General features: G+C 74.1%; 52 protein-coding genes and 2 pseudogenes (1 of these 54 only partly in view). 27 read left to right on the forward strand and 27 right to left on the reverse strand.

Features of this window, described 5'->3' with window-relative positions:
• The 7 genes and pseudogenes from ACFVSN_RS26500 to ACFVSN_RS26530 all read right to left on the reverse strand — a co-directional run.
• Positions 1–190 (reverse strand): annotated as a pseudogene (locus tag ACFVSN_RS26500) (hypothetical protein); the annotation flags it as partial.
• A 112-nt stretch (positions 191–302) separates the two neighbouring features.
• Positions 303–911 (reverse strand): response regulator transcription factor, encoded by a 609-nt coding sequence (locus ACFVSN_RS26505; RefSeq protein WP_329931940.1) that lies wholly within the window; start codon positions 909–911, stop codon positions 303–305.
• Positions 908–2,140: a sensor histidine kinase gene (locus ACFVSN_RS26510; RefSeq protein WP_387600967.1), complete on the reverse strand. Its 1,233-nt coding sequence runs from the start codon at positions 2,138–2,140 to the stop codon at positions 908–910. Before ACFVSN_RS26510 ends, ACFVSN_RS26505 begins: the two co-directional genes overlap by 4 nt.
• Positions 2,141–2,204: 64 nt before the next feature.
• A complete protein-coding gene (locus tag ACFVSN_RS26515; protein WP_380446340.1) occupies positions 2,205–2,630 on the reverse strand; it encodes a hypothetical protein in 426 nt (141 codons plus the stop codon).
• Positions 2,631–2,797: 167 nt separating this feature from the next.
• Complete coding sequence (locus ACFVSN_RS26520) at positions 2,798–3,511, reverse strand: maleylpyruvate isomerase family mycothiol-dependent enzyme (protein WP_387600964.1); 714 nt, start codon at positions 3,509–3,511, stop codon at positions 2,798–2,800.
• A 61-nt stretch (positions 3,512–3,572) separates the two neighbouring features.
• Complete coding sequence (locus ACFVSN_RS26525) at positions 3,573–4,103, reverse strand: SRPBCC family protein (protein WP_380446342.1); 531 nt, start codon at positions 4,101–4,103, stop codon at positions 3,573–3,575.
• 122 nt (positions 4,104–4,225) lie between these two features.
• Positions 4,226–5,143: a LysR family transcriptional regulator gene (locus ACFVSN_RS26530; RefSeq protein WP_387600960.1), complete on the reverse strand. Its 918-nt coding sequence runs from the start codon at positions 5,141–5,143 to the stop codon at positions 4,226–4,228.
• Between the two features lie 68 nt (positions 5,144–5,211).
• On the opposite strand from ACFVSN_RS26530, the gene ACFVSN_RS26535 reads away from it, so the two are divergent.
• Positions 5,212–6,138, forward strand: coding sequence for a DMT family transporter (locus ACFVSN_RS26535; RefSeq protein WP_387600956.1), 927 nt, complete (start codon positions 5,212–5,214; stop codon positions 6,136–6,138).
• Between the two features lie 129 nt (positions 6,139–6,267).
• On the opposite strand, the gene ACFVSN_RS26540 is transcribed toward ACFVSN_RS26535, so the two are convergent.
• Together ACFVSN_RS26540 and ACFVSN_RS26545 are read right to left on the reverse strand one after the other, a co-directional pair.
• Complete coding sequence (locus ACFVSN_RS26540; RefSeq protein ID WP_387601021.1) at positions 6,268–7,122, reverse strand: ketopantoate reductase family protein; 855 nt, start codon at positions 7,120–7,122, stop codon at positions 6,268–6,270.
• A 372-nt stretch (positions 7,123–7,494) separates the two neighbouring features.
• A pseudogene (locus ACFVSN_RS26545) lies at positions 7,495–7,761 on the reverse strand (DUF6817 domain-containing protein); the annotation flags it as partial.
• 201 nt (positions 7,762–7,962) lie between these two features.
• On the opposite strand from ACFVSN_RS26545, the gene ACFVSN_RS26550 reads away from it, so the two are divergent.
• Positions 7,963–8,850, forward strand: coding sequence for a LysR family transcriptional regulator (locus ACFVSN_RS26550; RefSeq protein WP_380445056.1), 888 nt, complete (start codon positions 7,963–7,965; stop codon positions 8,848–8,850).
• A 130-nt stretch (positions 8,851–8,980) separates the two neighbouring features.
• Positions 8,981–9,385: an ASCH domain-containing protein gene (locus ACFVSN_RS26555; RefSeq protein WP_387956702.1), complete on the forward strand. Its 405-nt coding sequence runs from the start codon at positions 8,981–8,983 to the stop codon at positions 9,383–9,385.
• Between the two features lie 106 nt (positions 9,386–9,491).
• Here ACFVSN_RS26555 and ACFVSN_RS26560 read toward each other — a convergent pair whose 3' ends face one another.
• From ACFVSN_RS26560 to ACFVSN_RS26570, 3 genes are all read right to left on the reverse strand, one after another.
• Positions 9,492–10,112: a TetR/AcrR family transcriptional regulator gene (locus ACFVSN_RS26560; RefSeq protein WP_380445058.1), complete on the reverse strand. Its 621-nt coding sequence runs from the start codon at positions 10,110–10,112 to the stop codon at positions 9,492–9,494.
• Positions 10,113–10,134: 22 nt separating this feature from the next.
• Positions 10,135–11,205: a redoxin domain-containing protein gene (locus tag ACFVSN_RS26565; RefSeq protein ID WP_387600949.1), complete on the reverse strand. Its 1,071-nt coding sequence runs from the start codon at positions 11,203–11,205 to the stop codon at positions 10,135–10,137.
• A gap of 70 nt (positions 11,206–11,275) precedes the next feature.
• Positions 11,276–12,046, reverse strand: coding sequence for an enoyl-CoA hydratase-related protein (locus tag ACFVSN_RS26570; RefSeq protein WP_380445060.1), 771 nt, complete (start codon positions 12,044–12,046; stop codon positions 11,276–11,278).
• A gap of 114 nt (positions 12,047–12,160) precedes the next feature.
• Between ACFVSN_RS26570 and ACFVSN_RS26575 the strand changes: the two genes are divergently transcribed.
• The gene (locus tag ACFVSN_RS26575; RefSeq protein ID WP_387600946.1) at positions 12,161–13,498 is read left to right on the forward strand and encodes a PLP-dependent aminotransferase family protein; all 1,338 of its coding nucleotides are present in this window, start codon (positions 12,161–12,163) and stop codon (positions 13,496–13,498) included.
• Positions 13,499–13,513: 15 nt separating this feature from the next.
• Here ACFVSN_RS26575 and ACFVSN_RS26580 read toward each other — a convergent pair whose 3' ends face one another.
• Positions 13,514–14,482, reverse strand: coding sequence for a helix-turn-helix transcriptional regulator (locus ACFVSN_RS26580; RefSeq protein ID WP_387956703.1), 969 nt, complete (start codon positions 14,480–14,482; stop codon positions 13,514–13,516).
• 101 nt (positions 14,483–14,583) lie between these two features.
• On the opposite strand from ACFVSN_RS26580, the gene ACFVSN_RS26585 reads away from it, so the two are divergent.
• Positions 14,584–15,129, forward strand: a complete 546-nt coding sequence (locus tag ACFVSN_RS26585; protein WP_387600943.1) for a DinB family protein — start codon at positions 14,584–14,586, stop codon at positions 15,127–15,129.
• Between the two features lie 56 nt (positions 15,130–15,185).
• Here the strand turns inward: ACFVSN_RS26585 and ACFVSN_RS26590 are convergent, their stop codons facing one another.
• Positions 15,186–15,914 (reverse strand): DUF2306 domain-containing protein, encoded by a 729-nt coding sequence (locus ACFVSN_RS26590; protein WP_387600940.1) that lies wholly within the window; start codon positions 15,912–15,914, stop codon positions 15,186–15,188.
• A gap of 216 nt (positions 15,915–16,130) precedes the next feature.
• On the opposite strand from ACFVSN_RS26590, the gene ACFVSN_RS26595 reads away from it, so the two are divergent.
• Complete coding sequence (locus ACFVSN_RS26595) at positions 16,131–16,793, forward strand: TetR/AcrR family transcriptional regulator (protein ID WP_380491825.1); 663 nt, start codon at positions 16,131–16,133, stop codon at positions 16,791–16,793.
• A 12-nt stretch (positions 16,794–16,805) separates the two neighbouring features.
• Here ACFVSN_RS26595 and ACFVSN_RS26600 read toward each other — a convergent pair whose 3' ends face one another.
• Entirely contained in the window at positions 16,806–18,194 is a 1,389-nt protein-coding gene (locus ACFVSN_RS26600; protein WP_387600938.1) for a pyridoxal phosphate-dependent decarboxylase family protein, read from the reverse strand.
• A gap of 267 nt (positions 18,195–18,461) precedes the next feature.
• On the opposite strand from ACFVSN_RS26600, the gene trpD reads away from it, so the two are divergent.
• From trpD to ACFVSN_RS26620, 4 genes are all read left to right on the forward strand, one after another.
• Positions 18,462–19,550 (forward strand): anthranilate phosphoribosyltransferase, encoded by a 1,089-nt coding sequence (gene trpD / locus ACFVSN_RS26605; RefSeq protein ID WP_387600935.1) that lies wholly within the window; start codon positions 18,462–18,464, stop codon positions 19,548–19,550.
• 359 nt (positions 19,551–19,909) lie between these two features.
• Entirely contained in the window at positions 19,910–22,804 is a 2,895-nt protein-coding gene (locus tag ACFVSN_RS26610; RefSeq protein WP_387591093.1) for a type 2 lanthipeptide synthetase LanM family protein, read from the forward strand.
• A 23-nt stretch (positions 22,805–22,827) separates the two neighbouring features.
• Positions 22,828–23,013, forward strand: coding sequence for a hypothetical protein (locus tag ACFVSN_RS26615; RefSeq protein WP_387591090.1), 186 nt, complete (start codon positions 22,828–22,830; stop codon positions 23,011–23,013).
• A 263-nt stretch (positions 23,014–23,276) separates the two neighbouring features.
• The gene (locus ACFVSN_RS26620) at positions 23,277–26,237 is read left to right on the forward strand and encodes an ATP-binding protein (RefSeq protein ID WP_387591087.1); all 2,961 of its coding nucleotides are present in this window, start codon (positions 23,277–23,279) and stop codon (positions 26,235–26,237) included.
• A gap of 60 nt (positions 26,238–26,297) precedes the next feature.
• Here the strand turns inward: ACFVSN_RS26620 and ACFVSN_RS26625 are convergent, their stop codons facing one another.
• The 3 genes from ACFVSN_RS26625 to ACFVSN_RS26635 all read right to left on the reverse strand — a co-directional run bounded on the left by ACFVSN_RS26625 (position 26,298) and on the right by ACFVSN_RS26635 (position 29,504).
• A complete protein-coding gene (locus ACFVSN_RS26625; RefSeq protein ID WP_387956705.1) occupies positions 26,298–27,440 on the reverse strand; it encodes a lanthionine synthetase C family protein in 1,143 nt (380 codons plus the stop codon).
• 280 nt (positions 27,441–27,720) lie between these two features.
• Entirely contained in the window at positions 27,721–28,599 is an 879-nt protein-coding gene (locus ACFVSN_RS26630) for an aldo/keto reductase (RefSeq protein ID WP_380503300.1), read from the reverse strand.
• Positions 28,596–29,504 carry an NAD-dependent epimerase/dehydratase family protein gene (locus ACFVSN_RS26635; protein ID WP_380446183.1) on the reverse strand — a complete coding sequence of 303 codons (909 nt, stop codon included), beginning with the start codon at positions 29,502–29,504 and terminating at the stop codon, positions 28,596–28,598. The genes ACFVSN_RS26630 and ACFVSN_RS26635 overlap by 4 nt, the downstream gene beginning before the upstream one ends.
• A 45-nt stretch (positions 29,505–29,549) precedes the next feature.
• On the opposite strand from ACFVSN_RS26635, the gene ACFVSN_RS26640 reads away from it, so the two are divergent.
• The 6 genes from ACFVSN_RS26640 to ACFVSN_RS26665 all read left to right on the forward strand — a co-directional run bounded on the left by ACFVSN_RS26640 (position 29,550) and on the right by ACFVSN_RS26665 (position 37,023).
• Positions 29,550–30,095, forward strand: coding sequence for an Lrp/AsnC family transcriptional regulator (locus tag ACFVSN_RS26640; RefSeq protein WP_380446184.1), 546 nt, complete (start codon positions 29,550–29,552; stop codon positions 30,093–30,095).
• A gap of 166 nt (positions 30,096–30,261) precedes the next feature.
• Positions 30,262–31,434 (forward strand): alpha/beta fold hydrolase, encoded by a 1,173-nt coding sequence (locus ACFVSN_RS26645; protein WP_387591080.1) that lies wholly within the window; start codon positions 30,262–30,264, stop codon positions 31,432–31,434.
• A gap of 271 nt (positions 31,435–31,705) precedes the next feature.
• Positions 31,706–33,034: a helix-turn-helix domain-containing protein gene (locus ACFVSN_RS26650; RefSeq protein ID WP_387591077.1), complete on the forward strand. Its 1,329-nt coding sequence runs from the start codon at positions 31,706–31,708 to the stop codon at positions 33,032–33,034.
• 64 nt (positions 33,035–33,098) lie between these two features.
• Positions 33,099–33,881, forward strand: coding sequence for a toll/interleukin-1 receptor domain-containing protein (locus ACFVSN_RS26655; RefSeq protein WP_387591074.1), 783 nt, complete (start codon positions 33,099–33,101; stop codon positions 33,879–33,881).
• The gene (locus tag ACFVSN_RS26660) at positions 33,878–35,824 is read left to right on the forward strand and encodes a hypothetical protein (RefSeq protein WP_387591071.1); all 1,947 of its coding nucleotides are present in this window, start codon (positions 33,878–33,880) and stop codon (positions 35,822–35,824) included. Before ACFVSN_RS26655 ends, ACFVSN_RS26660 begins: the two co-directional genes overlap by 4 nt.
• On the forward strand, positions 35,821–37,023 hold the full coding sequence (locus ACFVSN_RS26665) for a hypothetical protein (RefSeq protein ID WP_387591068.1): 1,203 nt from the start codon (positions 35,821–35,823) through the stop codon (positions 37,021–37,023). Before ACFVSN_RS26660 ends, ACFVSN_RS26665 begins: the two co-directional genes overlap by 4 nt.
• On the opposite strand, the gene ACFVSN_RS26670 is transcribed toward ACFVSN_RS26665, so the two are convergent.
• The 3 genes from ACFVSN_RS26670 to ACFVSN_RS26680 all read right to left on the reverse strand — a co-directional run bounded on the left by ACFVSN_RS26670 (position 37,008) and on the right by ACFVSN_RS26680 (position 38,208).
• Entirely contained in the window at positions 37,008–37,142 is a 135-nt protein-coding gene (locus ACFVSN_RS26670; protein ID WP_387591065.1) for a hypothetical protein, read from the reverse strand. The genes ACFVSN_RS26665 and ACFVSN_RS26670 overlap by 16 nt on opposite strands.
• 66 nt (positions 37,143–37,208) lie before the next feature.
• Positions 37,209–37,508, reverse strand: coding sequence for a DUF2500 family protein (locus tag ACFVSN_RS26675; RefSeq protein WP_387591063.1), 300 nt, complete (start codon positions 37,506–37,508; stop codon positions 37,209–37,211).
• 70 nt (positions 37,509–37,578) lie between these two features.
• Positions 37,579–38,208 carry a hypothetical protein gene (locus ACFVSN_RS26680; protein ID WP_387591060.1) on the reverse strand — a complete coding sequence of 210 codons (630 nt, stop codon included), beginning with the start codon at positions 38,206–38,208 and terminating at the stop codon, positions 37,579–37,581.
• A gap of 135 nt (positions 38,209–38,343) precedes the next feature.
• On the opposite strand from ACFVSN_RS26680, the gene ACFVSN_RS26685 reads away from it, so the two are divergent.
• Entirely contained in the window at positions 38,344–38,649 is a 306-nt protein-coding gene (locus ACFVSN_RS26685; protein WP_387591057.1) for a GNAT family N-acetyltransferase, read from the forward strand.
• 140 nt (positions 38,650–38,789) lie between these two features.
• On the forward strand, positions 38,790–39,635 hold the full coding sequence (locus ACFVSN_RS26690; RefSeq protein ID WP_387591054.1) for a methionyl-tRNA formyltransferase: 846 nt from the start codon (positions 38,790–38,792) through the stop codon (positions 39,633–39,635).
• Here the strand turns inward: ACFVSN_RS26690 and ACFVSN_RS26695 are convergent.
• The 3 genes from ACFVSN_RS26695 to ACFVSN_RS26705 all read right to left on the reverse strand — a co-directional run bounded on the left by ACFVSN_RS26695 (position 39,613) and on the right by ACFVSN_RS26705 (position 43,034).
• Positions 39,613–41,877, reverse strand: coding sequence for an ATP-binding protein (locus ACFVSN_RS26695; RefSeq protein ID WP_387591052.1), 2,265 nt, complete (start codon positions 41,875–41,877; stop codon positions 39,613–39,615). The two genes, ACFVSN_RS26690 and ACFVSN_RS26695, sit on opposite strands and share 23 nt — an antisense overlap.
• 277 nt (positions 41,878–42,154) lie before the next feature.
• Positions 42,155–42,772 (reverse strand): DUF6879 family protein, encoded by a 618-nt coding sequence (locus ACFVSN_RS26700; RefSeq protein ID WP_387591049.1) that lies wholly within the window; start codon positions 42,770–42,772, stop codon positions 42,155–42,157.
• The gene (locus ACFVSN_RS26705; protein WP_380446191.1) at positions 42,765–43,034 is read right to left on the reverse strand and encodes a hypothetical protein; all 270 of its coding nucleotides are present in this window, start codon (positions 43,032–43,034) and stop codon (positions 42,765–42,767) included. The genes ACFVSN_RS26700 and ACFVSN_RS26705 overlap by 8 nt, the downstream gene beginning before the upstream one ends.
• A gap of 510 nt (positions 43,035–43,544) precedes the next feature.
• Here ACFVSN_RS26705 and ACFVSN_RS26710 point away from each other — a divergent pair.
• Positions 43,545–44,636: a family 16 glycosylhydrolase gene (locus ACFVSN_RS26710; protein WP_387956706.1), complete on the forward strand. Its 1,092-nt coding sequence runs from the start codon at positions 43,545–43,547 to the stop codon at positions 44,634–44,636.
• Positions 44,637–44,835: 199 nt separating this feature from the next.
• Entirely contained in the window at positions 44,836–45,285 is a 450-nt protein-coding gene (locus tag ACFVSN_RS26715; RefSeq protein WP_380446193.1) for a DUF6299 family protein, read from the forward strand.
• A 135-nt stretch (positions 45,286–45,420) separates the two neighbouring features.
• On the opposite strand, the gene ACFVSN_RS26720 is transcribed toward ACFVSN_RS26715, so the two are convergent.
• Positions 45,421–46,047: a TetR/AcrR family transcriptional regulator gene (locus ACFVSN_RS26720; RefSeq protein ID WP_387591044.1), complete on the reverse strand. Its 627-nt coding sequence runs from the start codon at positions 46,045–46,047 to the stop codon at positions 45,421–45,423.
• Positions 46,048–46,203: 156 nt separating this feature from the next.
• Between ACFVSN_RS26720 and ACFVSN_RS26725 the strand changes: the two genes are divergently transcribed.
• Complete coding sequence (locus ACFVSN_RS26725) at positions 46,204–47,106, forward strand: lipase family alpha/beta hydrolase (RefSeq protein ID WP_387591041.1); 903 nt, start codon at positions 46,204–46,206, stop codon at positions 47,104–47,106.
• 123 nt (positions 47,107–47,229) lie between these two features.
• Positions 47,230–47,742 carry a hypothetical protein gene (locus ACFVSN_RS26730; protein WP_387591038.1) on the forward strand — a complete coding sequence of 171 codons (513 nt, stop codon included), beginning with the start codon at positions 47,230–47,232 and terminating at the stop codon, positions 47,740–47,742.
• Between the two features lie 78 nt (positions 47,743–47,820).
• On the opposite strand, the gene ACFVSN_RS26735 is transcribed toward ACFVSN_RS26730, so the two are convergent.
• Complete coding sequence (locus ACFVSN_RS26735; RefSeq protein ID WP_380446197.1) at positions 47,821–49,017, reverse strand: M20 family metallopeptidase; 1,197 nt, start codon at positions 49,015–49,017, stop codon at positions 47,821–47,823.
• A 190-nt stretch (positions 49,018–49,207) separates the two neighbouring features.
• On the opposite strand from ACFVSN_RS26735, the gene ACFVSN_RS26740 reads away from it, so the two are divergent.
• The 4 genes from ACFVSN_RS26740 (at position 49,208) to ACFVSN_RS26755 (ending at position 53,099) form a co-directional block, all read left to right on the forward strand.
• Positions 49,208–49,810, forward strand: a complete 603-nt coding sequence (locus ACFVSN_RS26740; RefSeq protein WP_387591035.1) for a dihydrofolate reductase family protein — start codon at positions 49,208–49,210, stop codon at positions 49,808–49,810.
• 566 nt (positions 49,811–50,376) lie between these two features.
• The gene (locus ACFVSN_RS26745) at positions 50,377–51,198 is read left to right on the forward strand and encodes an SDR family NAD(P)-dependent oxidoreductase (RefSeq protein ID WP_380446199.1); all 822 of its coding nucleotides are present in this window, start codon (positions 50,377–50,379) and stop codon (positions 51,196–51,198) included.
• 449 nt (positions 51,199–51,647) lie between these two features.
• Positions 51,648–52,094, forward strand: coding sequence for a hypothetical protein (locus ACFVSN_RS26750; RefSeq protein WP_387591032.1), 447 nt, complete (start codon positions 51,648–51,650; stop codon positions 52,092–52,094).
• A gap of 96 nt (positions 52,095–52,190) precedes the next feature.
• Entirely contained in the window at positions 52,191–53,099 is a 909-nt protein-coding gene (locus ACFVSN_RS26755) for an NAD(+)/NADH kinase (RefSeq protein WP_387956707.1), read from the forward strand.
• A 30-nt stretch (positions 53,100–53,129) separates the two neighbouring features.
• On the opposite strand, the gene ACFVSN_RS26760 is transcribed toward ACFVSN_RS26755, so the two are convergent.
• Complete coding sequence (locus ACFVSN_RS26760) at positions 53,130–53,834, reverse strand: rhomboid-like protein (RefSeq protein ID WP_387591026.1); 705 nt, start codon at positions 53,832–53,834, stop codon at positions 53,130–53,132.
• 299 nt (positions 53,835–54,133) lie between these two features.
• On the opposite strand from ACFVSN_RS26760, the gene ACFVSN_RS26765 reads away from it, so the two are divergent.
• Positions 54,134–55,050: the 5' portion of a glycoside hydrolase domain-containing protein gene (locus tag ACFVSN_RS26765; protein WP_387591023.1), read on the forward strand. The gene runs 172 nt beyond the window's last position; the window shows 917 of its 1,089 coding nt (coding positions 1–917); it begins with the start codon at positions 54,134–54,136; the stop codon falls past the right edge of the window.

The following is a 55,050-nucleotide window of genomic DNA, read 5'->3' on the forward strand; positions in this document are numbered from 1 at the left end:
GGGGGCGGGCATGCTCGGCCCGGGCGTGGGCGGCCGGGTGGTGTTGGTGTCGGTGTTCCCCCTGGAGAGGTTGTGGGGGGGGGGGGGCCCCCCCGGGGCGCCCCCCCCACCTCCAGCGCAGCAGCATCGGCTCCACGAGCTGCCACTGATCGTCCTTCAGGTCCGAGGGGTACCGGCGTCGTTCCGTCACAGTCGATCCGTACCGCTGACACGGGCCCGGCCGCTACAGGATCCTGGAACAGCGTCCGTGCCGAGCCCGCGAAAGCCGGACAGTTGGGGGGATTCCCCTATCGAACACCCTCTCAGAGCCAGCCGCGCTCGTCCGCCACCCGCAGCGCCTCCAGCCGGTTGCGGCTGGCGGTCTTGGCGATCGCGGAGGAGAAGTAGTTGCGGACCGTCCCCTCCGACAGGTACAGCTTGGCGGCTATCTCGGCCACGTCCGCGCCCGAGCGGCAGGCGTTCAGGACGTCGCGCTCGCGCGCGGTGAGCGGGGAGGCGCCCGCGGCGAGGGTCGCGGCGGCGAGCTCCGGGTCCACGACCCGCTCCCCCGCGTCGACCCGGCGGATCGCGTCGGCCAGCACCTCGGCCGGCGCGTCCTTGACGACGAAGCCGACGGCGCCGGCCTCCATGGCGCGCCGCAGGTAGCCGGCCCGACCGAAGGTCGTGAGGATCACCACCCGGCAGTCCGGCACCTGCTGGGCGAGGACCGCGGCGGCGGCGAGGCCGTCCAGTCCGGGCATCTCGATGTCCAGCAGGGCCACGTCGGGCCGGTGCTCGCGGGCCGCGTCCACGACCTGGTCGCCGCGGCCGACGGCGGCGACGACGGTGAAGTCGTCCTCCAGGTCGAGCAGCGTGCGCAGGGCGGTGCGGACCAGCTCCTGGTCCTCCGCGAGCAGGAGACGGATCGTCATGGGCTTCCCTCCCGGATTTCCCGGCCTTCCCGGACTTGCCGACCTTCGCGGGCTTGCCGACCTTCGCGGGCTTGCCGGCCTTCCCGGACTGGCCGGCCTTCCCGGACGGGTGCGTGCGGCCGGCCGGGGAGCGCGGGGACGGTCACCCGCAGCCGCCACCCGCGCGGGCCCAGCGGGCCGGCCTCGACGTTACCGTCCGCCGCCGCGACCCGTTCGCGCAGGCCCGCGAGCCCCTTGCCGTCGCCGACGGGGGAGCCCTTGCCCGGCCCGTCGTCGCGGATCTCCACCGAGGTGCCGGTGAGCAGCACCGTGCAGCGGGCCGCGCGGGCGTGCCGGACGACGTTGGTCAGGCCCTCCCGGACGACCCAGCCGAACAGCTCCCGGTGCGCGGGGGCCACCGCGTCGGTGGCGCCCGGCAGGTCGGCGACCACTCCGGCGGCCCGCAACAGCTCGCGGCCGCGCGCGAGTTCGGCGGCCAGCGTCACCTCGCGGTAGCCGGAGACGGCCGCCCGCACGTCGGCGAGCGCCTGCCGGGAGAGGTCCTCCACGGCGGCCATCTCCTCGACCGCGAGGGCGAGGTCCTTGGCGGCGAGCCGCTGCGCCAGCCGGGACTTGACGGTGATCGCGGTGAGCGAGTGCCCGAGCAGGTCGTGCAGGTCCCGGGCGATCCGGTTGCGCTCGGCCTCCGAGGCCAGGCGCGCCACCTCGGCCCGGGCGGCGACCAGTTCCTGGTTGGTGGTGGCGATCTCGGAGAACCCGCGCACGGTCAGCGAGCTGAAGAGCAGGGCCAGCGCCTGGAACCAGCCGGGCCCGCTGTGCCAGGGGCGCACCGCCCACGGCAGGACGAGGGCGCCCACCGTGCCGGCCACCACGGCCGCGGTGGCCCGGGCGGGGAACAGCACGGCGACGAACGAGACCACGCCGGTACCCAGGAAGAAGGCGTCGGCGTGGGCGAAGGGCAGGGCCGCCGCGAACAGCGCCGCCTGCCCGGCCGTCAGGAACTCGGCCTGCCGCCGCCGGCCCCGGGCGAACGCGATGCCGCCGGCCGCGTAGCAGACCGTGAAGGCCGCGACGACCGCGTACCCGGCGACGGCCCGCGCCCCGGCGACGGTGTGGGACACGCCCAGGGCGGTGAGGGCCGGGTAGACGAGCATCCCGGTGGCCAGCATGACGCGCCGCCAGCCGTACGCCCACGGGTGCGATCCCGGGTCGGGGCCTTCGTCGGTCACGGGTGTTCCTTCCGTCGGTCGGGGTCCGGCTCGCGGGCCGGGGCTCGGTTCGCCGGGTCGGAGCTCAGCTCTGCGGGGCGGCCGCCGTGAAGAGCGTACGCAGGTGGCGTCCGTTGAGGATCACCGCCACCCCCAGCAGCAGGGCGCCGCACAGCGCCTGCTCGGCCTTCATCCAGAACGGGAAGGTACCCGGCAGGGCGATGATCACGACGATCGCGACGAGCATCGCGGTCGAGATGATCCGCAGCCGGCGGAACGCTCCGGTCGAGCCCCCGGCCGCCTTGACGGCCAGGACGAGCGTGATCACCGAGCTGGCCGCGACGGCGCTGCCGCGGATCCAGACGGCGACGTTGACGAGGTCGGGGTGGCCGGCGAGCGCGACGATCGCGGCCATCGTGACGAGGCTGATCCCGAGGTAGGCGCCCAGGAGGCGGCGGATGGTGCGGAAGGCCCGGAGGGTCTCGGGGTGGTTCAGATCGGTCGAGGTCATGGCATTCATGCTGGCCGGGGGCACCCCGCGCGGGGCAGTGTGCTCGCACACGGATGGGCCGTGACAAATGTCAGCCCCCCCCGGCCCGGCATCGGCCGGCTCGGCTCACCCCCGGCCCGGCACCGCGCGGCTCGGCTCGCCCCCGGCCCGGCACCGCCCGGTTCGGCTCACCCCCAGCCCGGCAGCGGCGGCTGCGGCCACGGCGGCGGGGCCGGCAGCCCCGCGTCCGGCGCCGGGCCGCGGCCCGCGAGCCAGGCGAGCAGCGCGTGGCCGGGGCCGGCCGCGGTCGGGCCGGTCGGGGCGACGGTCCAGGAGCGGCCGAGGTCGACGGCCTCGAACCGGCCGACCGGGAAGCCTCGTTCGGCGAGCGCGGCGGCGGTCTCCGCCAGGGCCGCCGCGACGAAACCGGCCGGCCACGCGGCCGGAGTGTGACCGAGGGCCAGGTCGGTGTGGTGGACCTCCAGTTCGCGCCGCGCGCGGTGGAGGGTGTACCAGGCCGGGTGTTTCCAGCCCGCGAGGGCCGAGACCAGGACGGACCAGCGCTCGGCGGGCATCGCCGACACCTCGTCGAGCAGCCGGTCGAGGCTCGCGCGCAGGTCGGCGGCGAGGGCGGGGACGTCCCGCCGGGCGCCCTCGTGCAGCAGGCGCTCCAGGGTGGCGCCGTCCGCCCTGGGGCCGGGCTCGACCCCGGTGCGGGCCAGGGCGAGCAGCCAGGTGTAGACGTCGGCGCTGCGGGCGACGTGGGTGACGACGTGCGCCCGGCTCCAGCCGGGCAGCGCCGAGGGCCCGCGCGCCTCCGCCTCGGTCAGGGCCGAGACGGAGGCGGCGAACCGGGCGGCGGACGCGCGGACGGCGTCGGGGAGTGCGGTGCGGTCTTCCACGGTGGTGCCCGACTTCCTTGCTCTGTACGGTCGTTCCGGGTGCAGATTTGCTACTGGGCGGCTAACTTCCCTGTTCCGCCAGGGTCTTGATGCCGTCGAGGGTGGCCGTCATGCCGGTGCGCAGTTCACCGAGGCGGACCTCGATGATCTGCTCCTCGCGGTCCGGCCAGCGGTCGATGGCGGCCGTCACGCCGTTGCGGCCGGGGCCGATCAGCACCGAGTGGCGCAGCCGGGTGCCGCCGTCCTCCGGCGTGAGCTCGTAGCGCCAGGAGGCGAGGGAGGCCGCCGGGTCCACCGAGGGGCGGCCGAACCGGCCGTCCGCGTCGGTGACGATCCACGCGAACACCTCCCGGTCGGTCAGCTCGGTCACGTGGGAGACCGTCCGCCAGTTGCCCAGCCGCTCGTTCTCGTTGTGCCCCTCGAAGCGGGCCCCGACCGCGGGCCCGTCCGCGCCGTCGAGCCAGGCGACGCCCCGGAGTTCGGGGCTGAGCCGGGCGGGCAGGGCGATGTCGGTGATCAGCGACCAGACCTCCTCGACCGTGGCCTTGATGTGCACCTCGCAGTACGTCCGCGGTCCGTCCGCGTATCGCATGGCGCTTCCCCTCCGTCGCCGGGACCTTCACGGTTCCCGGGTGGTGACCGTCCGTGATGTTAGCGAGTTGTCATGGACCTCGACAGGTGCCGGACGAATCCCCGGCGATCTCCTCGGCCCGCTCACCGGACCCTCGACGTTCGGCCGCCCCGCCCGACGGACAATCCGTTCGCAGACCGTCGGTTCCCGGTCACCACGGCGCGGGCCAGCCGGACCAGGTCCGGGATGGCCGGGTGCGCCGGGACGCCCCGGCGCCAGGCCAGGAACAGCGGGACGGGCGGGGCGTCGGCGAGCGGGCGGTAGGCGATCGCGGGGTGCTTGTGCAGCCGGGGCGTCGCGACCGTCGAGATGCCGACGGCCCGGCCGGCCGCGATGGCGGTCAGCCACTCGTCGGTGTTGGCGACCTCGATCGTCGCCGTGGGGCGGTGGCCGGCCGGCCACAGGTCGAGGGTCGTGGTGCCGGCGACCGTGTTGAGGGCGACCGGCCACGCCGCGAGGTCCGCGAGGGTGAGGACCTCGCGGTCGGCGAGGTCGCTCGCGGCGGGCACCACCGCGACCCGCTCCTCGTCCAGCAGCAGCTCGGTGACGAGACCGGGCGCCGTGACCTCGCCGCGCAGCAGGGCGATGTCGACCCGGCCCTGGGTGAGGCCGGCCGTGCGGTCGTCGATGCGGCGCAGTTCGAGCGGTACGTCGGGGTGCTCGTCGTCCCAGCGGCGCAGCAGCGGGATGGTGTGGTCGCCGAGGGCGGCCCAGGGGTGGCCGAGGCGCAGCGGCGGGGAGGCGAGCGTGCGGGGGTCGAGGGCGCTTTCCACGGCGGCGAGCGCGGCGGCGGCGCGGTCGCGGAAGGTGCGGCCGGCGGCGGTGAGCTCCAGGTGGTGGGTGGAGCGGTCGATCAGGCGGACGCCGAGGTGGTCCTCCAGCTGGCGCAGGGTCCGGGAGAGCGCGGGCTGGCCGGTGTGGAGGCGGGTGGCGGCGCGGGTGATCGTGCCCTCCTCGACGATGGCGAGGAAGGCCCGCAGGTGGCGCAGCTCGATGGTCATGCTTCGGAAGCATAACGGCTTGCCATTCGGCATTTCCCGGGGCACGAACGAATCCCTACCGTGGGGGCATGACGAACACGATGTCCGGGATGTCCCGGACGGCGGCCGCCGCCGCGACCCTCCCGGCGCCCCACCCGGCGGGACGGCCCGTCGCGCCTTCCCGGAGCGGCCTCGGCGGGATCGGGCTGGTGCTGGGCGGCACGCTGTCGGTGCAGTTCGGCTCGGCCGTCGCCGCCCTGCTGTTCCCGCGCGTCGGGCCGTTCGGGACGGTCGCTCTGCGGGTGACGATCGCGGCCGTGCTGCTGCTGGCCGTCTGCCGGCCCCGGCTGCGCGGCCACAGCCGCGGGGACTGGGCCGTCGCCGGGGCCTTCGGGGTGGCGCTCGGCGGCATGAACATCCTCTTCTACCAGGCGATCGACCGGATCCCGCTGGGCCCCGCGGTGACGCTGGAGGTGCTCGGCCCGCTCGTGCTGTCGGTGGTCGCCGCCCGCCGGGCCGTGAGCCTGGTGTGGGCGGCGCTCGCGCTCGCGGGCGTCTTCCTGCTCGGCCGGGACGGCTTCGAGCGGCTCGACCTGACGGGCGCCGGGTTCGCGCTCGCCGCCGGCGCCCTGTGGGCGGCGTACATCGTCCTCAACTCCCGCTCCGGGGCCCGCTTCCCGCGCCTGGACGGGCTCGTGGTGGCGATGGCCGTGGCGGCGCTGATGAGCCTGCCGCTGGGGATCGCCGCCGCGGGCACCGCCCTGCTCGACCCCGCGGTGCTGGCGCTCGGGCTGGCCGTGGCACTGCTCTCCTCCGGCCTGCCGTACGCCCTGGAGGTGCTCGCCCTGCGGCGCCTGCCGGCGGCGACCTTCGCGGTGCTGATGAGCCTCGCCCCGGCGGTCGGCGCCCTGGCCGGCTTCCTGGTGCTGGGGCAGACCCTGTCGGCGTCGCAGTGCGCGGCGGTCGCCCTGGTGATGGCCGCGAGCGCGGGCGCCGTCCGCACCGGCCGGGCGTAGCGGCGGGCGCCGGCCGGGCCGGGCGGGCCTTGCGGCGGGCGCCGTCCGCACCGGGCGGACCTGGCGGCAGGCACCGGCCGGACCGGGCGGGCCTTGCGGCAGGCCGTCCGGACCGGCCGGGCGTGACCGTCACCCCAGCTCGGCGACCAGGCGGGTGGCGAGCGGGACGGGGACGGCGTGGCGGGCGGCGGCGCGGAGGAGGGCTCCGCCGATGGCGTCGAGCTCCAGGGGGCGGCCCGCCTCGGCGTCGCGTTGCATGGAGGACTTCGCGGCGGGCGGGAACGCGTCGTAGAGCGCCAGCGACTTCGCCGGATCCGCCGGGGCCCCGCACGCGCGGGCGACGGCGGCGGCCTCCGCCACGAGGGCCTCCAACTCGGCGCGGTGATCGGTGCGGACGCTCCCGACCGGGCTCCCGTACCGGGTGGTGAGCAGCGCGAACGGCGCGAGGAACGCGAACTTGGCCCACAGCACGGCCGGTTCGTCCTCGCTCACCCGGGTGCGCACGCCCGCGCCGTCGAGCAGCCGCGCCACCGCGTCGAGCCGGTCGGCCGGACCGGCGAGGTCGATCTCGGTGAACGGGCTGCCGTGCTCGACCACGCCCGGCGCCACCCGGGCCGACTCGACCCGGACGACGGCCCCGACGACCCGCTCCGCCCCGAACCGCGCGCGCAGCCGCGCCGGATGCTCGATGCCGTTGAGCAGCGGCACCACCAGTCCGTGGGCGACGAGGGCGGGCGGCACCCGCTCCAGCGCCTCCGCCAGGTGGGTGTGCTTGACGGTCACCAGGCACAGGTCGACGGGCTCGCGCAGCGCGGTGTCCGCCTCCACGGGTGCGGTGAACTCGCCGAACTGGGCGCTGCGCACCCGGATACCGTCCCGGCGCAGCACCTCGGCGGTCGCCTCCCCGGCGAGGCAGATCACCCGGTGCCCGGCCCGCGCGAGCAGGGCGGCGAGCAGCCCGCCGACCCCGCCGGGGCCGAGCACGGCGACCGTCCGGCGGGGGCCGTCGGGACCGGAGGGAGCGGCGGTCGCGGGAGCCGGGGTGGGGGTGCGCGCGGTGGCGGCCGCTGCGCCGGGGCCGGGCACGGCTTCGGGGCCGAGGACGGTCCGGCAGTCCTCCCACGCGGCCGGACTCAGGAGCGGCCGCAGCCGGGTGAACAGGGCGAGCAGGTCCGCGCTCCACTGCTCGCGGAAGGCCGGGTCGGTCCGGGCGAGGTCGAGCTCGTTGGCGGCGGTCAGCTCGGCGAAGTCGCGCAGCTCGGACGGGTCCGGGGTGAGCGCGCGGCCGGTGAAGCGGTCGTGGAAGGCGGCGTCCGGGCCGGGCAGTCCGGGGTAGGTGGCGCGGCGGTCGCAGCTCGCGTACCGGTGGACGATCCGCTCGGCCCCGGGGCCGATCACGGCGGCCAGGTCGGAGCGGCGGTCGAGCGGCAGGAGGGCGGTGGGGAAGCCGTCCGTCCCGTAGGCGGCGTGACAGAGCCCGGCGAGCTGGAGGTCCGGGCGGGCGCCCCAGTCGGCGAGCCGGAGGCGGACGCGTTCCAGGTGGGCGAGCAGGGTGCCGCCTGGGTGCGGTACTTCGGCCGCGCCGAGCGAGCGCAGGAAGGAGACGGCATGGTCGATCGTCAACTCGGTGTTCCTCTCGGGGGATTGTGGGTCGGCACCCGCCGTGCCCCGCCTTGCGTCCGGAACGCGCGAGGACAGCGGGCGGGTTGCCGCCCTGGGCCCTGCAGCGATGATCGAGCCGCGCGGACATCCAAGTCAATCCACGGATTCACTGGGGAACCCCCAAGGGAAAGCTTGGGTCTGCACCGGCGTACGGTGACCGCCGTGACCCTCGACGATCTCCGCGTCTTCGCCGCGGTGTGCCGGGCCGGCTCGCTCAGCGCCGTCGCCCGCCGGCTGTCCTGCACGCAGTCCGCCGTCAGCCAGCACGTGAAGCGGCTCGAACGGGAGCTGGGCGTCGTCCTGCTCGAACGCCACCCGCGCGGCGTCGTGCCGACGAAGGCCGGGCAGCTGCTGCGCGCGGCGGCCGTCGACAGCCTCGGCGGCATCGAGCACGCGTTGCGCGGCATCGACGAACTCGCCCGCGGGGAGGGCGGATCGGTGCGGATCACGACCGGCGCCACCAGCATCCGGCACTTCATGTCCGCGGCCGTCGTCGACTTCCGCCGCCGCTTCCCGGGGGTGAGCCTGGAGTTCCAGACGGAGGTGTCCAGCCGCAGCTGCTTCGAGGCGCTCGCCGCGGGCCGCGTCGACCTCGCCTGGATCTCGCTCGGTGCGCCCGCGCGCGGGATCGAGCAGCGGCCGGTCGTCGAAATGCCCTGGGTGCTCGCCGTCGCCGCCGGGGACCCGCTCGCCGGCCGCACCCACGTCGACCCGGTGGACCTCCAGGACGCCCGCCTCATCGGGCTGCCGCAGAACTCCGTCTCGCGTTCCCAGCTCGACTCCTGGCTCGCCGGATCGGGCATCCGGCCGGTCTTCGACACCAGCGTCGCGGACTGGGACACCGCGATCCTGCTGGCCGAGCTCGGCCTCGGCCAGGCCGTCGTGCCCGCCCTCCCCGAGTGGCAGGGTCCGGGCCACCCGGGCCTGCGGCTGATCCCGCTGCCGGCCCTCCCCGCGCTCACCGCCGGCTGGGCCGTCCGCCGCTGGGACACCCTCTCGCCGCCGGCCCGCGCCTTCGCGGACACCGTCGCCGAGCACTGCGGGACGTGAGCGCGCGCCGCGCGGACCCGGCGGACCGGGCAGACCCGGCGGCGGTCTGCCGCGGATACCCGTCCGGGCGGCAAGCGGATCTGCTAGAAGTGGGAACGATCCGCCCGAGGGCGGGCGCCCGGGAGAGGTGATGCAGATGTGGCCCAGGGTCAACGGCATGCGGTCGATGGAGCTCGGCACTCCGGACGGGATGCGGGCGGAGCTGAACTCCCTGGCGCTGGCCGGGCACAAGACCGCCACCACCGGCCTGCTGGACGACTACGCCAAGGAGACCGAGGGCCTGGAGTACCCCGGCGAACGCCTGGCGCTGGTGGACGACCAGGGACGGTTCGTCGCCGCCATCGAGATCACGGGCGTGGAGGTGAAGCCCTTCGGCGAGGTGACCTGGGGACACGCGCAGGCCGAGGGGGAGGGCTTCGACTCGCTGGAGGCGTGGCGCGCCGGGCACCGGCGGTACTGGGACCGCCTCGGCACCGCGGTGGAGGACCGCACTCCCGTCGTCTGCCTGGCCTTCCGTCTCGCCGCCGAGGACTGATCCGCCCCGGGCGCGGGGCCCCGGACCGGTAGCTGCGCTCAGGCGAAGGAGGCCAACGCCCACACCGCCAACGTCCACGTCGGCAACGCCCCACGCCGCCACCGCCCTACGGCAGGAACGCCCCCACCGCCGCCCGCGTCAGCGTCCGGAAGCGCTGCTCGCCGAGGGCGCCCGGGAAGTGGCCGCCGCGTTCCAGGCTGATCACGCCGTGCGCGGCCGCCCACAGCGTGTCCGTCACCTCGTCCACGTCCGCGTCCGCCCGCAGCACGCCCGCCTCGACGCACGCCCGCGCCGCCTCCCGCAGCACGTCGAGGCTCGTCGCGGCGGCCGTCCTGCACTCGTCGTCCGGGACGAAGCCGGGCACGCCCTCGCCGTGCATGACGCCGTAGAAGTTGGGCTCCTCCAGCGCGTTGGCCCGGTAGGCGCGGCCGAGGGCGGCCAGGTGCGCGGCCGGGTCGTCGCCGCGGGGCACCGCGTCCAGGCGGCGGCGCAGCCGGGCGAAGCCCTCCAGGTAGAGCTCCCGCGTGATGCCGTCCTTGGCCCCGAAGTGCCGGTACAGGACGGTGGTCGAGCAGTCCGCGGCGGCGGCGACGCGGCGCATGCTCAGCGCGGCCGGGCCCTCGGCGGCGAGCAGGCCGGCGGCGATGTCCAGCAGGGCGGTGCGCAGCGCGGCCTCGCCCAGGGCCTGGGCCCGGGCGAAGGCGCCGGTGGGTGATTTGGCGGGCATGCGGACGATTCTCCCGTACGCCCTAACCGCGCTCCGGCAGCGGGCGGTAGATCGGCACGCCCGCCTCCTCCAGCGCGGCCCGGCGGGCGAAGTACTCGTCGCCCATCGGGTCGACGCCGAGCAGCGGCATCGCGCTGCGCCACGTGGTGACGTCCTCCGGGGCGAGGTCGGCGGCCGTCGCGAAGTGCCGTTCGGCGGCGCCCGGGTGGCCGTGGCGCAGCAGCCACAGGGCGAGTGCGGCCTCGGTGCGGGCGCGCTGGCGCGCGGGGGTGCCCGGCTCGGTCAGTGCGGCGACGGCGGCGGGGTCGACGCCCGGGTCGCCGGTGGCCGCCCAGCGGCGCAGCGCGTCGAGCGTCAGGCCGGAGTCGAGGCCGCTCATCGAGCGGAAGAGGTCGGTCGCGAACTGGGTGTCGTTGGGCCGGACGATGCGGCCGTCCTCGTCGATCCAGACCGCGGTGGGGACGTTGAGCAGCTGGTAGAGGTCGGCGACCCGGCCGTCGACGTCGATCAGCGCCGGGTGGGTCGGCGCGGCCTCGGCGATCCAGGGCGCGGCGTCCTCGGTCCTGCGGTCGACGGCGACGCTCAGCACGGAGAAGCCGTCGGCGGCGAGTTCGGCGTGCAGGCGCTCCCACGTGGGCAGGTCGTAGCGGCAGCCGCACCAGGAGGCCCAGAAGACCAGCGCGACCTTGCGCCCGCGCAGGTCGCTCAGCGCGTGCCGGGTGCCGTGGACGTCCGGGAGCGAGAAGTCGGGCGCCTCGCCGGCGGCCAGGGCGGCGGAGCGGTCGGCGGCGGAGGCGCCGAGGGCGAGGACGCCGGCGGCGGGCTCGGCGGCCACCGGGCGGCCGAGCAGGGCGGCGAAGGCGGTGAGGTCGAGGCGGCCCGCGTCCTCGAACCGGGCGACGGCCGCCGCCGGGACGCAGACGTCGCCGCGGCACCAGCCCTGCGGTTTGCGGGTGAAGCCCAGCGCGCGTTCGACGTCCGCGTGGGCGAGCCAGACGTGCGGGTCCGCGGCGCCCGGCGCGGGGCGCAGGTCGGCCGCGACGCGGGTCTCGGTGTGGTCGTCCAGGATCGTCAGCTCGACGGTGCCGCTCATCGCACGCCTCCTCGATCGAAATAACGCCGTTACTTGAGAATAACGGCGTTATTTCTGAGACCGCAACCCCTCAGCGGTCCAGGAAGCGCTTCAGCCCGTCCCGGACCCCGTCGGTCGGCACCGTCGCGGCGAACCAGGCCGCCTCGACGGCCAGTCCCTCGTCGATCGGCAGGTTGATCCCGCGCGTGACGGCCCGCAGGCAGGCGGCGACCGCCGTCGGCGCGTGCCGGACGATCCGGTCGACCAGGTGCCGGGCCGCGTCCATCAACTCCTCCGCCGGCACGACCGCGTTCACGATCCCCAGCTCGGCCGCCCGCGCCGCCGGGACCGGATCCCCGGTGAGGATCATCTCCAGGGCGCGCTTGCGCCCGACGTGCCGCGGCAGCCGCTGCGAGCCGCCGAAGGGCGGCGGGAAGCCCAGCGTGATCTCCGGCTTGGCGAAGGTCGCGTGCCCGGCTGCGATCGCCAGCGGCGCCGCCTCCGTGATCTCGCAGCCCCCGCCGTACGCCAGCCCGTTGACGGCCACGACGATCGGCTTCGGGAACTCCTCGATCCGCCGGGTCAGCGCGTGCCCGCGCCGCACGACCTCGCGCAGCGCCCGTTCCGTCCCGCCGGCGATGCTGCCGGCCAGCGACGGGATGTCGGCGCCCGCGCTGAAGGCGCGCGTCCCGGCGCCGGTGAGGATCACGGCCCGGACGGTGTCGTCGGCGTCGATCCGCGCGAGTTCGTCGAGCAGCGCGTCGATCGTCGGGTAGTCGAGGGCGTTGAGCTTGGCCTCGCGGTCGATGGTGAGGGTCACGACGTGCGCGTCACGGGCCACCCGGACGGTGCGGACGGTCATTGCGGCTGCTCCCTTGCGCCTGGCTGCGGTCGGGACCGAGGCTAGGGAGCGCCGTGCAGGACAATCCACTCATTGTCCTGGATACACCTGGGTACCCACGGGAGGCACAGGCCCATGCGACCGCCCGCCTACAAGGCCGTCGTCGACGAGTACGCCGCCGCGATCCGCTCCGGCGCGCTCCCGCCCGGCACCCGCCTGCCCACCCACCGGGAACTCGCCCGCGAGCGCCGCGTCGCCCTCGCCACCGCGACCCGCGTCTACGCCGAACTCGCCGCCGCCGGGCTGGTGGTGGGCGAACAGGGCCGCGGCACGTTCGTCCGGGTCCGCAGCGGCTACGACGGCGTCGAACCCTCGCGCACGCTCCCGGTGCCGCGCCTCGCCGACCTCTCGTTCAACCAGCCGCTCGCCCCCGGCCAGGGCGACGACCTCCGCCACGCGCTGCGCGCCCTCGCCGCCTCCGGCGACGCCGAGGCCCTGCTGCGCCAGGACCCGCCGGGCGGGCACGGGCACGACCGGGCGGTCGTCGCCACCTACCTGCTGGGGCGCGGTGTCGACACCGCCCCCGAGAACGTGCTTCTGACCAGTGGCGCCCAGCAGGCGCTGGACTGCGTACTGCGCGCGCTCACCCGGCCCGGCGACGTCCTGGCCGTCGACGCGCTCGGCTACCCGGGCATCAAGCTGCTCGCCGCCGCCCACGGCCTCGACCTCGCACCCGTCCCGGTCACCCCGGCCGGCCCGGACCTCGACGCGCTCGACCGCCTGTGCCGGGCCCGCCGGGTCCGCGCGGTCTACATGATCCCCACCGTCCACAACCCGCTCGGCTGGGTGCTCGACCAGCGGCAGCGCGAGCGGCTGGCCGCGATCGCGACCGCCCGGGACCTCGTGGTCGTCGAGGACGGCACGTACGCGTTCCTGGAGCCCGCACCCCCTCCCCCGCTGCACGCCCTCGCGCCCGAATGGACCTGCTACGTGGCCGGGTTGTCGAAGAACGTGGCCCCCGGCCTGCGGTTCGGCTTCGCCGTCGTGCCCAAGCACCTCCTGCGGCCCGCCACCTCCGCGCTGCGCGCCGCCGCGTGGGGCTCCCCGGGCCTGGTCACCGCGCTCGCCACCGGCTGGATCGCCGACGGCACGGTCGCCCGCCTGGAACGCCACCGCCGCGAGGACGCCGCCGCCCGCCAGGCCATCGCCCGGGCCGAACTCGCCGGGATGGACATCACCGCACACCCGTCGTCGTACGCGGTGTGGCTGACCCTGGAGGCCCACCAACGCCCGGACCAGGTGGCCGACCTGCTCGCCCGGGAGGGCATCCTGGTCTCCACCGCCGACGCCTTCGCCACCGGCCCGCACGTGCCGCACGCCCTCCGCCTCGCCCTGGCGACCCCGCCACGGCACGAACTCGGCGACGTGCTGGGGCGGTTGCGCAGGACGATCGAGTCCATCCCGCCGCCGTGACGCCCGGCCACGGCACTACCGCGAGGCCCGGACCGCCCGGCCGAAGCGGGAGGACCACTCACCGAGCCGCTCGACCAGTTCGGGCGGCTCGACGACGGTGAACTCCGCGCCGAGCGAACCGAGGGCCATGATCGGCCAGTTGAGGTCGTCGGCGGCCATCACGATCCGGCAGCGCCCCTCGTCCACCTCCTCGACCGCGCCCCACCGGCCGATCCGCTCGCGCACGCCCCCGGCCGGCGCGGCCACCACCGCCTCCACCCGGTACGGGCGGACCAGGCCGTTGACGCCCGCCCGGACGAACTCGGCGGCGTCGGCGGCCGGCAGCTCGCGCGGGGCGAACCGGCCGCCGCCGCCCTCGGGCGCCGTGAGCCGGTCGAGCCGGAAGGTGCGCCAGTCCTGCCGGGTGAGGTCGTACGCCACCAGGTACCAGCGGCGGTCCAGGCACACCAGCCGGTGCGGCTCGACGTGCCGGTCCGCCCGCCGGCCGTCCGCCGCCGTGTACGAGAAGCGCAGCCGCTCGGCGTCCCGGCAGGCCAGCGCCACCACCGTCAGCCCGTCCGGGTCCACCGCCGCCGCGGGGCGGCCGCCCCAGTCGACCGGCACCGTCATCGCCCGCAGCGCCTCCACCCGCCGCCGCAGCCGGGCCAGCATCACCTGCACCACCTTCGCCAGCACCCGCACCGACGCCTCGGCGATCCCCTCCACCGGGCTCTCCGCCGCCGCCTGGAGACCCACCGCCAGCGCGACCGCCTCCTCGTCGTCGATCACGAGCGGCGGCAGGGCGGCGCCCGCGGCGAGCTGGTAGCCGCCGTCGACCCCGCGCTGCGCCTCGACGGGGTAGCCGAGCTCGCGCAGCCGGTCGATGTCGCGGCGCAGCGTGCGGGCGGAGACGCCGAGCCGCTCGGCGAGCTCCTCGCCGGGCCAGTAGCGGTGCGTCTGCAGGAGGGAGAGCAGCCGGAGGGTGCGGGTGCTGGTGTTCGCCATGGCTCCGATTCTGCGCGCAATTCAGGTCAGGAAGTGGCCGCAATGGTCCCTACTGTGGTTCTTGTCCGAGGGAGCAGGAAGCAACACGGAAGGCGATCACCATGACCACCACCTCCACTGCCGTCGACAAGGCCACCGACACCACCGGCGAGCGCGCCGACCTCCTCGTGGCGCTGGCCAAGCAGCGGCACTTCCTGAGCTTCACCGCCCGCGACCTGACCGACGAGCAGGCCGGGGAGCGCACCACCGTCAGCGAGCTGTGCGTGGGCGGCCTGATCAAGCACGTGACGGTGGTCGAGAAGCTGTGGGCGAACTTCATCGTCGACGGCCCGTCCGCGTTCCCCGACTTCTCGTCCTTCACCGCGGAGGACTACGCCCGCCGCGCCGACGAGTTCCGCATGCTGCCCGGCGAGACCCTGGCGGACGTGCTCGCCGCGTACCGGGAAGTTGCCGCCCGCACCGACGAGTTGGTCGCCACCCTGCCCGACCTGGGTGCGATCCAGCCGCTTCCGAAGGCCCCCTGGTTCAAGGACGAGGCCTGGTCCGCGCGCCGCGTCCTGTTCCACGTCATCGCCGAGACCGCCCAGCACGCGGGCCACGCCGACATCATCCGCGAGGCCATCGACGGCGCGAAGAGCATGGGCTGACGGTCCGGCGGGCCGCAGCCGTGATCGGCTGCGGCCCGGCTACGGGCGGGCGCCGGTCAGACCGGGGTGATGCGGTAGGAGGGGAGGCCGCGGCGGCGTATCAGGACCTCGGCGACGACGAGGTTGGGGAGCCAGGCGAGGAAGGGCAGGACGGCGTACGCGGTGTCGAACACGTGCGTGCCGTCCACGGGCCCGTCGGCGGTGAGCGTCTGGAGGAGGATCAGGACGCCGAGCCAGGCGCGAAGGGTGACGGCGGCGTAGGTGAGGGCGAAGCTGCGGATCATCCAGGCGCGGTGGTTCGGCAGGTCGCCCCCGCGGATGGCACGGTAGGCGCGCCAGGTCGTCCACGCCCACAGCACCGCGAGGCTGCCGAAGCCGAAGAAGCCGTCGAAGGCGATCGAGCTGACGAAGGACATCACGAACGCGGCCGGCGAGCCGAGGCCGACGCCCGCCAGGTACACCCGGCCCGTCCAGCGGTGGACCGCGCGGGAGCGGCGGCGCAGCGCGGCGGAGAACTGGAGCGGGCCGACGAGCAGCGCCACCGAGGCCGTCACGATGTGGACGTAGAAGGCGAGTTGGATGCCGAGGGGGCGCTCGGCGTAGGTGGCGGCGAGGCCGCCGCGCGAGCCGTCGAGGGGCAGACCGGCCTGGGCGTAGGTGGCGACGACGTAGCCGACGATCCCCAGGGAGGTCAGGAGGACGACGGTCCAGGGGAAGCAGCCGCCTCCGGCGGGGCCGGTCCCCTCGGTCGGGGCGACAGCGGGCGGAGCCGTGGTGCTGGTCATGGGTGTCCCCGTTCTGGTCGGTGGAGCGTCCCCGGGCAGGGGGCCGGCGCGACCCGTCCCCCAATGTGGACACTGTGAACTTACGCGCGCATGTGGACGGCGTCAACATTTATTCGAACGTGCTGTCCCGCACCCCAACAACTGTGCAGCACAAGCGGGTTCACGAGGAGAGCCGGGCCCGGCCCGGTCGACGTGTTCACGCTGTTAACATCGGGCATGGATTCACAGCGAGCGGGCTACCACCACGGCAACCTCCGCGAGGCCCTCGTGCGGGCCGGCGTCGAGCTCGCGCGCGAGGGCGGCCCCTCGACCATCGTGCTGCGCGAGACCGCGCGCCGGGTCGGCGTCTCGCCCAACGCGGCCTACCGGCACTTCTCCGCCCTGCCGGACCTCGTCGACGAGGTCGCCCGGGACTCCCGCCGGCGCCTCGCCGAGGCCATGGACGCCGAGTTGGAACGGCGCACGCCCGCCGCCGACCCGGGGCTCGACGCCGCCGGCCGCCTCACCGCCGTGGGCGAGGGCTACATCCGCTACGCCCTGGCCGAGCCGGGCCTGTTCGCCACCGCGTTCCCGACCGGCGGCAAGACCCGGGCCCCCGAGCGCAGCGGGCAGGACCCCGCCCCCGACGACGAGGGCGACGGGGTGCGGCGCGGCCCCTTCGCGATCCTCCAGGAGGCCCTCGCCGCACTCGACGCCGCCGGCCTCCTCGCCGGACCCGCCGCGACCGCCACCTTCAACGCCTGGGCCGGCGTCCACGGCCTCGCCCTGCTCCTGCTCGGCCCCTACGCCGAACTCCCGGACGAGGAACGGGAGTCCGCCCTCACCGACGGCGTCGCGTTCGTCGTCCGCGGCCTCACGACCGCACCGGCGACGGGCTGAAGCGATCCGCTGTCAGGCCGACTCGGCCACCGACCTCGCGAGCGCCGCGACCGTCCGGCGGACGTCCGCCTCCGTCGTACGCCAGTTGCTGAACGCCGCGCGGAGGGCCGGGACCCCGGCGTAGCGCGTCGGCGTGAAGAAGGCCTCTCCCGCGACCCCGGCGGCCAGGCCGGCGAGCCGCTCGGCGGTGGGGTCGTCGGCGAGCGTGAAGCAGACGACGTTCAGCCGCACCGGCGCGAGCAGGCGCAGCCCGTCGATCCCGGCCACCGCCTCCCCGAGGGCCCGGGCCCCGGCCACGCAGCGCTCGACGATCTCGCGGTGGCCCGCCCGCCCGTACGCGCGCAGCGTGAACCAGGCGGCGAGGGCGCGCAGTCGGTGCGAGTTCTCGGGGGTGAGGTGGACGAGGTCGGGGTGCTCGCCGAGAGAGCCGAGGTAGGCGGCGGAGTTCTGGAAGACGCATGCCTGGAGGTCGCGGCGGCGGGTGAACTGCACGGCGCTGTCGTAGGGCACGTTGAGCCACTTGTGGAGGTCGACGCAGACGGAGTCGGCGAGGTCCAACCCGGCCACGAGCCCGGCGTGTTCGGGCGTCAGGGCGGCGAAGGCGCCGAACGCGCCGTCCACGTGCAGCCAGAAGTCGTACCGCTCGCGGAGCGAGGCGATCGCCCGCAGGTCGTCGAAGTCGACGGTGTTCACGGTGCCCGCGTTGGCCACGACGACGCACGGGCCGTCCGCCTCCGCGAGCGCCCGCTCCAGCGCCGCGGGGTCGACCGCCTCGCGGCCCGGCAGCGTCGGCACGGCGGTGAGCGCCGAGCGGCCGAGGCCCAGCACGGACAGCGCCTTGGCGATGCTGGAGTGCGCACTGGCGGACAGCACCCGTACCCGGCCGAGCGCGCCGGCGCCGTCCTCGGCGACGTCCACGCCGAGGCGCTCGCCCAGCCACTCGCGGGCGATCGCGAGGCCGACGGTGTTCGACATGGTGGCGCCGCTCACGAACGTGCCGGTGTGCGCGTCGGAGAGGCCGAAGAGCTCGCGCAGCCAGCCGACCGTCTCGCGCTCCAGGTGCTGACCGGCCGGGTCGAGCGAGGAGTTGGAGTTCTGGTCGGCGACGGCGGTGAGCCAGTCCCCCGCGAGGGCCGCCGGGGTCGCGCCGCCGGTGACGAACCCGAAGTAGCGCGGCCCGGCGCTCGCGCTCAGCCGCGGTTCCCAGCGCTCGCCGAACTCCGCCAGCGCCGCGCGCAGCCCGATCCCCCCGCCGTCCCCCAGCCGGACCGGCGCGGGCTCCTCCAGCGCCGTCACCACCGGCCGCTCGTCGAGGCCGCCGAGGAAGGCGACGGCCCGTTGCCGGGTCTCCTCCAGCAGCGCGGGCAACCGGTCCAGGTCGGCGGCGAGTTCAGGGTGCATGGGGTCAACTCCGTGGCGGGGAAGATCAACTGTGCCCCGAGCGTATCGACCGGCGCACCGGCCGTCCCGGTCCAATTCCACCCGAGTGGCCTGCCCCGGGCCCGCGGCATGGGCTAGCATGACCGCCATGACGACGTGCCGCGGATCCTGGTGGGCCCCCGATCGGGTGGCCTGACAGCGCAGCGCGTCATGTATCGGCCGTCCGGTGGGCGGCCGATTCGCGTTTCCCGGGCCCCCGCTGGACTCGACGCCAAGGACGGCGAACCAGTGGACGACAGGACCCTCACACGCAGCACGGCCACGCACACCCCGGACCTCACCTGGCCGCGGCTGCTCGCCACCCTGGCGGCCGGGCGCGACCTCCGGGCCGACGAGGCGCGGTGGGCCATGGAGCGCGTACTGGACGACGACTTCCGGCCGGAGCAGCTCGCGGGCTTCCTGATGGGCCTGCGGGTCAAGGGCGAGAGCGCCGCCGAACTGTCCGGCCTGGTCGCGGCCGCGCTCGACCACGCGGTGCCGCTGGACGTCGACGGCGGCCGGTGCGTCGACCTCGCCGGCACCGGGGGCGACGGCGGCTCGACCGTCAACATCTCCACCATGGCCTCCGTCCTGGTCGCCGCCTGCGGAGTGCCCGTCGTCAAGCACGGCGGCCGCTCGGCCTCCTCCAAGTGCGGCACCGCGGACGTCCTGGAGGCGCTCGGCATCCCGCTGGACCTGCCGCCCGCGGCCGTCGCCGAGGTCGCCCGCCGGGCCGGGATCACGTTCTGCTTCGCGCCGGTCTTCCACCCGGCGCTGCGCAACGCCGCCCCGGTGCGCCGCGCGCTCGGCGTGCCGTCCGCGTTCAACCTGCTCGGGCCGCTGATCGGTCCGGCCCGGCCGCGCCACCAGGTGGTCGGCGTCGCCGACCTGCGGGCGGCGCCCGCGATCGCCGGCCTGCTGGCCGAGCGGGGCACCTCCGCCCTCGTGGTGCGCTCCGAGGACGGGACGGACGAGCTGACGACGACCGCGCCGGCCCGGATCTGGGCGGTCCAGGACGGCACCGTGACGGAGGAACGGCTGGATCCCGCGGGCCTCGGGCTCGCGCCGGCGCCCGCCGGGGCGCTCGTCGGCGGCGGCCCCGAGCACAACGCGCGCGTCCTGCGGGAGGTCCTGGCGGGCGCGACCGGCCCGGTGCTGGACACCGTCCTGCTCAACGCGGCGGCCGCCCTGATCGCCGCCCGGCCCCGGCCCGGCCGGGTGGTGCCGCGGTTCCCGGCCGCCCTGCACGAGGCGCGGCAGGCCGTGGAGTCGGGGGCCGCGCCGAAGGCGCTCGACGGATGGCTGACGGCGGTCCGGGACGTGCGGACGGCCGGATAGCGGCGATTCGGCCACCCGGCGCGAGGGCATCGCCCGCCCCACGGGGGGAGGGCGGGCGACGTCCGCGCGCCGGGTGGCCGGCGGGTTCCGGCTCCCCCCGGGCCGGAACCCCCGCCCCCACGCGGGCGAACCGTCCACCTGTGGTGCCGCCCCGGAGGCCGCCGCTGCCCTGATCGGAGACGGCCTGGCCGGGAACGGAAGCGGAGAACCGCGGCCGCGATCGCCATTCTGGGCACGCGGCCCCCACCCCCGCATGGGGGACCGGCCCCCATGTTCTTACGCGCCCCGGGATCCCCCGCACCCACCCGGCTTGATCAAACTCTTGTGCGAACCGTCTTCCGGCTGACACGCTCTGTGCCGTGACCACTCCTCCGAGCGACGCGACGGCCACGGCCACGGCCCTGACGGGACGCTGGTGGGAGCCGGGCCTGCGCCCCGGCGAGCCCGCGCGTGACGGCCGCCCCGCGTGGGCCGCCTTCGTCGAAGAAGCGGTCGCCGGCGCCGGGGCACCGCGGACACCCACGGGACCGCTCCCCGGAACCACCGGATTCCGCCCGGTCGTGGCGCCGCTCGTCCGGACCGCGCTGACCCGCGTGCGCACCGCGATCCCGCCGGAGCTCGCCGACCTCCCCGCGATCCGCGCCCGGTTCGCCGACGACCTCGCGGACGCCCTCACCCGGCAGGCCGCCCGCACGCTCGTCCTGGAACTCCACGCCGCCCGGACGAACGGCCAGCTGCCAGGCGCCACCCCAGAGAATCGTTTCCGCTCCTACATCAAGGCGACGGCCCACCAGTCCGGCCTCTCGGGCCTCTTCCACACCTACCCCGTCCTGGCGAGGATCCTCGCGCAGACCTGCCTGGCCGCCACCGAGGCACTCACCGACCTGCTGAACCGGTTCGCCGCCGACCGGGCGGACATCGTCACCACGCTGCTCGGCGGCACCGACCCCGGCCCGCTCACCGCCGTCCACCGCACCGGCGACCAGCACCGACGCGGCCGCACCGTCGCCGTACTGGGCTTCACCACCACGAAACGGGTCGTGTACAAGCCACGCTCCCTACGGACCCACCACCACTTCAACGCCGTCATCGACCGGTTCAACGCCCAGCCCGGCTCGCCCGGTCTGCGCGCCGTCGCCCTGCTCTCCCGGGACGGCTACGGCTGGACGGAGTTCGTCGACCGCCGCCCGTGCACGACGCCCCGGGACGTCGAGCGCTTCTACCTCCGGCAGGGCGCGTGGCTCGCGCTGCTGCACGCCTTCGACTGCACCGACCTGCACTTCGAGAACCTCATCGCGTGCGCGGACCACCCCGTACCGGTCGACCTCGAAACCCTCTTCCACCCGCCCGCACCGCAGCGGCCCGAGGAGTCCGTCGACCCGGCGGCCGTCGCCCTCGCCGCCTCGGTGCACCGGACCGGCTTGCTGCCGCGCCTGATCCTCGGTGACGAACAGGCCGTGGACGCCTCCGGGCTGGGCGGCGACGCCGGAGCCACCGTGCCCGGGGAGTCCGTGCGGTGGGAGGAGGCCGGCACCGACCGGATGCGGCTCGTCCGCCACTCCGGCGAACTCCACGGCGGCGCCAACCGCCCCACCCTCGCCGGCACGGACGCCGACCCGGCCGACCACGCCGACGCCCTGCTCGACGGCTACCGCCTGGCCCGCCGCATCCTCGCCGACGACAGGGACGGACTGCTCGCCCTCCTGCCGGCGTTCGCCGACGACGAGACCCGCGTCGTCGTCCGCGCGACGGCCGACTACGCCACGCTGCTCGACGAGTCCACCCACCCCGGCCTCCTGAAGGACGCGGCCGACCGGGACGCCCTGCTCCGGGACGCCCTCGCGGACGGCACCGACCACCCCGGCTGGACCGGGCTGGCCGACGACGAAGCGGCAGAGCTCTGGAACGGCGACGTACCCGTCTTCACCACCCGCCCGGGAACGGCCGACCTGTGGACCGGCCAGGGCAGGCGCGTGCGCGGCGCACTGGACCGCCCGGGCCTCGACCGGGTCGGGGAGCGGCTCGGGCAACCCTGCCCCCACCAGGAGTGGATCATCCGCGCGGCCATGACGAGCCGCTCGGCCACCCCGGCCCACCAGCCGGCCCCCACCCCGCCCAGGACTCCCCGCCCCGGCGCCCGACCCCCCTCCCCCGCCGACCTCCTGAACGCCGCCCGCCGGATCGGCGACACCCTCCTCGACGAGGCCCACCGCACCACCGGCCGAATCAACTGGATCACCCTCGAACTCCTCGGCGACCGCTACTGGCAGCCCGCCCCCGCCGGCGCCGACCTGGGCGGCGGCTACCCCGGCCCCGCCCTGTTCCTCGCCCAACTCGCCGAGCTCACCGGCGGGGACCGCTACGCCGAGGCCGCCCGCCAGGCCCTGCGCCCGGTGCCCGAACTCCTCGACCGACTCACGGCCCGGCCCGCGGAACCGCCACTGATCGGCTCCGGCGCGTTCACGGGCCTCGGCGGCCTCACCTACGCGCTGAGCCGGCTCGCCGTCCTCCTGGACGACCACGAGATCGCCGCCTGGCTCGCCCCGGCCGTCCAACTGACCGCCGCAGCAGCCGAAGCGGAACACTCCCCCACCCTCGCCGAGGGCACCGCCGGCGGCCTCGCCGCCCTCCTGGCCGTCGGCACCGCCGAAGCCCGGCAAGGCGCCCGCCGCTGCGCGGACGCGCTGCTCTCCCGCACGCTGCCCACCCAGCACGGCTTCACCACCGGAACCGCCGGCATCGGATGGGCACTTCTCCGCTTCGCCGAGACCGAGGACGACAGCACGGAACACAAGCGAGCCGGGCTGGCCGCACTGAACGCCGCCGCCACCTCGCCGACCCCCCGGTCGACGTGGTGCGAAGGCGCGCCCGGAATCGCCCTCGCCATCGCCGACAGCGGAGCCGCACAGGCCGACGAACACCTCAGCCACCACGTCAAGACCACCACCGAACGCACGGCCGCAGCCGGCCCACTCCCCACCCACAGCCCGTGCCACGGCGAACTCGGCGTCCTCGAACTGCTCGCCCACGTGAAGGACCCGGCGCTCGGCACCCGCACCACCGCCCTGCTCGCCGCACTCGACCGGGCCGGCCCGGTCTGCGGCACCCCGTCCGCCGTCCCGGCCCCCGGCCTCCTGACCGGCCTGGCCGGCATCGGCCACGGGCTGCTGCGGCTCGGGTTCCCCGACCACACGCCTTCGGCGCTGCTCCTGCGAGCGCCGATCGAACCACGGCCGTCACACCGGACGCCGTGACCCCCCGAACGAGAGGAAGAGCCATGGACATCCACGAGACCGTCCGTCGCCGGACGTCGCCGATCGTCGCCCAGGAAGCGGCCCAGGACGACCCGATCGGCGCGATCCGCCTCCGCCCGACCACCACCGGCCTGCTCACCCGCCGCGCCGAACTGATGGGCACCCGCGACCGCAGCAAGTGCACGATCGAGACGGTGACCTTCCGCTAGCCACCACTCACCCGACGGCCGGAGCCGGGGAGCCCAAAGCCCCCCGCCCCCGGCCGTCGGCACACCCGCACCGATGCACCCACCCCACCCCCTCACCTCCGCACCCCCTCCGCCACCCCCGGCGAACCCCACCCACCCGAAAGCCCACCCCACGCCCCACACCCCGCGCAGCGGCCCCCGCCCCCACCCGCAACCGCCTGCCCGCCCCGGGATTTTGGCAATCGTTTTGTCAACTTGTTCATACGATCAACTACCCTGCCGACATGCGCATCACTTCGCCGGTCACCATCGGCCGTCAGGAAGAAATCTCCCTGCTGGAGAGATCCTTGACGCAGCTTCGGGAGAGCACCGGCCGCACGGTGTTCCTGGTCGGCGAGCCCGGAATCGGCAAGTCCCGGCTGGTCGACCACTGCGTCCAGCAGGCGGCGGACCGCGGCATCCCGGTGCTGCGCGGCCGCGGCAGCATCACCGGCGGCGGAACCCCGTTCCGTCCGCTGTTGGAGGCGCTGTCCTCGCACTTCCGCACCACCGCCCCACCCGCCGACCCCGAACTGCTCCCCTACCGTTCGGCCCTGGCCCGGGTCGTCCCGGAGTGGCGGAACGCCGCCGCCCCCGGCCGCACCGAGAGCGTCGTCGAACTGGCCGAGGCGCTGCTGCGCCTGCTCGCCGTGATCGGCCGGGACGGCGGCTGCGTCCTCGCCCTGGAAGACCTGCACTGGGCGGACTCCGAGTCCGTCGCCGTCACGGAGTACCTCGCCGACAACCTCGGCCGCCTGCCCGTCCTCCTCCTCGCCACCGTCCGCCCGGACCCGGGCACCGCACTGAACCTCGCGCGGAGCACCGAGCGCCGTCGCGTCGCCACCGTCGCGACGCTGCGGCCGCTGACCGCTCCCGAGATAAGAGCCCTGGTGGCCAGCTGCCTGGACGCCCCGGCCGCCGACGTACCGGACGCCGTCGTGGAGCGGCTGGTCGCCCGCAGCGACGGCAACCCGTACCTCGCCGAGGAACTCCTCGCCGACCTGGTCGACTCCAAGCTGCTGAGCACCACCACCGACGACCCACAGGCCGCCGACGGCCCACAGGCCACCAACCGCTCACAGGCCGCCGGCGGCTGGCACGTCACCGGCGACCTCGACACCACCGTGCCGACCACCGTCGTGCAGAGCTTCGGCCACCGCCTCCTGCAAGTCGACCCCCCGCTGCGCGACTTCCTCCTCCTGGCGGCCACCATCGGCCCGCGCTGCTGCGTCTCCGCCCTGCGGACCGTCACCGGACTCGACGACCCCACCCTGTTCAGCCGCCTCCGGGCGGCGACCGAGGCGCACTTCCTCGTCCCCGACGACTCCTCTCCGCACGACTACGCGTTCCGCCACGCGATCACCGTCGATGCCGTGCTCGCCGGCATCCCCGCCGCGCAGCGCGCCGCACTCGCCCGCCGGGCCGCCGACGCGCTGCGCGAGGACGGGCCGCCGACCCCCGACCGGTGCCAGCTGGTCGCCGACCTGCTCGTCACCGCGGACGACCGCCCGGGCGCGGCACTGCTGCTCGCCGAGGCCGGTCGGCTGACGATGGCCGACGGCGCCTCGGCGTCGGCGGTGCTGCTGCTGGAACGGGCCGAGTCGCTGGCCGGCCCGGCGCACCGGGCGGAGATCACCGAGTCGCTGGCGCACGCGCTCGCCGAGGACGGCCGGTTGGACCGGGCGTTCGCGCTGGCCGGCACGCTGCCGACGCTCGGTTCGACGACGCTGGCCGCCGACCGCATGGTCGCCCTGCACACGCGGCTGGCCTGGGCCGCCGTCGTGGCCGAGCGGAGCGCGGAGACGGTCGCCCAGGTGGCCGCGGCCCGGGCCCGGCTGCACAACGGCGGCGCGCCGGAGCAGGCCGCCGCACTGGCGGTCGTCGAGGCGCACCTGGCCCTGCTGCCCGGCGAGGAGGAGCGGCTGCCGGACGCCGAGCGGCTCGCCGAGGAGGCGGCGGACATGGCCGAGCGGGCCGGGCTGCCGGTCCTGGCCTGCCAGGCCTGGCAGGTGCTCGCGATGCTCTCCCGCACGCACGGCTTCGACGTCGCCGACGGCTGCCTGGAGCGGATGCTCGCCGTGGCCGAGACGCACGGGCTGCCGGGCTGGCGGTTCGAGGCGCTGATCCGGCTGGGCGGCAACGCGTTCATGCGCACCGGCGAGGCGCGGCGGCTGGAGCAGGCGAGGGCGGCGGCCGAGGACCTCGGCTCGATCGTGCTGAGCCAGCGCACCGAGGGGTTCCTGGCGATGCACGCCGTCCTCTCGGGCGATCCGGCGACGGCCGAGGAGATCATCGGGCGGTGCCTGGACGCGGCCGGCCGGATGCGCAACCACGCGACGCACCGCTACCTGCTGCTGACCTCCGCGACCCTGGCCGCCCACCAGGGGCGGCGGCGCACGATGGAGCACGTCCTGCGGGCGTTCCGGCAGGCGGGCGGCGAGGGTTCACTGCTGACGCCGGTGATGCTCGGCCTGTGCCGGGCCATGTGCGCGCTGCTGGAGGAGGACCGCGCGACGGCGGACGCCGAGTTCGCGGCGGCGGCGGCCTGGGAGGCCGAGCACCCGAACGTCTACTTCCTCGCCGGGCGGTACGGCCTGCGCCCGCTGCTGGCAGTGCTGGCCGGCACGGCGGGCTGGGCCGAACACGCCGCCGTCGCCGCGTCGCCGGGCGCCGAACTCGCGTGGAACCGGCAGTTCCTGGACCTCGCCGAGGCGGTGCTGCTGGGCCGGGAGGGCCTGGCCGCCGAGGCCGCCGAGGCGGTCGCCCGGGTCCGGCGGGATCCCGGGCGCTTCCCCACCGGGCACCACCTGGGGCTGCGCCTGGTCGCCGAGGCCGCGCTCGCCGACGGCTGGGGCGACCCGGTGGCCTGGCTGCGGACCGCCGAGGAGTACTTCCACGCGCTCGACGTCCCTCCGGTGGCGGGCGCCTGCCGCGCGCTGCTCCGGCAGGCGGGGGTGAACGTCGCCCAGCGCCGCAGGGGCCGCGAGCTGATCCCGGCCGGGCTGCGCGCCCAGGGCGTCACGCCGCGCGAGTACGAGGTGCTGGCGCTGCTCGTCGACCGTCCCGGCAACCAGGACCTGGCCCGGCTGCTGTCGATCTCGCCGCGCACGGTCGAGAAGCACCTGGCCAGCCTGATCCAGAAGACCGGCCGCCCCGACCGGGCCGCACTCTGCCGGCTGGCCGCGGACCTGGCCGTGCACGGGTAGGGCACGCCCTGGGGCGTGTCGCGCGTACCGGGCCCGGTGGCGACGCGGCCCGGAGCCCGGTCACCGGGACAGTTCGTCGAGCAGGAAGTCCGCCGGGCAGCCGTGGTGCGCGCGGTGCAGCACGCGCAGCACGCCCGCCGAGCCGGTCAGGTAGTCGCAGGCGAAGCGGGACACGGCCTCGCCGGGCTCGGAGAGGAAGGCCCTGCGGACGACGTCGAGCCGACGCAGGGCGGTCTCCCGGTAGGCCCGGTCCCCGGTGATCTCGGCGGCGTCGAGCAGGGCGTCGGCGACACCGACCGTGCCGGAGCTGTGGCCGTGGCCGTGGCCGAAGCCCCGGCCGGGCACGTCCAGCGCGCGCAGCACGGCCCGCGCGTCGTCGAGGCCGCCGTAGCGCAGCAGTACACTGGCGATGCCGGCGCCGCCCGCCTCGACGTACGGTCCCATGGCGCCCTCGTGCTCGAACACGGGCACGCCGTCGACGAGTCGGGCCTGCGCCAGCTCCCACGCGAGGGCGGCGCGACCGAGCCCCAGATGGCTCTCGTCACCCGTGACCTGGTACAGCCTGAGCAGGAACATCGCCACGCCGGCCTGGCCGAAGGCGAGACCCGTGAGCGGACCGGCCACGGAGAACTCGCTGCACTCCTCCAACTCGCCGAACGCGCCGAACTCGCCGAACTCGCCGATCCAGTAGGCGTGTTCGCCGTCGCGCCGCACGGTCTCGCGCAGTGCCCGCGCGCAGTCGAGGGCGGCGGCGAGGTCGCGTTCGTCGTGGCCGCGCACGTAGAAGCGCAGGTTCGTCATGCCGACGCCGGCGAGGCCGCAGTAGAAGGAGTGATCGCCCGACTCGGCGGCCCGCCGGTTGGCCAGGGCGAGCAACGTCCGTGCCTGGCCGCGGAATCCGAGCTCGTCGGAGGTCCAGGCGAGGCCGGCCAGGCCGTCCATGAGACCGGCGGGGTGCGTTGCCGGGTCGACCGCGTCGAGCCGCTCGCGCAGCCACTCCTTCCAGCCGGGCCGCAGCGGGACGCCCGAGGCGTCCAGCGCCCACAGGACGCCGCTCGCACCGAAGCCGAGGCTCAGCGGGTTGGTGGTGCGGGCGAACGGGTCCGCGGGGAACAGCGTGCTGCACGCGGGGTCGGCGGCGGCCGCGACGAAGGCCGCGATACCGGCCACCGCCGTCCCGAACTCGTCCGGTTCGTCGCGCATGTCTTCCTCTGCGGTTCGTGCGGACGACCGCCCTCGATGGCCGGGAGGACGGCGCGATCCGTGCGGGGACGCTGCCCGCTGCCCCCGCACGGATCCGCCGGAGCAGCATCGGGTGGAGTTGCTGCTGCTTCGCGCCGGACTTCCCTCCGGCACACACAGAGCCAACACCGTCCGCCGCCCGCCCGCATGAGGGATCGGACCCCAGAATTCCGCCCGCCCCACCCACGTATCCGGCGTCCGCCGGGCGCGTCCCACGAATCAGCCGGGCGCGACCCGCGAATCAGCCGCGCGCTGCCGCTCGGCCGACCACCGGGAGCACGTTCAGTTCCTCCTCCGTCAGCACCAGTTCGGCCGCGGCGGCCGAGTCCCGGATCGTCTCCGGCCGGCTCGCGCCCGGGATCGGCAGCATCACCGGCGACACGGCCAGCAGCCAGGCGAGCGCCACGCGCTGCGGGCTCACCCCGCGCCCGGCCGCGACCTCGGCGAACCCGCCGCTCCCGACCGCGTCCGCCCGTCCGATGCCGCCGAGCGGGCTCCAGGGCAGGAACGCGAGGCCGAGTTCGGTGCACAGCTCCAGCACCGGCCGGTGCTGCAGGAACGCCGGTGAGAAACGGTTCTGGACGGACACCAGGGCGTCACCGAGGATCCCGCGCGCCTGCCGCACCTGCTCCACCGAGACGTTGGAGATGCCGGCCGCCCGGATCTTGCCCTCGTCGTACAGCTCGCGCACCGCGCCGAGCGAGTCCTCGTACGGGACCCGCGGGTCCGGGTAGTGCTGCTGGTACAGGCCGATCGCCTCGACGCCGAGACGGCGCAGCGAGCCCTCGCAGGCCCGCTTGAGGTGGGCCGGATCGCCGTCGATGGTCCAGGAGCCGTCGCCGGGCCGGCCGCGGCCGCCCTTGGTGGCGACCAGCACGCCGTCGGCGCCGGGGCCGTACGCGGCGAGGGCGCGGGCGACGAGGCGTTCGTTGTGGCCGTACTCGTCGGCGTGCCAGTGGTAGGAGTCGGCGGTGTCGATCAGCGTGATGCCGGCGTCGAGTGCGGCGTGGACGGTCGCGACCGCCCGTTCCTCGTCGGGGCGGCCCTCGACGGAGAGCGGCATGGCGCCGAGGCCGATCGCGCTGACGTCCAGGGATCCGAGGCGGCGGGTGGCGGTCATGCGGCGGCTCCTCGTCGAAGCGTCTCGGCGACGAGCTCGGGCAGCCAGTCGCGGGTGTGGGAGAAGGAGTAACCGAGCTGTTCGGCACGGGAGTTGTCCATGCCGTAGTAGCGGTCGAAGGAGAACGGCGAGGCCTCGTCGCCGGGCGCGGGTGCGGCCGTCCGGTACGAACTCCCCTGCGCGATCAGGTCGCAGAGGTCCGTGGCCGTCAACTCGCCGTGCGAGCAGGCGTTGACGGCCCCGGTGAACCGCGCGCCGGCCGCCCAGTGCAGGACGTCGGCCATTTCTGCCTCGTGCGCGTACGAGGAGGGCAGGTTCGCCGGGTGGACGGCCACCGGGAGCCCGGCCTCGATCCGTTCGCGGTAGTGCGCGAGGCGCCCGGTGAAGTCGTCGGCGCCCAGCACGTGCCCGGCCCGGACGGCGACGAACGGGAACGCGTCACTGCGGGCCAGCACCGCCTCCGCCTGCCGCTTGCCCTCGCCGTACGATCGATCCCTGAACTTCCGGTCGGTCCACGGCAGTTCCAGCCGCACCGGCCACCGGGCCGGATCGACGACGTCCTCGCCGAGCGGCACACCGGCCGGCCGGTCCTCCCCCGTGTCGTACACCTCGATGGTGGACGTCATGACGTACCGCCCGACCCGCCCGGCGAACGTCCGCACGGCTCCCTCGGCGTGCAGCGGCGTGTAGCAGACCTGGTCGACCACGACGTCGAACTCCCGGCCCGCGAGCACCGCGCCCAGCGCCGCGGCGTCCTCCCGATCCGCCACCAGCCGCTCCACCCCGGGCGGTGGGGGCACCGACCCCCGGTTCAGCACGCTCACCCGCGCTCCCGAGTCCCGCAGCCGGGTGACCAGCCGCCGCCCGAAGTAGCGGTTCCCCCCAATGACCAGCACGTTTTCCATGCCCACAAGTGTTACCGTGCGGCGTCATCTGATGAAGGGGAGATCATGGGAGTTCAGGCGCTTCGACCGAAAGACCGACGGCAGACGGGCCCGGCCGCCGACGATTCCTCAGGACGGTCCGCCGCGCGCCCCGAGAGCGCCCTGGACGCCGTCGACCTGCACCTCCTGGAGCTCCTCCAGACCGAGGGCCGCATCACGCTCAGTGAGCTCGGCCGCCGCGTCAGTCTCAGCCCCGCCGCCGTCGGCGAACGCGTCCGCCGCCTCGAAGCCGACGGCACCGTCACCGGCTACGCCGCCCAGGTCTCCCCCGCCCGCCTCGGCTACGGCATCCAGGCCTTCGTCCGCGTCTCCCCGCACGCGCGCGTGACCGTCAAGTACCTCCGCAGCCAGGAACTCGTCCACCGCCCCGAGGTCCTGGAGGTCCACCACGTCATCGGCGAGGACTGCTGGATCTTCAAGATCGCCGCCCGCGACACGACCCACCTGGAAGAACTCATCGAACTCATCTCCATCCTCGGCCGCACCACGACGTCGGTGATCCTCTCCTCCCCCGTCACCCGGAACGCCGTCCTCCCGCCGCCGTCCCTGTAGCCCCCGTCATCAGCCCCGGCAACCGGCGGCCGACCCCGGGCTCCGCAGCGCACGTCGTCCGAGCGGCCCAACCCGATGAGCGCCGGACCGTCCGCCCGGCGGACCCTTGCCTGAGATGGCCCCGGCCACCCAGCCGGGGCCGAATCGACGGATCGGAGGGCGAACGATGCCCAACATCCCGCCCCAGGACCATGCCGTCCCGCACGTCTCGACCGTCCCCGCGAACCTCAACGAGCACGTCGAGCTGTTCGTCCGCGAGTACGACGGGACCAAGCCGCACCACGACCCCGAGCCCGTCCTGATGCTGCACGGCCGCAGCGTCCCGGCCCTCGCCGGCTTCGACCTCCAGCACGACGGGTACAGCTGGGCCCAGGACCTGGCCCAGGCAGGCTACGACGTGTTCGTGATGGACCTCCAAGGCTCCGGCCGGTCACCGCGGCCGGAGATGGACAACCCGTGCAACGCCAACCCCGCACAGCAGAAGGCCGACCTGGTCCCCAACCCGCTGGCCGCGCCGTGCCCCCCGGCCTACCCGAAGCAGCTGGGCAACTCGCAGAGCGAGTGGGACGAGCTGAACACGGTCGTCGAGTTCGTCAGGAAACTGCGGAGCGTGCCACAGGTCGCGTTCGTCGGCTGGTCCGCGGCCGCCTTCGTGATGGGACCGTACGTCCTGCAGCATCCCGGCAAGGTGAGCAGCCTGATGCTCCTGGCGCCGATCTACCCGCCCCGCGGCAACGCGAGCAAGCCGGGCACCCGGTTCGGCGCACCGCATCCGCTGCCCCTGACCACCCCGGCCGCCCAGTTCGGCTTCCCGATGAACCTCCTCACGAAGGCCGACCTGACGCACGTGTGGGACCCCGAGCTGAAGTGCGCGGGCCAGCGGGAGAGCGGCATGGTCGACGTGGTGTGGGCGGCCATCATGGACAACGACGCCGTCGGCAAGACCTGGGGCCCGCTGAACTCCGGCGTGCCGGAGGGCGTCTGCCGGTTCCGCAACTCCTTCTGGTGGGGCTGGAACGACGCGACGGTGCCGCTCGACAACACCCTCGGCACGGTGGTGCCCGTCCTCCTCGTCTACGGAGAGGACGACACCCAGGCGATCCACCCGACGCCGGACGACAAGACCAACTTCTCGGTCCCCGCCCTCTATGCGGCCATCCCCGGGACCGACAAGCTGATGATCAGAGTGGCCTGCGCCGGCCACCAGATGGTCTGGGAGAACCGCGCCAAGGACCTGCACCACATGGCCCGCGAATGGCTCAAGCACACCGCCGTCGACGGGCTCAAGAGCGGCAGCTACGCCCTGGACACGAACGGCAACTACACCCCCTACCCCTGACCACCAACCCCCACCCCGAGACCCCTGCCGATCACCGGCGGGGGCCTCGGCGTTCTCCGGCGCATGGCATCTATTGCACCCGGTAAATGTCGCCAACTCGGTTTATTCTTATGGTTATTCGCATCGAAAGAGGAAACAGGAAACACCACGGACTCCCGTTTGACCGGCGCGATCGCATGCCAGGATTCAGGGCGGAAGCGAGGGGAGACCGCTTCCGGCCCACTCGATTCGGCGGACGCCCGAACGAACGGATCCAGAAACGGGGGTTGGCATGCACAGGACTGCAGTGTCGTCCGACGAGTTCGGCCCGGAACTCCGCCGACGGCGGATCGCCGCAGGCCTCACCCTCACCCGGCTCGCCGAGCTGCTGAGCTACAGCAAGGGCCACCTCAGCAAGATCGAGCGGGGCCACAAGGCGCCGCCGCCCGAGTTCGCCCGCCGCTGCGACGCCCAGCTCGACGCCGCCGGCGAACTGGAGCGGCTGCTCACTACCGAACCACGGACGCCCCGGTCCACCGGAGGCCCCGACGGACCGGGCGGCGAAGCACCGCCGGCACACGGCCGACACGAGGATGTCCGCCGCTCCGAAGGGCTGGGCAGGCGGCAGCTCCTCGCCGCCGGGGCGACGTCACTGATCGGCGGAGGGCTCGCCGCTCCCCCGCACCCGGTTCCCGCCCTGAAGCCGTCCATCCCGACGACGGCCATCACGGACTCCGCACCGGTTGAGATCTTCCGAGCCCAATTCGACCAGATGCGCCAACTCGGTCAGACCACCGCACCCGGCACACTCCTGCCCCTGCTCACCGTCCAGATCCGCACCCTCGGCGACCTCGCGGCCCGGACCGACGCCGCGAACCGCACCCGCTTGCTCGCACTCGCCGCCCGATACGCGGAGTACGCGGGCTGGATGGCTCAGGAGGCCGGTGACGACGACGCCGCGCTCTCCTGGACCGCCCGCGCCGTCGAGCTCGCCGAGGCGGGCGGGGACCACCACCTCGCGTCGTACGCCCTCGTCCGGCGAGCCCTGATCACCTTCTACGCGGGAGACGCGGCCCAGACCGTCCAACTCGTCGAGCCGGCCCGGAACGGCGGCCTGCCGCCCAGGATCCGCGGGCTCGCCGCCCAGCGGGAAGCCCAGGGCCACGCCCTCGCCGGTCACCGCGACGCCTGCCTGCGCAGCCTCGACCGCGCCAGGGAACTTCTCGCCAGGGCGGACGCCGAAGAAGGCACCGGATCACCCGCTCTCGGCACCACCAGCCTCGTCGACCCGGCGGCCATGGTCACCGGCTGGTGCCTGTTCGACCTCGGCCGGCCGGACCAGGCCGCCGAGGTGCTCGACCGCGAGTACCCGCGAATCCCGGTACACGCCATCCGCAGCCGCGCCCGCTACGGCATTCGCCGCGCACTCGCCCACGCCGCCGGCGGCCGGCCCGAGCACGCCGGGGCCCTCGCCGCGGAGCTCCTGCCGCTCGTGCCCGCTCTGCACTCGGCGACCATCCGGGCCGATGTCCGCCGGCTCGCACGCGAACTCCACCGGTTCCGGGCCGACGGTGCCGTGCGGGACCTCGAACCCCTGCTCGCCAGAGCCCTGCACCCGTAGACCGCACGCCGTCGCCCAAGCCCGGCTCCCACCCGTCCATCCCCGCTCCGAGAGGCGATCCGTCATGCCCGAAATCTTCGTCAACTACCGCACCAGCGACGAGGACACCACCGCCACCCTGATCGAGCGCGAGCTCTCGCGCCGCTTCGGCGACGAACGCGTCTTCCGCGCCAGCAAGTCCATCAGGATCGGCGGACGCTTCCCCCAGGAACTCCTGACCGCTGTCCGCCGCAGCACCGTGCTCATCGCCGTCATCGGCCCGCGCTGGGCCGACGCCCGCACGGCGGACGGCCGCCGCGCCCTCGACGACCCGGAGGACTGGACCCGGAAGGAGATCGCCGAGGCCTTCGAGAGCGGAGCCCTGGTCGTCCCAGTCCTCGTCGGCAGGACGACCCGCCTCAACCGCCACACCCTCCCGCCCGAGATCGCCGAACTCGCCGACTGCCAGTACCGGCGCTTCGACAACCGCGACGCCGACTCCGGACTCCGCCGCCTCGGCGACGACCTCGCCGAGGCAGTCCCCCAACTCGCCGAGGCCGAAGGGCAGATCACTGCAGCCGCGGGCGGCGTCGACACCCACAACGAGGTCGGCCGGGTCAACGGCAGCGTGATGCAGGCCCGGGACTACCGGCACGAACAGAGCGGAGGCATCGGCGCCGTGGGAAACGGCGTGGGCACGTTCATCAACAATGCGAGCGGACCAGTCCACACCGGCAGCGGCACCCAGAACAACACCATCCGCCACGGCGGCGTCGAGTTCCACGGCGACGGCAGCAACTACGTCGAACGCGGCACCGTCAACAACGACTTCACCGACCGCCGCGACCGTGAGGACCGCCACAGGTGACCGACCACGGCGACACGACGCGGATCCACAACGCCCAGGGGCAGACACACACGGGCAGCGGCACGCAGAACAACTACAACTACTACTTCGTCGCTGACCGGCTGATCCGCGAGGGCGGCGACCCACTCCGGATGGCGGTCGAACGGCGCCTGTGGCTCAGTCGGCGCTTCATCCCTCCCCCGGGATACGGCGAGGCGGCCAAACGCCTCGAAGGGGCCGGCACCGCTGTTCTGGTCTCCGGAAACCCCGGTAACGGGCGGCGGACCGCAGCAGTCGTACTGCTGCACCGCGCGGGCGGCAAGGACGATCCGTTCCGCGAGGTCGCCTTGGACGACCGACGAGACGAGCCGGCAGCGCTGTCGGCGGGCGAGCGCGTCCTGATCGACCTGTCGGGCATGTCGGAGCAGGAACTCGGCGACGCGCATAACCTGGTGAGATCGTACTGGGCCATGATCGAACGGTGCGGCGGCCGACTCGCGGTGGCCGCGGCCCGGGATCACGAGCACCGCGTCCAGTCCGACCTCCGTCAGTTGCTGGTGCCGATCGGACGTCCCGACGGCAGCGCCGTCCTGGCCCGGCATCTGCACTTCGAGCACATCGAGATGCCGTCCCTGGAACTCCAATCCTCCTCCCTCGGTGAGGTGCTGGCGTCCTCTCCCATGCGGGAACTGAATCGTCTGTCCGAGTTGATGGTCGAGGCACGGTCGCAGGGAGGAGAACCCGGCTCCTGGGCCGTCCAGGCCATCGCCGCTCTTCGGATGCGGCGCGAAGAAGCGGAGCGGCACATCGCCAGCCTGACAGAAGGACGTCAACGGGCACTGCTTTTCACGGCAGCGATGCTGGACGGGGCACCGGCAGACGCGGTCTTCCGGCTCTCCGACCGACTGTTGAGGACGCTCAGGCATCCCGAGGACGAACGCCCCCGGCTCGATCGGGCCGACCTCACGGCACGGCTCCCGGAGCTACAGGTGCAGGTGACGAAAGGGCGGGTAGGCTTCGGTTCGCTGGCGTACGGAGCGGCCGTACGCTCCCACTTCTGGTTCTACTACCCGGACTTGCGCGAGCCGATCGGGTCCTGGGTCTCGAGCGCGGTCAGAAGGACTCCGTACCTGGAGGAAACCGAACGCCGGAAGCTCGTCTCCCGGTTCACCGAACAGGCCCTGGCCTCCCGCGACATCCAACTGCTGACCGAGCTCGTCGAGGCCTGGGCGAAGGGAACCGGTTCCCTGCCCTCGGCAATGGCGGTCCTGGAACAGGGACTCGAGGACGAGCGGTCGGGTGCCGCGTTCCGCAAGAAGATCTACGACTGGTCGGTGGACACGCGTTCCCGTCCTCTTCTGGTCCGGGGCCTGGCACGGATCTGCGTCGACGTGATGGCTCCGCACCATCCCAACCAGGCACTCGTGCGACTGCACCAGCTCGCGCGACGGGAGGGAGCCCCGCACGACGCCCGGGCTGCTCTGTTCGAACTCCTCTGCAGACAGGAATGGTTGCACGAGGAACTACTCATCCGGTCCTGCGACGGGATGGAGCGGTCCTCGCCCTACCGCGCGGACGTCGGGATCTTCCTGGGGCTGGTCGACCCACTGCCCTCCAAGGCGCGGTACGACCTCCTGGTCCGCGGGTGGCGCGGAGTCCTCGATCTCGCGCCGCCGGACGTGTGGTCCCCCAAGGTCAGGACGTGGCTCTCGGCCGCCCGGCGCAAGCCCGGCGGCGGCGGGCGGCTGATGCGGATCCTGATCGACGCCGCCGACGGCCGGATCGACGTACTCAGCCGCTACTACATGCTGACGTACGACTGGTCCGCCGAACCCGACGACGACTCGCTGCCGCTCGGCCGGGCCGACGTCGCGGCACGCTTCCGCCGGGACATCGACCTCGCGCAGGGCATCGAACCACTGGACCTGACTGCGGCGGGAGTCCGCGGAGGGAGAGGGATGTGAAGGGCACGGGAAAGGCTCCGCTCGTCGGGCTGGCCCTTGCGGCCGGTCTGGTGACCGCGGCGCTCGGATTGTCCGCACGGTGGCCGGTCTGGCTATGGGCGGCGCCGGCAGCCGTGGCCGTGGTGCTGGCAGTGCTGCTGGCGCTGGCCCAGCCTCCGGCACCGGGGCCGAAGCCGGGTCCGGACGAGCCACCGTGGGAGGAGACCCACGTGAACGGGGTGGCGTTGCCGAGCCGGGTGCCGGACTATGACTTCCATTTCTCGGCGACGGTGTGGTGGCGCCCGATCCGGAACACGACCGGGCTGGTGCACGCGGACCCGGCGGGGCTAGCGGTCGAGACAGTGCTGGCCCGTGCCCGGGCGGTGACCGAACGCGAGGTGCCCGAGCGGCTCGACCTGGTGCTGCACCGGCTGAACGGTGTGCTCGGCACTCAGAGCCCGGACGTCTCGGGCCTGGTGGAGGCGATGGGCAGTCGGGTGGAACTCAGCCTCTCCGAGGACGACCGGGCCAGGCTGGGGAAGCTGTCCGAGGTGCGAAAGACCGAGGAGGTCTGGGAGCACGAGCGGCGGTACGAGCAGAGCAAGCGCGTGTACCTCGGTAAGGACGTCTTCAAGTCGCCCGGCAGTGCCGTGATGTGGTGGCTGGCGCGGCACGACGAGCAGATAGGGGAGGCCGTCGACATGATCGGCCCGCTCGCGCAGCTCTCGGCGGCGGCCAATGACGAGCCCGTGGACGAGCTCTACGAACACTTGGTCCCACGAACGGTCCCGTTTCTGGACGACGTGTCGCCCACCCCGCCTCGCCTGGACGACGACGGCAAGGGCAGCGCCGGAGCGGGCGGCCCCAGGCCACCCGGCCCAGGCGCACCGCCGATGGGGCCGCGGGTGGTCGGCCCTCTGAACGAACTGCTTGCGGACGTCGACCTTGCCGAGGACACCCCGGTGCGTCACGTCTACGCCCGCCGCGTGGCCGACGCCACCCATGCAGCCGGCCGACCCGAGGCCGCCCGACTGATCCGGGAGAGCCTGCTGGGTGACGACGGAGCAGACCCCGGCCCGACGGCCGACGCCCGGCAGCAGCCCGCCGCGGAACAGGACGACCGGCTTGGTTCGCGCTGGACGAAGCTCCATGACGTCGTCAACGGCCATGCAGGAAACGGGACTTCACCGGGGACGGAGGAAGCTCACGATCCGAAGTAGGGCCCCGTGCCGTTCAGGCCGCCGTGGGTCCAGAGCCAGAGGAGCCAGGCGTTCGCGAGGACGGCGGTGACGACCATCAGCCAGGCGAGGACCTTGAACCCGCGCCAGATGCGGTCCATCCGCCTTTCCTCCGCCTCGCGCCTCCTGGACTGGTCCTACTCCTCGCCCTCCATGAGCGCGCCCCCTCAGGTGGTCGGCCAGCGTTCACCCGCGCGCTTGACGATGCGGTCCCCGGCCTTGAACCGGCCGTAGATCCGGCCGGACACGGCGACGGAGATCTCCTCGCCCTCGTCGGTGCGGACGTCCAGCCAGTAGTCGGTGCGCATCCCGGTGGTCAGCGTGTGCCGGTCGGAGCGGCGACGGATCACCTCCCCCCGGAAGGCCCGTACCGTCGCCCGGGAGACGGAGCCGGAGGTCGAAACACCCGCCACCAGCATCAGGAGGATCACACACCCGACCAGGAGCATGAACACCAACACAGGCACCCCGATCCCTCGGCCCCCCAGGCCCTCGCCCTGCGAGCGTAGCGCCGTGATGGTGCACCGGACAGGGCTTTTAAGCCCGCCGCAGGGCCGTGCCGTCCCACGACGCATCGGGGCCCAGCGGGGAGACCTCGTCCGGAGTCAGGCCGGTCGCGGCCAGGAAGGCGGCCGCGACGTGCTCCCGCGGCGCCTCCTCCAGGTCCAGGACGACACCGCACTCCGCCGTCCACGCCACCGCCACCCGCTCGCCGGAGGCCAGCCGCAAGACGAGGACGTCGAGTTCGGCGCCCCCTTCCGTGACCGTCTGCGCGATGCCCAGACGCGCCTGCCCGGCCGGTTCGTCGAGGTGGAGGCGCAGCAGCGGGCGCGCCACACGGAAGGACGGCCACCATTCGTCGGTGTCGAGCGTGCGGAACGGCCGCTGCGGCCAGGGGCGCATGCGGTCCAGCGCGTCCCGCAGCAGGGCCAGGAACTCCCGGACGTCCTGCTCGCCGTGCGGCTGCGGGATCGCTCCGGTGATCGGGCTCCCGCCCGCCAGCGCGTCCCCCAACTGCTCGTACCGGACGGCGACTTCCTCGTCACCGAGCTGCCGGCCACGGACGATCATGCCGGCGACCCGCTCCGCCGCGGCCCGGTCGAGCGCACCGAACTGCGCGGCGTACAGCACGCCGTTGGTGAATCCGCGCCACGTCTCCATCGTCATCCGCCCCCTGTCCTCGGAATCCGATGCTTCCACACTGCCACAGACGGTCGACACTGTTGAGATTTCAACTAGTTTCCGGCTAGGGTGGTCCCCGCCGGCACCCGCCGGCCCCGCAACGCCCCGCAGGAGGAACCCATGGCACACCTCGTCACCGACAACCCCGGGAAGTCCCGTTTCGAGATCCACGAGGACGGCGAACTCGCGGGCTTCGCCGAGTACCACCGCTCCGGCGACGAGATCGCCTTCATCCACACCGAGATCGACCCCCGCTTCGAGGGCCGCGGCCTGGCCGGCGGGCTGGCGCGCGCCGCACTGGACACGGCCCGCGAGCAAGCGCTCTCCGTCCTGCCGTACTGCCCGTTCATCCGCGGCTGGATCACCAAGCACCCCGAGTACACCGACCTCGTCCCGGCCTCCCACCGCGCCCGCTTCGGCCTCTGAGCCGCGCCGCGCCACGTCGCCCCGGGAGTGGAGGAGCGCGGCGGACCGACTTTTCATTCTCGCCCGGTCGGCCGTCATTCATCCGACGGAACAGTGGAATTGACGCTTCGACAGTTGGGGAACTGCTAGGGTCCCGAGCCGTGGAAGATCATCTGCGCATCGGCATTGCGTCCTTCGGGGTCCGCGAGTTCCAGGCCATCCATTCCGTGTGCCGACAGGAGGGGCACGATCCACTGGTTCACGTGTATTCGCGCTCGATGCGGCCCGGAAGGCCCACGGACGACCACGCGGCCGCAGCGGTCGGTTCCCTCCTCGGTGCGATCCCCGCCGGCGTCGACCTCCTCGTGCCGGGCAGCCCCGAGGGATTGGCGCGCGCCCTCGCCGGTTACGCCCTGGACCTCCTCGTCGTCTACGGCTTCAACTGGAAGCTGCCGCCGTCGGTCCTGGCCACGCCCCGCCTCGGCGTCATCAACGTCCACTGCTCGCTGCTGCCCGCCTACCGGGGGCCCGCGCCCGTGCTGTGGGCGATCCGCAACGGGGACCGCCACCTCGGCGTGACGGTCCACCACATGGACGAGGACTTCGACACCGGCCCGGTGCTCGCCCAGCAGGACGGAATCCCGATCCCCGACGACGTCACGCCGGACATCCTCTGGCCACGGCTCCAGCCGGTCATTCGGCGACTGCTCACCGAATCGATCGGCCGCATTTCGAACGGAGTTCCCGGAATTCCGCAGGACCACTCCCGCGCGAGCCGCGCAGGGCTGATGGAAGCGGAGTTCTCCGTCGTCGATCGCACCCGCACCGCACGCGAGATCCACAATCAGGTCCGCACCTTCCGTTTCATGGGGGCGGGCCTCGGCCCGACGGTCGACATCGACGGGCGCGCCCTCCGGGTGCTCCGGACCGCACTGACCCCGGCCGACGGCATCCGCCTCGACTGCGCCGACGGCCCGCTCTGGATCACGGAGTCGGCCCCCGGCTGATCCCTTCCCCGCCGGTCCCTTGCCGGCCGATGTCGTCCCCGCCGGTCCCTTCCCGGCCGATCCGCTCCCGCCGCTCGGCCGCCCGCGGATCGTCGAAGCCCGCGAGGAGGGCCAGCGCCTCGGTCCGGTGGCGGCGGGCCTCCTCCTCGCGGCCTGCCCCGCCGAGGGCGCGCGCGAGGTTGTCCAGCGCACCCGACAGCTGCCACTGGTCCGCGCACTCCCGGTGGATCCGCGCGGCGGCCTCGTGGAGACGAATGGCGTCGTCCGTCCGCCCGAGGTCGCGGCAGGCCTCCCCGGCCCCGTCGAGCGCCGTCGCCTCCCGGCTGCGGTCGCCCAGCCGCCGCTGGACGTCGACCGCCCGCTCGCATGCCCGCAGGGCCTCCTCGGGCCGCCCCGCCGCGCGTTCCACGTGGGCGAGCCCGACGAGCCAGTGCGCCTCCCACAGGTCGTTGCCCTCCTGGGCGGCGATCGCCAACGCGGCCTCGGCCGCGGCACGGGCCCCCGCGAGCGACCCCAGCCCGCGCCGGGCCCAGCCGAGGAAGTGCAGCGCGTTGCCCTCACCGCTCCGGTCGCCGAGCTCGCGGAACACCGCGAGCGCCCGCTCCAGCGCCTCGGCCGCCGGGCGGAAGTCGCCGAGTTCGCAGCGGGTCTCGGCGAGGTTCGACAGCAGCAGCGCGGCCCAGCGCCGTTCACCCAGGTCGGCGAAGATCGCCGCGCCGGCCTCGAAGCACGACCGGGCCTCGTCCAGCCGCCGCCGGCGCAGACCGAGCAGGCCGAGGGCGTTGACCGACACCGCCTCGCCGAACCGGTCACCGGTGCGGCGGCGGATCTCCAGGGCGGCGCGGTGGCACTCCTCGGCCTCGTCGAGCCGACGCGACTGGAAGTACGCCTTCCCCAGGTTCTCGTACGCCTCGGCCTCACCCGCGCGGCTCCCGTCCCGGGCGGCCGAGCCGATGCCGATCCCGGCCGTCGTCACCCAGTCCTCGAAGGCGTTCTGGTGCATGAACACGGCCCGCAGGACGACCGCCAGGCGCCAGGCGAGGTCGTGGCAGCCGGTCTCCGCGGCGGCCCGCACCGCGGCGACCAGGTTGCCGACCTCGGCGCGGTACCAGCGGAGCGCCGACGGGTGGTCGTCGAAGGCCAGCGGGACGACGTCCGCCGGAACCGGCAGGTCCAGCGCGTAGCGGTCGAACCGCGCCAGCGCCGACTGCGCGTTGTCCGCGGTGTGCAGGTACCAGGACAGGACGCGCCGCCGGACGTCACGGCGGGCTTCCGCCGACTCCGTCTCCTGGACCTGCGTGACCGCGTACGCCCGCAGGAGGTCGTGGAGCCGGTAACGGCCCGGGGCGCACTCCTCGACCAGGTGGGCACCGGTCAGGACGTCGAGCCGGCGGCGCGCCTCGGCGAGCGTGCTCCCGGCCAGCGCGGCGGCGGCCGGCAGGCCGAACTCGTCCCCCGGGTGCAGGCCGAGCAGCCGGAACTGCCGGGCGGCGGCCTCGGGCAGGGCCCGGTAGGACCAGGCGAACACGTGGTGCATCGCGTCCGTCTCCTCTTCGGTCTCCGCCGTCAGGACCTCCCACAGCGCGGACCGGTCCTTGAGTTCGGCGATCAGCTCGCACAGGAGCATCAGCGGCCGGCCCGCCGCGCGTTCGGCGGCGATCCGCAGCGCGAGCGGCAGGCCCGCGCAGAGCCGGGCCAGTTCGGCCAGTTCGTCCGGCCCGTCGGCCGTCCGGGACGCGGCCGTCACCGCGCGGAGCAGCAGGACGGCCTCGGCGTCCGGGAAACGCGCCAGGTCGAGCCGGTCCGCACCCTCCCGGGCCACCAGGCCGGGCAGACTGTTCCGGCTGGTGACCAGGGTCAGCGAGCCCGCCGCGCCGGGCAGCAGCGGCCGGACCTGCGCGGCCGTCGCGGCGTTGTCGAGCAGGACGAGGAGCCGGCGGTCGGCGGTCATCGAGCGGTACAGCGAGGCCCGGTCCTCCAGGCCGACCGGGACGGCCGCGGCGGGGAGCCCCAGGTCCCGGAGGAAACGGTCCAGGACCTGGCCCGGGGAGACCGGCGCGTTCGCGTCGTGGCCCCGGAGGTTGACGTACAGGGCTCCGGCCGGGAAGCGGTCACGGACCCGGTGCGCCCAGTGCAGGGCGAGGGAGGTCTTGCCGACCCCGGCCGTGCCGGTGACCACCACGACGGCCGACGGCACGAAGACCTCGCCCCCGCCGTCGGCCATCCGGTCCAGGCTTCCCAACTCGCCGCTCCGGTTGATGAAACGGCCGCCCGCATAAGGGAGTTGGTTGGGCCTCACACTGAACGAGCGCTGCTCCGCCGGCTGGTGGAAGTGGATTCCGCCGTGGACGTCGTGCGCCTGGACGACGTCCCTCGCGGCCGCGGATCCGGCGATCCGGTTCGACTGCCAATCGCCTTTCGCCGAAGGCTCGTTCGGCGCAGGCTCGCTTGGCGCAGGGCTGCTCGGCGACGGCCCGTCCGGCGCGCGGCCGCTCCGGTCGGATCCGCTCATCGAGCGGTCAGCACCGCTGCCCGGTGGGCGGCGAGAGGACGGCCACCTCCCGGGCGAAGAAGGCCTCAAGCGGCTCGCCGTCCGCGTAGAGGTCGGCGATGAAGCGCCGACAGCGCAGGATCAGGTCGTGGTCGGCGAACCTCCGGACGGATTCGAGGACGCCGTCCTCGTCGTAGACCGCCTCGTACATGACTTCGGAGCCGAGCGTGTAGATCTCCGGGAGGAGGCCGCCCGTCTCGAAGCGCGCCACCCGCTCCGGGCCCACGACGCGGATCGGCCCGCCGCTCTGGTCACGGACGCGGAGGGCGTGGAGCTCCCACTGGAGGTAGGCGCTGATCGGCTCCTCCACGATCCGCACCCGGCACGCCGAGAATCCGCGTTCGGCGATCCTCCGGTGGTAGCCCTCCATGTCGGACCGGCCGGCTTCCAGAATTCCCGTGGAATTCTCCCAGTCACCGGCGGCGAAGGCCTCCCAGCTGTCGTACCCGGGCTCCTTGAAGGTTTGTCGGCGCTCCAGTTTCCAGAATCCCAGGGCGTTGATCCGCCAGAAGATTTCCTCGAATTCCGCGTAATAGTCCCGGAGCTCCATGCGCTCCCAGTCGGCCCCGGCCAGGAGTTCATGCATCCGGGATGTCCGCCTTCGCCGCGACGATCGTCGCACGCGGGATGACGACGAGCTGCTCACCAGGGTCGATGCTCACGCCTTCGGGAAGTCTGTCCTGGTAGGAGGCGGTGAGGTCACGTCCGATGACTGCGACGTCCCCGTTGTCCAGCTCCCAGATGTCCGGGCAGCTGGCATTGCCGGAGGTCTGACCGAGCTCGTGCGAGGACTTGCCCAGGCGGCGGGCGAAGGATGCCGCGGGGTCTGGTTCCCAGGTGACAGCCATGCATTCCCCGTCAGTACGAGAAGAATCGGGGTGACAAAATTTAGCGCAGCCACGGGCGACGGTCAAGGGAGTTTGTCGGAAGAGTCGGTCCGCGACTCCTGTTCTCATGAGCTTAACGGAATTCGGAAATCCACAAACGCGCGTCGCGCCCGCTGCGCCGCCGTTGAGTGAACGTTTCATCTGCGCCGGCCCCAGCGGATCGCTCAGGCCGGCCGCCGGGCAAGGTGGGGCGAGCCGAGGCGAGGTGGGGCGAGGCGCGGGGCGCGGGTGACGGTGAGTTCGACGAACCGGATGACCGTTCATCAGCCGCTCCCGACACCTCGGTTGTCGGCGGGTCACCCACCCGGGCCCGTACGACGCGCGACTCCTCGGGGCGGGTGCCAGAGTCGTCGGTAGCGCGCTCACCACTTCAGGGCCGACGCCCCGGCCCCCAACGTCCGGCCGTCATCCTCGGGCGGTCCCGTCGACGGCCGCGACCTGTCGCAGAACGGTGGATCCTCGGTGAAACCCTTGAAGTTGGCCGCTGCCGCCATGGCCGGCGCGGCCGTGTGCGCCCTCGTGTCCCCGACGGCCGTGGCGGCGCCGCACCGGAGCGCCGCGGTCCAGCCCTGGCCCTGGCCCTGGCCCTGGCCCGCGCCGGGGACCGGTTCGTGGCCCTTCCCCGGCGGCTGGCCGACGCTCCCCTCGGTGCCGACGCTCCCCTCGGCGCCCCTCCCGTCGGCGCCGACGCCCACCGACCCCTCGCCCCGGCCGCCGACCACCCCCGCACGGCCCGCGCCCGCAGGGCCCGCCGGGCCGTGGGACCTCAAGTTCGCCGACGAGTTCGACGGCACGTCGGTGGACCGGACGAAGTGGTCGTTCCAGTCCGCGGCGGAGGCGGACTGGTCCGCCGCCCCGTTCGGGACGGGCAACCCGGACAACCAGCAGCTCGAATTCGACCAGCCGGCGAACTGCACCGTCTCCGGCGGCACGCTGGACATCACCGCGAAGCCGGATGACATCACCAGCGCCGGCGGCAGGCACTACGCCTGGTCGAGCTGCATGCTCAACTCGTCGCCGTCCTACGCCTTCCGCTACGGCTACACCGAGATCCGCGCCAAACTCCCGGCCCCCAAGGGCTTCTGGTCGGCCCTGTGGACGTGGGCGGCGCCCGGGGTCTCCATCCCCGCCAACGGTGAGACCGACGCCTTCGAGTTCTACTCGGACGACCACTCCCGGCTCCACCTCACCCAGCACAACCCGGGCGGAGCCCCCCAGGACCTCCTGCCCGGCTTCCCGTGGCCCGGGATCACCCGCCCCGGCCCGAACGTCCCCGGCCGGAACGTCCCCGGATCGAACGCCGTCGGCACCGTGCACCGGCCCGGGTTCGATCCGGCCGCGGACTTCCACACCTACGGCGTCGACATCGAACCGTCGGGAACGGACTGGTGGATCGACGGCCGGATGGTCTTCCACAGCAGCCGGACGTCGAACGGCCCGGTGAACGTCCTCCTCGACAACTTCGTCTACTCCAAGATCCCGCCGGTGCCGGGCAGCCGGGGCCACCTGCTGGTCGACTACGTGCGGGCCTGGCAGCGACCGGCGGCCTTCCCCGGACACTGACGGACCGGACCCTCCGCAGGGACCGCGCGCAGGCGGGAAGGGCGAGCGCTCGGGCGCCGCACCTCGGCCATGCCGGGAATCCGCGCAGAGCCATCCGGGTGGAGCCGCGTCCGGTGGCGGGTGGCAGCGTGCGGCAGGCCTGCGGCACGCGGTAGGTACGTCGGTGCACTCGCACCACACCTTCGGAGGACCCACCACCATGCGCAAGCTCAGCACGCTGGCCGCCGTGATCACCGCGATGATCGGCCTCGCCGCCCCCGGCACCGCGGCCACGGCCGCCACCACGCCGGCCGCCCCCTCCGACGCGGTGAGCGTCACCGGCGGCACCCTCGCCGACGACGGCACCGTCACGCTGACCGGCGGCTACCGCTGCGCCGACCACCCTGGCAAGGTCGTCCTGATCGGCAGCAACGTCATCCAGGACGGCCACCCCGAGTCGATCGGCGGGTTCAGGGCGCAGTGCGACGGCACCGAACGCACCTGGACCAACACCGGCCGCCCGATGACCGACGGCCGCCGCCCCGGCCCGCTCCTGCGCACCGGCCCGGTCACCGTGAAGGCGACCATGCTCACGATGGGCCCGAACGGCATGCCGCTCCCCCAGACCGTGGCCACCGCCGAGACCCCGATCGAGCTGCTGGCCGAGTGACCCGTGCCCTCAGGCCCCCGCACGCCGGTGCTGCACCGGCGTGCGGGGGCGGCGCGGGAGGGCGGCGCGCTTCGGAAGCCGTCGGACCACGACGTGCCGCCCAAAAAACCACCGGGGCCCGAAGCCGGCCATCGGTCAGTAGGTGAGCCGGGCCAGGAGCAGGTCCGTCAGCTCGACCACGACCTCGTCGAACTCGGCCGCGACGTAGCCCGCGGCCCAGTCGTGCAGGAGCGCATTGACCGCGCCGATGAAGGCCGCGGTCGTCAACGTCCAATCCCGGCCGGCCACTTCGCCGCGACCGGCGGCCTGGTCCGCCTCGGCCGCGAGCAGTGCGGCCCAGCGCGCGCGGCGGTCGGCGCGGAGCCGCTCCAGCGTCGGGTTGACGCCGACGATCTGGACGTAGGCGATCTGCGCCCAGCGGACGTCGCCCGCCGTCACCCGCGCGTAGGCGCCGAGGCCGGCCCGGACCCGGGCGGCCAGTGCCGCCGCCGGGTCGAGTGCGCCCAGCGCCGCCAGCACCTCCGCCTCCGCCCGGTCGTTCACCGAGGCGTAGAGACGCGTGAGCACCTCCTCCAACGTCCGGAAGTGTTCGTAGAACTGACGCGTCGACAGTCCAGCCGCACCGCAGAGAGCCGCCACGGTGGTCCCCCGGTAGCCGGGCTCGCCACCCATCAACTCCAGTGCGGCGTCGAGCAATCGGCGCTCCCGCTCCTCGCGGCGCTCGTCGACGCTCCGGCCCCGGTAGCGACTTCCAGCTCTCATGCACCAAGTATCGCGGCCGCGTGGATCTTTGAAACCAGCCGTTGTCAGATCCCTTGTCGTGTACCTGAGTTACTCCTACTCTCCGGTAGGGCCACATGTGAAGCGCATCGTTTTCACATCGGGTCGCACCCCTTCCACCCCCAAGGGAGTTCCCCCATGCGCAACCGACTCAGGAGCACCGTCGCCGCGCTCGTCTGCGCGCTGACCGTCGCCGTCGCCGCCCCCACCGCCTCGGCCGCCCCCACCGCCTCGGCCGCCCCCACCGCTCCCTCCGCCTCCACCTCCTCCATCCCCGACTCCGGCTGGAACGACTGGTCCTGCCGCCCGAGCGCCGCGCACCCCGAGCCCGTCGTGCTGGTCCACGGCATGGGCGGCAACGGGGTGGACAACTTCCTCACCCTCGCCCCGGCCCTCGTCGCCCACGGCTACTGCGCGTACTCCGAGACGTACGGGCAGACCGTCCTCGGGCCCCTCGCGGGCGGCCTGGCCCCGATGGCCGGCAGCGCGGCGGAGCTGGGCGCCTTCGTCGACCGGGTCCGCGCCGCCACCGGTGCCGCGAAGGTCGACATCGTCGGCCACTCCGAGGGCACCACCGTCCCCGCCTACTACATGAAGGTCCTCGGCGGCGCCGCGAAGGTCGACCGTTTCGTCGGCTTCGGCTCGAACTTCCAGGGCACCACCCTCGACGGCCTGGGCGCCCTCGCCTCCGCCGTCCACCTCCAGGCGATCCTCGACGGCATCGGCTGCGGCGCCTGCGCGGACTTCCTGCCCGGCTCCGCCTTCCTGACGAAGCTCGACGACGGGCCGGTGGCCGTGCCCGGCCCCGTCTACACCAGCATCGTCTCCCGCTACGACCAGGTCGTCACCCCGTACACGAGCGGCCTGCTCGACGGGCCGAACACCACGAACATCGTCCTCCAGGACGTCTGCGGACTGGACTTCACCGGGCACGTCGGCCAGGCCGTCGACCCCAACGTGACCCAACTGGTCCTGAACGGGCTCGATCCCGCGCACACCGCACCGTTCGTCTGCCTCCCCTTCTTCGACTTCGGCGTCTGAGACCAACGCGGCCACGCGGTCGGCCCGTGACGGCTCTGGACCAGGGACGGGCCCGGTGCGAGCATGACGTGTAGCCGTCAGGTGGCACCCAGTCACCTCACAGACTCCCGTACAGGGGGGATCATGCGCATCGGCGCCCGCGTGCGCGCGGCATCCACCGCCCTCGCCGTCATCACCACCAGCCTCACCTTCGCCGTCGTCGGCACCGGCACGGCACACGCCCGCTCCACGTCCTGTGCCGCCGTCCTCGGCGGCGGCCAGTACATCCGGGCCGGTGGGCGGACGATCGGCAACCTCTACCTGGCCTGGAACTACTGCGATCCCACCAACAAGGTCGCGTACACCGAGGTCAACATCTGGAACACCAACTTCGTCAACGGCAACTGGCACAACGGCCTGATCGACGTGAAGTCCAGCTCGGACCACGCGTCGAACGCCGGCTCGCCCCAGCCCAACGCCGGCAGCTGGTGGTGGGACTCCGGGTTCATCAAGGTGGCCCCGAACGTGCACAACGACCGCCGCTACCACGGCAGCATGAACTTCAACGCCGGCGGTCACCAGTGCTGGGGGGACACCCCGACGTGGGACTTCTCCGGCGCCGGGGTCGTCGCGGCCGGCTCGGTGCACTGCACCTGACTCCCGGGGCGGGTCCCGTTGCCCACGGGACCCGCCGTGGCCCACGGGTCCCGCCGTCGCCGACGGGACCCGCCCCGGTCACACCGCCAGGCGGCGGACGGCGAGTTCGGCGTAGAGCGCGCTGCCGTCGGCGAGCACCTCGTCGTCGAACTCCGCGTACGGCGAGTGGTTGGGGGCCCGGTCCCCGGGGTCGCTCCCCTTCGGGGCCGCGCCGAGCATCACGAACGAGCCGGGGACGGCGTTCAGGACCCTGGAGAAGTCCTCCGAGGCGGTCAGCGGGTTCGCCATCGTCCGGAAGCGCTCCTCGCCGAACACCTCCCGGACGGTGTCCGCCAGGAAGTCCGTCTCGGCCGCGTCGGTCTCCGTCACCGGGTACTCGGGACGGAACTCGGCCTCCGCCCGCAGCCCGTGGGCGGCGGCGACGGACCCGACCAGCTCGACGGCCGCCTCCGCGACCCGGGACTGCGCCTCGGCGGAGAACGTCCGCACGGTCGCCTCGAAGCGGGCGGTCTCGGGGATCACGTTGCGCCGCGTGCCGGCCCGGAAGAGCCCGACGGTGATCACCACCGGGTCGAACACGTCGAAGCGGCGGGTCACCATGGTCTGCAGGGCCGTGACCATCTCGCAGGCCGCCGGAACGGGGTCCTTCGCCCGGTGCGGCGCCGAGCCGTGTCCGCCCGCGCCGTGGACGGTGACGTGCAGCGAGGCCGACGCGGCCATCATCGGGCCGCGCCGGGCGGTGAACTCCCCGTGCGGCATCGTCGCCACCACGTGCACGCCGTAGGCGGCGGCAGGGCGTCGGCCGGCCGCGTCCAGCACGCCCTCGGCGAGCATGGCCCCCGCGCCGTCCCACCCCTCCTCCCCCGGCTGGAACATGAAGACCACGTCGCCCTGGAGGCGCTCGCGCCGCGCGGCCAGCAGGTGCGCGGCACCGGCCAGCATCGCCGTGTGCAGGTCGTGTCCGCAGGCGTGCATGGCACCGTTCCCGGCGGCGAACGGCACCGGGGCCTTCTCGGCGACCGGCAGGGCGTCCATGTCGCCGCGCAGCAGCACCGTCGGCCCCGGGCGGGCGCCGCGCAGCACCGCCGTGACCGAAGTCAGCGCGCCGCCGAGGCCGATCTCCAGCGGCAGCCCGTCGAGCGCCGCCAGCACGCGCTCCTGGGTGCGCGGCAGGTCGAGGCCCACCTCGGGGAGGCGGTGCAGGTCGTGGCGGAGCCGGACCAGGTCCGGGGCCAGCGCGAGCGCGTCGTCGTACAGGGAGTCGTGCGGGGCCACGGGTACCTCCGAAGCGAGTCCGAGTCCGGGTCGTGCGGCGGGGAGCATACCCACCCCACGCCCGGCCGACGACCCGTCGGCGAAGGAAGACCGGATCCTCCAGGCTCTTCGCCGCGCGCCGATGAGTTCCGGCGCCGCGACCGGTCCAACCTGACGGGACGACCGACACCGAGCTCGTAGGGAGCACCTCATGAGGAAGATCACCGCCGGCCTGTTCATCGCCGCCGACGGCGTCGTGGAAGCGCCGGACCAGTGGCACTTCCCGTACTACAACGAGGAGCTGGGCGCGGCCGTCAACGCCCGGCTCGGCTCGGCGGACACCCTCCTGTTCGGCCGCGCCACCTACGAGAACTTCGCCGGGGCGTGGCCCTCCCGGGAGAGCGGCCCGGTCGACGCGGGCGACGTCGCGGCGGCGGTCGCCGAGGTGTCCCAGCTGTCCCGGATGGCCAAGGCGCTCGGCGACGCCCGCAAGCTCGTGGTGTCGCACTCCCCGCTGATGTTCACCTGGCGCAACTCCGAGCAGCTGCGGGGCGACCTCGTCGAGGCCGTCACCGAGCTGAAGAGCGGGCCCGGCGGTGCCGTCGCGATGTCCGGCTCGGTCTCCGTCGTCCGCCAACTGCTGGCCGCCCGGCTCCTCGACGAGCTCCACCTGTTCGTCCACCCGATCGCGGTCGGCCACGGGCAGCGCCTGTTCGCCGACTCCGCCACGCCGCTCCCGCTCACGCTGCTGAGCTGCGAGGCCTTCCGGACGGGCGTCCTGCACGTCGTCTACGGCCCCGCCGAAGAGGCGTAGCCGCCGGTCCCGTCCGCCTCCCCGCACGCAGGAAGTCGGCCCTGTCGACTTCCTGCGCGGGGGCGTGACGTGGTGGCATGAAGTGGTGGCATGAAGTGGTGGCGTCAAGGACCCGTCAGCAGCGCATCAGTGCTTCGTCAGGGCGGGTGAAGGCGCTTGCCCCGGGCCGTCCCCCGGGCTTTGATGATGGGCATGCACCGCTCGACACGCCACCACGACCGCCCGCCGCATAGTCGGCCGCGGATCGTCGCTGTCGCCGTCGCGGTCGCCACCACCGTCCGGTAACACCGAGCGCTACCCCGCTCGGCGCCGGCCGCGTGCGCACGGGCTTCTCGCCGCTTCGTCCGGCACGGCCCCTGCGCCGATCCCCGCCGTCCGTCCCCCGGCCCGTCGGCTCCGAGGCCGGGGGACGGACGCGCGAAACATCTCTCGGACGCGCGAAGCATCTCTCCGCGCATCACCTCTTCCCGCTCATCACTTCTCTCCGCGCCGACGGCACCGGGGAGGTGCGGCCACGCGCCGCGCCTCCTTCGCACCCCGTCGACGCCCTCCACCCTGGATGGGTCATGTCCGTCTCTGTTCTGTCCGCCCGCACCGCCCTCGTCACCGGCGCGTCCTCCGGCATCGGCTGGGAGACCGCCCGGCTCCTCGCCGGCCTCGGCGCCACCGTCCTGGTGCACGCCCGGACCACCGCCGAGGCGGAGGCGGCCGTCGCCCGGCTGGTCGCCGACGGCGCCCGGCGGGACCAACTCGTCGAGCTGGCCGCCGACTTCACCCGCCTGTCGGAGGTGGCGGTGCTGGCCGGGACGGTCGTCAAGCACTACCCGGCACTGGACCTGCTGGTCAACAACGCCGCCGTGATGGCCCCCGAGCGCTGCACTCTCACCGACGACGGCAACGAGGTCTCGCTCCAGGTGAACTTCCTCGCCGGCCACCTCCTCGCCAAGCTCCTGCGCGCCCCGCTAACGGCGGCCGACGGCGCCCGCATCGTCAACGTCTCCTCCGCCCTGCACCGCACCGCGTCGATGAACTGGTCCGACCCGCACCGCGTCAAGAAGTACTCGCGCGTCGCCGCGTACGCGCAGTCGCAGCTCGCGCTCACCATGGACACCGCCGAGATGGCCCCGGACGGCTCCGGCATCACCGCCGTCAGCGTCAACCCTGGCCAGTGCGAGACCGCCCTGCTCCCCCTGTACGGACGCGTCGGCGCCCCGGCGGCCGAGGGCGCGGCGGCCGTCGTCCGGGTGTGCCTGCCGGACTTCCCGGTCGTCAACGGCGCCTACTACGAAGGCGGTTCGGTCGCGGCCACCGCCCAGGCGGCGCAGGAGGAGCGTTCGAAGAAGCGGCTCGCCAAGCTCGCCGACCAGCTGGTCGGCCAGGCGGCCTGAACCCCGCCGGCCCGAACCCCGCCCACCCGAAGAACGGAAGCAGGTCCCCGATGTCCAAGCGCGCCCGCAAGAAGAAGGCCCGGCGGAAGAAGAAGGCCAACCACGGCCGCAAGCCCGCGTAGACCCATCCGGTGCCGCGTGCCACCGGCACCGGATGAGACCTCCGGCCCCCGGGGCTCCGCCGTCCACTGGAGAGGAGGGCGGAGCCCACGGGGGCCGAGGTGCGCCCGGCCCTCATCGGATCCGACGAGGCGGGTCACAGCGACACCCGCACGCTCCGCCGTTCGGACCTCGGCGAGCGGACGGCGGCGTGGAGACGCGGAGAAGGCCGTCCCGTACGCCGAAGCGGACCGGTGTTGATCACCGTGCACCGCACGTCCTACGCTTCCCGGGTCCGCCCCGCCCCGCAGCCGCGAGGGCGGCGCGGCCTTCTCGGGGGAGAAACGCAGATGGCAGACGTAGCCGCCACGCCGCAGGACACCGTGCCGCAGGACGCGGTCCCGCGGGAGGCCGTCCCGCAAGCGACGGTCCCGCAGGACGCCGTGCCGGTGCCCGCCGCGCGCGAACGCGAGGCGCGAACGCCCAGGCCGTCCGATCGCTTCGCCGGGCTCAGGGACTGGTGGCAGGACGGGAGCGCCGAGTCCTCCCCGGTGAAGTCCTCGATCAACGGGGTGATCCTCGGCTTCTACCTCGCGCTGATCGTCGGCGCCCGCGTCACCGGCCACCGACGCGACGCCCTGGCCCTGATAGGGGCCGGCTTCATCCTGTGCATATTCGTGCTGGCCTGCCTGTGGTGGACCCTCGAACGCCCGCGGGCCGGCCTGACCGCCATGCTCGCCGGCGCGCTGGTGGCCACGGGGGTCGTCCTGGCCTGGGGCCAGGCCCCACCGGCCTAGGAGCCGCACGGCAAGGCTCACCCCGGGCGCCCAGGTCGCCGCCCCTGGCCGGCGCCGTCCCCGGCCCGTGCCCTTGAAGGCGGCACCCGGCTGTGCGTGACTGGGAGGAGCAACATCCGCCCGCACGACGGCGAGGTGCCCCGGATGGGATTCATCGGCACGGTGGGGCTGGTCCTCCACCCCGAGCGCACGTGCGCGCCGACCGTGGACGCCGTCCTCCGGTGGAGCCGGGGGCACGGCGCCAAGGTCCTGGGCCTGGCGGCCGAGGTGACGCGGATCGGCTGCGAGGCCGTACCGGTCGAGGCGGAGGAGATGACCGCGAGCGCCGACCTGCTGATCAGCCTGGGCGGGGACGGCACCATGCTGCGCGCCATGCGGATGGTGTCCGGCGGCCACGCCCCCGTGCTCGGCGTCAACGTCGGGCGCCTGGGGTTCCTCGCCGAGGTCGACGTGCCGGACCTCCCGGCCGCGCTCGACGCGATCGACGACCACCGCTTCACCGTGGAGACCCGCTCCGGCGTGCACGCCCGCTTCGGCTCCACCTGGCACACGGCGCTCAACGACGTCGTGCTGGTGCGCAGCCCGGGGCACCGGACCGCGGCCGTCGCCGTGCGGGTGCAGGACCAGCCGTTCGTGTCCTACACCGCCGACGCCGTCGTCGTCGCCACCCCGACCGGGTCGACCGCCTACAGCTTCTCGGCCGGCGGTCCGATCGTCTCGCCCAACGCCGAGGGCCTGCTGATCACGCCGGTGGCCCCGCACGCCGCGTTCAACCGCTCGGTGTTCCTCTCCAGCGGTGAGCGGCTCGCGCTGGAGGTGCTGCCGCACAGCGGCGGCCTCGCCGTCGAGGCGGACGGCCTGCTGGCCGGCCACGTGTCCCCCGGTGACGTCGTCGAGGTGACCATGCTGCCCGACGCCGCCCGCGTCGTCCGGCTCGGCCGCACCACCTTCTACCAGCGCGCCCAGCGCAAGCTCCGCCTCACCGGTTCGGCGGAGCCTGCCTGAGCCTCATCACGGCTCCGCCGAGCGGATGTCTCATCGCTGCGAGCGGCCCTGCGAACGACCCTGTGAACGCCTCGGCGCACGGCCCTGCGAACGACCCTGCGAACGGGCCGGTTCCCGTTCGGCGGTCCGGTGGCGGCGGCGGACATGGTGGGCGACGACGACCGCGAGACCGGTGAGCGCGGCCAGCACGTGTCCGACCGCTGCCACGTCCCCGTCGGGCAGGCCGTCGAGCAGTTCGGGCGCCGACGCCACCAGCAGGGCCGACCACACCACCCGCCACCAGACCCTGCGGGCGCACCCCGCCGCGATGACCATCGCCGCGACCACGACGAACGACGGGCCGGTGTCCAGCTCGAACGCGGCGTCGGGCAGCAGGCCGCCGTGCCGGATGCGCCACCAGACCATCCCCTCGGTCACGGCCGTCGCCCCCGCGTGGGCCAGCGCGAGCACCAGCACCGCGCGCAACCGGCCGAGGACCGCCACCACGGTGAACCCCGACAGCGCGAGCAGCGGCCACGCCCACCCGTCACCCTGGGGCACGAACGCGGACGCCACCAGCGCCTCGACGGGGTGACCGGCCGGCCAGGGCCGCAGGTTGGCCAGATCGGTCGAGGCCCACGCGCGAAGCCGCTCCGCGTCGTCGACGGGCAGCGCGTGCGTGACCGTCACCCCGACGGCCAGCAGGGCCGCGTACCACGCGGCGGGGTTGCGGACGAGTCGGCGCGCAGCGGGCAAGGAGGCTCTCCAGGGTTCTCGGCGGGCTCCGACGTAGCGTACGGCCCGCGCGACGTCGCACCGACGTCCGGCCCCGCCGGCATCCCGGGCTCATGCCGGGCCCATCCCGATCATCCGGCTCACCGGGATGATCGTGCCCATGTCCTGGTCAAACACGGTGCGGTTGTGGGCTTTGCCGCTCTTGGTGGCGGGGCAGAACGTACTCGGACAACCCGCCGGCCGGCCGTCCGCCGAGCCCATCGCCCTCACCCCCACCCCCACTCCCGCTCTCACCCCCACACACCCAAGGGAGCCACCTCGTGACCTGGGGAGTCGACTACCCCTGGACCCACCCGACGGCCGCCGCCCTCCAGGCCTCCGGCGCGGCCTTCGCCATGCGGTACCTCAGCACCGACACGTCGAAGAACCTCACCCGCGCGGAGGCCGACGACCTGGCCGCGCACGGCATCTGGTGCGGCGTCGTGTGGGAGACCACCGAAGGCCGGGCCCTCGCCGGGCAGGCCGCCGGAGCCGCCGATGCCCGAACGGCCGCGGCACAGGCCGCCGCCTGCGGCATGCCCCCGGACCGGCCGATCTACTTCGCCGTCGACACCGACACCGACTGGCCGAGCGTCCGGCCGTACTTCGCGGGCGCCGCCGGCGTCCTCGGCGCGGCGCGAACGGGCGTCTACGGCGGACTGCACGTGGTCCGGGGCGCCGCCGCCTCCGGGCTCGTCACCTGGTACTGGCAGACCTCCGCGTGGTCCGGCGGCGTATGGGACCCGGATGCACACCTCCGGCAGGGCGGAGCGGTCACCATCGGCGGCGTCGACTGCGACCGCAACACCGCCACCACCACCGACTACGGGCAGTGGATGCCCGACCGCTCCCCGCAGGAGGACGACGTGCCGTACACCGAGGACCAGCTCCGCGCGATGATCCGCGAGGAGACCGTCAACGCGGTCAGCAGCCAGCCCGTCCGGGACTCCATCGCCTACGCCGTCCACTACGCCGACGACAATCCGGACGGCATCCGCACCCTCGTCCGGGGGCTGCCGCAGCAGGTCTGGCAGCACGGCCTGCCGAACGTGACCGCCGACTGGCAGCAGCGGACCGGCGCCGACGCGGTCGTCCCGGCGATGTGGCTGCTCGCCGCCAACAACCCGATCCAGTACCAACTCGCCGTGGCGAAGGCCCAGATCGCGGCACAGGCGGCGGTCATGCAGACGCTGCTCTC

The organism is Kitasatospora sp. NPDC057904 (assembly GCF_042887925.1).
In the GTDB taxonomy this organism is placed as follows: Bacteria; Actinomycetota; Actinomycetes; order Streptomycetales; family Streptomycetaceae; genus Kitasatospora.

What these genes read in the sequence shown, in the direction of transcription:
- ACFVSN_RS26555 (WP_387956702.1), top strand. Translation starts at nt 8,981, where the DNA reads ATGCAGATGTGGCCCAGGGTCAACGGCATGCGGTCGATGGAGCTCGGC.
- ACFVSN_RS26745 (WP_380446199.1), top strand. Translation starts at nt 50,377, where the DNA reads ATGTCCGTCTCTGTTCTGTCCGCCCGCACCGCCCTCGTCACCGGCGCG.
- ACFVSN_RS26650 (WP_387591077.1), top strand. Translation starts at nt 31,706, where the DNA reads ATGCACAGGACTGCAGTGTCGTCCGACGAGTTCGGCCCGGAACTCCGC.
- ACFVSN_RS26670 (WP_387591065.1), bottom strand. Translation starts at nt 37,142, where the DNA reads ATGGACCGCATCTGGCGCGGGTTCAAGGTCCTCGCCTGGCTGATGGTC.
- ACFVSN_RS26580 (WP_387956703.1), bottom strand. Translation starts at nt 14,482, where the DNA reads ATGGCGAACACCAGCACCCGCACCCTCCGGCTGCTCTCCCTCCTGCAG.
- ACFVSN_RS26720 (WP_387591044.1), bottom strand. Translation starts at nt 46,047, where the DNA reads ATGAGAGCTGGAAGTCGCTACCGGGGCCGGAGCGTCGACGAGCGCCGC.
- ACFVSN_RS26515 (WP_380446340.1), bottom strand. Translation starts at nt 2,630, where the DNA reads ATGACCTCGACCGATCTGAACCACCCCGAGACCCTCCGGGCCTTCCGC.
- ACFVSN_RS26625 (WP_387956705.1), bottom strand. Translation starts at nt 27,440, where the DNA reads ATGCGCGACGAACCGGACGAGTTCGGGACGGCGGTGGCCGGTATCGCG.
- ACFVSN_RS26595 (WP_380491825.1), top strand. Translation starts at nt 16,131, where the DNA reads ATGGATTCACAGCGAGCGGGCTACCACCACGGCAACCTCCGCGAGGCC.
- ACFVSN_RS26680 (WP_387591060.1), bottom strand. Translation starts at nt 38,208, where the DNA reads ATGACGATGGAGACGTGGCGCGGATTCACCAACGGCGTGCTGTACGCC.
- ACFVSN_RS26750 (WP_387591032.1), top strand. Translation starts at nt 51,648, where the DNA reads ATGGCAGACGTAGCCGCCACGCCGCAGGACACCGTGCCGCAGGACGCG.
- ACFVSN_RS26600 (WP_387600938.1), bottom strand. Translation starts at nt 18,194, where the DNA reads ATGCACCCTGAACTCGCCGCCGACCTGGACCGGTTGCCCGCGCTGCTG.
- ACFVSN_RS26575 (WP_387600946.1), top strand. Translation starts at nt 12,161, where the DNA reads ATGCGACCGCCCGCCTACAAGGCCGTCGTCGACGAGTACGCCGCCGCG.
- ACFVSN_RS26740 (WP_387591035.1), top strand. Translation starts at nt 49,208, where the DNA reads ATGAGGAAGATCACCGCCGGCCTGTTCATCGCCGCCGACGGCGTCGTG.
- ACFVSN_RS26715 (WP_380446193.1), top strand. Translation starts at nt 44,836, where the DNA reads ATGCGCAAGCTCAGCACGCTGGCCGCCGTGATCACCGCGATGATCGGC.
- ACFVSN_RS26700 (WP_387591049.1), bottom strand. Translation starts at nt 42,772, where the DNA reads ATGCATGAACTCCTGGCCGGGGCCGACTGGGAGCGCATGGAGCTCCGG.
- ACFVSN_RS26645 (WP_387591080.1), top strand. Translation starts at nt 30,262, where the DNA reads ATGCCCAACATCCCGCCCCAGGACCATGCCGTCCCGCACGTCTCGACC.
- ACFVSN_RS26560 (WP_380445058.1), bottom strand. Translation starts at nt 10,112, where the DNA reads ATGCCCGCCAAATCACCCACCGGCGCCTTCGCCCGGGCCCAGGCCCTG.
- ACFVSN_RS26730 (WP_387591038.1), top strand. Translation starts at nt 47,230, where the DNA reads ATGCGCATCGGCGCCCGCGTGCGCGCGGCATCCACCGCCCTCGCCGTC.
- ACFVSN_RS26585 (WP_387600943.1), top strand. Translation starts at nt 14,584, where the DNA reads ATGACCACCACCTCCACTGCCGTCGACAAGGCCACCGACACCACCGGC.
- ACFVSN_RS26630 (WP_380503300.1), bottom strand. Translation starts at nt 28,599, where the DNA reads ATGACCGCCACCCGCCGCCTCGGATCCCTGGACGTCAGCGCGATCGGC.
- ACFVSN_RS26615 (WP_387591090.1), top strand. Translation starts at nt 22,828, where the DNA reads ATGGACATCCACGAGACCGTCCGTCGCCGGACGTCGCCGATCGTCGCC.
- ACFVSN_RS26635 (WP_380446183.1), bottom strand. Translation starts at nt 29,504, where the DNA reads ATGGAAAACGTGCTGGTCATTGGGGGGAACCGCTACTTCGGGCGGCGG.
- ACFVSN_RS26530 (WP_387600960.1), bottom strand. Translation starts at nt 5,143, where the DNA reads ATGACCATCGAGCTGCGCCACCTGCGGGCCTTCCTCGCCATCGTCGAG.
- ACFVSN_RS26705 (WP_380446191.1), bottom strand. Translation starts at nt 43,034, where the DNA reads ATGGCTGTCACCTGGGAACCAGACCCCGCGGCATCCTTCGCCCGCCGC.
- ACFVSN_RS26535 (WP_387600956.1), top strand. Translation starts at nt 5,212, where the DNA reads ATGACGAACACGATGTCCGGGATGTCCCGGACGGCGGCCGCCGCCGCG.
- ACFVSN_RS26725 (WP_387591041.1), top strand. Translation starts at nt 46,204, where the DNA reads ATGCGCAACCGACTCAGGAGCACCGTCGCCGCGCTCGTCTGCGCGCTG.
- ACFVSN_RS26640 (WP_380446184.1), top strand. Translation starts at nt 29,550, where the DNA reads ATGGGAGTTCAGGCGCTTCGACCGAAAGACCGACGGCAGACGGGCCCG.
- ACFVSN_RS26685 (WP_387591057.1), top strand. Translation starts at nt 38,344, where the DNA reads ATGGCACACCTCGTCACCGACAACCCCGGGAAGTCCCGTTTCGAGATC.
- ACFVSN_RS26570 (WP_380445060.1), bottom strand. Translation starts at nt 12,046, where the DNA reads ATGACCGTCCGCACCGTCCGGGTGGCCCGTGACGCGCACGTCGTGACC.
- ACFVSN_RS26525 (WP_380446342.1), bottom strand. Translation starts at nt 4,103, where the DNA reads ATGCGATACGCGGACGGACCGCGGACGTACTGCGAGGTGCACATCAAG.
- ACFVSN_RS26655 (WP_387591074.1), top strand. Translation starts at nt 33,099, where the DNA reads ATGCCCGAAATCTTCGTCAACTACCGCACCAGCGACGAGGACACCACC.
- ACFVSN_RS26505 (WP_329931940.1), bottom strand. Translation starts at nt 911, where the DNA reads ATGACGATCCGTCTCCTGCTCGCGGAGGACCAGGAGCTGGTCCGCACC.
- ACFVSN_RS26620 (WP_387591087.1), top strand. Translation starts at nt 23,277, where the DNA reads ATGCGCATCACTTCGCCGGTCACCATCGGCCGTCAGGAAGAAATCTCC.
- ACFVSN_RS26565 (WP_387600949.1), bottom strand. Translation starts at nt 11,205, where the DNA reads ATGAGCGGCACCGTCGAGCTGACGATCCTGGACGACCACACCGAGACC.
- ACFVSN_RS26590 (WP_387600940.1), bottom strand. Translation starts at nt 15,914, where the DNA reads ATGACCAGCACCACGGCTCCGCCCGCTGTCGCCCCGACCGAGGGGACC.